Here is a 55,382-nt window from a genome sequence, read left to right on the forward strand (position 1 = left end):
GGTCACCACTTTTTTCGCAGGGCGTCCTTGATCACGTCGTTCTCGAACATCTGCTCGGCCAGCAGCTTCTTCAGCCGGGTGTTCTCCGCCTCCAGCTCCTTGAGCCGCTTGGCCTCCGGCACGCTCATGCCGCCGAACTTGCTGCGCCACAGGTAGTACGAGGCTTCGCTGAAAGCCAGACCGGCGGCACAGGTCCTTGACCGCCACGCCAGCCTCGGCCTCACGCAGAAAGCCGATGATCTGTTCTTCGGTAAACCGCTTCTTCACGTCCAATCTCCTTGTCGATGGGGATTGGACTCCAGATCGCGGTGCTACTCAAATGAGGGGGGACGTCGCACAGATCGGCCTCCGCTGATGGCAATTCGCATCAACTACGCCCAAGTCAAACTTTTTCCTATGGCCCGGATCCGCTGCAGGTGCTGGATTTTTATGCTGTACCGAATGCAAGGACCCCGGCGCCGCTGGTAATTTTCGTGCACGGTGGCGGATGGAAGCACGGTAGTAAGGATGTGGCTGCCAGCCGCTATGCCCCTGCACATTTCACCCAGATGGGCTATGCCTATGCAGCGATCAATTATCGGCTGATACCGGCGGCCACGGTAGAACAGCAAGGTGAGGATATTGCCTTGGCACTCAGGGCGCTGCTCGCACGTGCCGAGCAGCTGGGCATTGATCGCAGCCGGGTAGTGCTGATGGGGCATAGTGCCGGTGCCCATCTGGTCGCACTCGTCGGCACCGATGAACGTTATCTGAAAAGTGCCGGCTTGAGTTTTGCCGATATTCGCGGTGTCATTCCAAACGATGGAGCGTCGTATGACGTGCCGCGCCAGATGGAACAGAGCGGAGACTTCATGCGGGACACCTATCTGCAAGCCTTTGGGACAGATCTTGCTCGTCAGCGGGCTTTGTCGCCCGTCATGCAGGCAGCCGCACCCAATGCGCCGGCATTTTTATTACTGCATGTTCAGCGTCCCGACGGCATTGCTCAGGCTAAGGAACTGGAAATGGCGCTTAAGCGAGCTGGAACTGCGGTTGAACGGCGCGATTTTCCTGGTACGGGCCTGCGTGGTCATAGCGAAATCAATCGCCAGTTGGGTAACCCTGACTATGCGGCAACGCCGGTAGTAGATGCCTGGCTGAGAAGGGTTTTCGGCACGGAGACCGTCACGCCGTTGAAAAGGTGAGGGCCAGTCAATGAGGTTTTCCTATCGATAACGGCCGCCCAACAGATCATTCCAGCGGACCGCCTTCGGCTGCCGCTGAATTCAAACGTTGGGCGGCAACGACATGAACGTGCGCTCCTATACTGACGCAGACCTCGAAGCTGTGGTGGCAGTGTTCACATCGTCGGTTCACGTGCTCGCTGCCGCTGCATACGACGAAACGCAGCGCGGAGCGTGGGCGCCACAGCCCCAGACCTGCACCAGTGGCGCAAGCGATTACAGTCGCTTCCAACGTTCGTCGCTGTCCAGGGCACTGAAGTCGCGGGCTTCATCTCCTACGAGACAAACGGCCACATTGAACTCTTATACGTCACGCCGTCCTATGCACGGCGTGGGGTGGCCTCGTTGTTGTATTGTCACGCTGAACGTGCACTGCTCTCTGCAGGGGTCACAGAGCTTTGCACAGAAGCGAGTCTCGTTGCAAAGCCGGTCTTCGAGCGGTTTCGGTTCGTCGTAACCGAAGAACAGGAGATTTCACTTCGTGGCGCATTGTTTCGCCGCTTCGCGATGCGCAAGCGGCTGGTTACGACCCCACCCGGCGCTTCGGGTGACGCATCCCAAGGTGGGCCTTGAGCTGCAGCGTCGGGCGGGAAGGAGATGGTGCATATGACAACAACCTCCACACAATGGCAACTGGCACGCGACGCGGCTCAGCGTTATGAACAGATACTTGTCCCGACCATTCTGGGGCCGGCAGCCCGGGCTCTGGTCGAGTTCGCAGCATTGCAAGCGGGTGAAGCTGTGCTGGATGTCGGTTGTGGCACCGGTGCAGCGGCGCGTTGCGCCGCGGAGAAAGTCGGGCCGGCGGGGCGGGTGGCCGCGGTGGATGTGAATGCAGGCATGATTGATGTTGGCCAATTACTCCCTCCAGTCGCGGGTGCACCCATCGAGTGGGTTGTAAAAACCGCTTACGAGCTGCCATTTGCGGAAGCGGCGTTCACCGTGGTGCTCTGCGCGCAAACGCTTCAGTTTCTGGATGACCGGCCTCGCGCCTTGGCAGAGATGTACCGCGTTCTCAGGCCAGGCGGCCGTGTCGCCCTGAGCCTGTGGTGCGAGATTCAGGAGAGTCCTTACTTCGATGCACTCGTCCAGGCGGTCACGCGCCATATCGGTGCGGAGACCGCCGTCGGTTTACGGGCGGCATTTGGCCTCTCCGAACTAGCCACCATCCGCGCACTCGTGGAAGGGGCCGGTTACACAGATCTGCGGATAACGGTAAAGCAGCTTGACCTGCGGCTGCCGAGACTTTCGGATTTTGTGCCGCGGCATGTCAGTGCAACCCCGATGGCGGGCGGTTTCAGCGCGGCATCACCTGAAAAGCAGCAGGCGGTTGTTGAGGACGTATCGAAGAAGCTGGCGTCATATGACTCGGGCAACGGAGTCTGCGTCCCATTTCGGACGTACCTGGTACAGGCCGTGAAATGAGCTCTCCGCCCAACAAGGCGCTGCAGCCGACGCCGCAAAGCGGCGCGGCTGAGCTTGGTCGTTAGGTGGCTGCGTGGGTAGGCAATAAATAAACTATGAAAACGCAGTATTAAACCACCACGAACCTCGATGGCCTCATTGCAACAGAAGACGACTCGCTGGGCTGGCTTTTTGTAACGACCTAGCGGTTCCTGCGCAGGTCAGGCCGCTAAAGAATACGCTTCGGCGGGAGTCTTCATGCCCAGCGCCTGGTTGGTGGCGCCGGTGGTTGTAGAACTGGATCCAGTCGCCGATCACGCGCATGGCATGCGAGTGGCTTTCGAGCCGCGATGGTCGCGATCGGCAGTTCCTGCCCCGAGCCGCGGCTGTACCCGCTGCTGCTGCGTCTGCGCATGCAAGTGCTGTGGTGCATGCGGGTGCCGTTATTTACCCGTGGGCGCCATCATTTTCCGGCGCGGGGCATCAAGAAAAGCCCGATCAGACGCGGATCCGCGCCCAGTCGCGGCGCTGCCAGGCCCAGGTGAAGATCGCCGCCTGCAGTAACCGGTAGCCGCCCATCGCGATCCAGATCGCGGTCAGACCCAGGCCCAGCACCGGCCCGAGCAGCCAGGCCAGCGGCAGGAACAAACCCCATTGCAGCGCCGTGGCGACGACCATCACCAGGCGTGCGGCCCCGACGCCGAGCAAGGCCTGCATCATCACCAGGCCCAGACCATCGAGCAGGATCGTGGCGCCGACCAGCCGCAGCGGCAGCACGCCGAGCTCGATCAGCGCCGGCTCGCGCACGAAGACCGCGAGCAGTGGGCGCGTGGCGAACAGCATCGGCAGTGCCAGTGCGCCGAAGATCCAGATGCCGACGGCATAGACATCCCAGGCCCAGCGTTGCGCCTCGTCGGCGTGTCCGCGGCCGAGCGCCTGTGCACACAGCGTCGCCGCGGCGATGCCGAGCGCAATGCCGGGGAGCACGGCGGTGAGCGTGATCGTCACCAGCACGTTGGCGACGGCGAGCGCCTCGGTGCCGATGTGGCCGATGATCCAGAACAGCACCGCAAAGCCCGCCGAAAACAGCAGCTGCTGCACCGAGGACGGCAGGCCGATGCGCAGCAGGCTGCGGAACTGCTCCGGTGTCGGCCGTTGCACCAGAAAGCCGTGTGGCCGGGCGTGCCGCAACCCCAGGTACACATACAGCGCGGTGCCGACCACGACCGCAAGCGTCGTTCCCAGACCGGCACCGGCAGTGCCCATCCGCGGCAGCCCGAACAAACCGTGAATCAGCGTGTAGCTGAAGACGATGTTGAGCGCGTGCATCGTCACCAGCGTACGCAGATAGTAGTCGGCGCGCTTGACTGCGCTCCAGTAGCCGCGGAACGAAAAATTGATGCCGATCGCCGCGATCGCGACGAGCCGCCACTGCAGGTACGGCACGCCTTCGCGCACGACTGCCGGATCCGCGACGAGCGCGGCAAAAATCGCCGGGGTTGCGGCGATCAGTGCCGCCGACAGCGGCACGCCGATCGCGAGCGACAACAGCAGCCCGCCGTTGAGCGGTGCCGCCGCTTCGGCGGCACGGCCCTCACCGATGCGCCGTGCGGCAATCGCCTGCACCGCCGGAGCGAATCCGGTGATGAAGGCCACGGCCATGAAGTTGAGAAAGTTGGCCAGCCCGGTGGCGGCAAGCGCCGCGGGGCCGAGACTGCCGACCATCCAGACATCGACCAGATTGAGCAGATTCTGCGAGGCCATGCCGCCGAGGATCGGCAGGGCCAGCGCCAGCACCTCGCGTCTGCGTTCGCGGTGCATCCGCGCTTACTTTTCTTGCGCCGTGTTGACGATCGTCGCAGCGAGCGAAAACGGCCGATCCCCCAGCCGGCGCTGCAAACCCTCCGGTAGGTGATGCTTGTCGATCTGGATCACCGAGACCTGTGCGAAGCCATCCGCAGCCTCGCCGGCCCAGGACTCGGCGACCGGCTGCTCGCCCGCACGCCGGGGCACGATGCCCAGTTGCGCGAGGCGCTCGGCCTGCGGCAGCAGGCCGTGGCTGCCGGCGGCGAGCGAGGCCGTCGATGCCTGGATCTCGATCCAGGTGTTGAGGTCCAGCCGCAGCAGCGGTTCGGCCAGCATGCGGATGCCGGGCGCGGCGAGCGCGCGCGAGGCTGCGCGCTGGATGAGCCCGCCGAGGTGCGCCGCCAGATTCGGCGCCAGCGCGCGACTGCCGCTGGCGAGCGCCGGATGCGGCGTTGCCGCCGATGCCAGCGCCGGCCGCAGCGCACTGGCGAAATTGGTCTGCACGTGGGCGCGCAGGTGCAGCCGCTCGCCGTCGGCCTGCGGTGTGCTGACCCATTCCAACTGCACGCGCCACAGCGGCGCGGCCTGGCCGACCGGCAGCTCGGCGGTCAGGCGCACGTGACGTTCGCTCGCAGCGCCGCCGGCGGGATCCGCGGCCACGAGCCGGCGGAGACGATGGCCGATACGCCTCAACATGCACCGCCCCAGACGAAGTAGGATTCCGATCCCATGACGGCATCATATCGCTTCAGGGTCACCGGGCGCGTCCAGGGTGTCTTTTTCCGCCAGTCCACTGCCGAAACCGCGCAGCGGCTCGGGCTCGACGGCTGGGTGCGCAACTGCGCTGACGGCAGCGTCGAAGGCTGCGCGCGCGGCGATCCTGCCGCGCTCGAGGACTTCCACCGCTGGCTGCACCGCGGACCACCGGCGGCGCGGGTCGAACGCGTCGAATGGACACAATCCGACGACCTGCCTGCGCCGGGCTTTGTGGTCCGGCGCGAGTAAACCGGCCCTCGGCTGGGTGTGTACGCCCAGTCCGCGTGCCCGCCCCGCTCATGCTTCTGCGTGGCGGTGTCCGCCGGCATCGTGCCGGGCAGCAGAAACACCTGCAGTATCCGTCGAGGCGCTGCGGCGCGGTGTCAGGGAGTCGGCCAGCGCCGTTGCGTTGCGTGCGACGAAGGCATAGATGGAGAGCTGCGGGTTGGCGCCGATCGAGGTCGGGAACATCGAGCCGTCGAAGATCGACAGATTCTCGATCTCGTGATGCCGGCCGCGGCTGTCGATGACGCAGCGCGTTTTGTCCTCGCCCATCGGGCAGCCGCCCATCAGATGCGCGGTGTAGAGCGTTGCGCGCTGGGCGCGCATCGGCAGGAAGGCAATCGCGCGGCGTGCCTCGTCCCAGCTACGGTAGTCGTGGCCGTCGAGGTGGACGGGCCGGACGCTGCGCGCCCCGGCCGCGAACTGCACCTCGGCCATGCTCAGGTAGGCACGGCGCAGCCCGTCCCACAGCGCCTCGGTGAGGGGGTAATCGAGCAGCGGCTGACCCTGTGCGTCGATGCGGACGCGCCCGCCGGATGTGGCTGCGTCGAAGCCGTCGCGCATCAGCGCGATGCACACCTGTGCGTGGTCGAGCTGGCGCATGTCCAGGCTCAGCCGTTCGCCGTGACTGCCGAAGATCCCGCTCATCAGCACCGGTTGCAGCGGAGGTACTTCCAGTTTGTAGCCAAGGCCTTGCGCGGGCCACAGGAAATGGTCCGAGTAAATCGATTGCGGCGCGCCATGAAAACCGTGGACCGGTTCGTCGAACAGTGCGAGCGAGGCGTTCACGGGATGGATGCAGGTGCGCCGGCCGATCAGCCCGCGCGGGTCGGGAGCGCGCGAGCGCAGCAGCAGCGCCGGGGTGTTGATCGCGCCGGCGGCGAGCACGTAGTGCCGTGCCTTGACGGTCAGGGTCACGCCGGTAGGGGTGCGTGCGTCCTTGCCGAGCGCGCGCACCGTGAGCGCGGCGACACCATTGGCGGAAAAGTGCAGTGCCTCGGCGCGGGCGTGGTGCAGCAGAGTCATGCCGCGCCGCAAGGCCTGCGGGATCGTGGTCACCAGCATCGATTGCTTGGCATTGGTCGGGCAGCCGAGCCCGCAGTAGCCGAGATTCCAGCAGCCGCGCACGTTGCGCGGAATCGTTTTCCAGCTCCAGCCGAGCCGGGCGCAGCCGTCGCGCAGCAGGGCATTGTTGCGGTTCGGTTCCATCGCCCACGGTGCGATGCCCAGCCGTTCCTCGCAGCGCGCGAACCAGGGCGCAAGATCGGCGGGCGTGCTATCGCGCAGGGCGTATGCCTGCGCCCAATGCTCCAGCGTCGGGTCCGGGGTGCGCAGGCTCGTGGTCCAGTTCACCGTCGTGCTGCCGCCCACCGCACGACCCTGGAAGACATAGACGGCGCCGTCGGCGGTCATGCGGCCGGCGCCTTCCTGATACAGCGTGGAAAAGCCGCGCCACTCGTCCATGTCCTTGAAGTCGGCGGCGGTGTAGAGCGCGCCTTCTTCGATCATGAGTACGTTAAGCCCGGCGGCGGTCAGGATCTCCGCGGCCATGCCGCCGCCGGCACCGCTGCCGACGATGGCGACCTCGGTTTCGAGCACCGCATCGGCGCTGAGCGTCGAGGCGTCCCGCACGGACCAGCCGGCGGCGATGCCCTGGGTGTATATATCGTCGATTGCCATGGCAGTCATCCGTTGAGTGCGGCCACCGCCCAGGCCGGCGGTCCGGGATAGCGGCAGGCGTCCCAGCTCGCGCGCTGGCTCCACCAGCCGAGTTGCGCGAGCTTGGCCAGGCCGCGATACCCGGCGTTGAACAGCTCCAGGCGACTGTCGCGCCAGCGCTGTAGAAAGCGCGCGATGTCCTCGGCCGGTGCGCGCGACCAGGGCGCGGACAGCCCGCAGGCCAGATGCCGGAAGACTGGCCAGTGCAACAGGTCCAGCAACTGGCGCGTCTGCTCCTGCGCCTGTGGCGCCAGCGCCGCCAACGCCGCGTCGATGCGACGCAGGGCTTCGTCGCGGATGCTGGTTTCATCCGGCCAGGCCGGACCATTGACCGCAGGCAGCAGTGCGCTGAACAGCGCGAGATCCTCTGTGCTGAGCCAGCGGTATCCGGAGGCGGGCGGCGCTGCGGTGCTGCAGCCGGCGAGCGTGGCGGCCGTACTGCAGGCGACGAGGGTCCAGGTGCCGGCGACGCCGAGTTTGAGAAACGCGCGCCGGTCGAATCCAGCTATGGCGGCAGGGGGTGTCATCGTTCTCCTCCGGACGGTGGCGGCCGTAGGGGCCTGCGGCGACACACCCTAGCAAATAATGACGCATGCGTCATTATTTGCTGCGGCGCAACGGAAAACGGCGCCCGCAGGCGCCGTTGCAATCGGAATGGAGATGGACCTCAGCGGGCTGTGCCGGCGGCCATCTCGAACGCGCGCTGGTAGATGAAGTCGAAGGAAAAGCTGCGCGTGTGTGCCTTGGATTCGATGTAGTCGGCCATGCGCGCAAGCCGTGCCGGCAACTGCATGATTTTCTCCTGCGCGGCGCGGCCGACGGCAGACAGGCCATCGAGCGCGTCGATCGCCCAGTGTTTGACCAGATCCTCGACCAGCTTGAGGTACTCGCGCGGTCCGTAGATACCGGCGCGGCGTTCGACTTCGGACATCTGCGCATAACCGGCGATGGTATGGCCGGGCATGGCCAGCGACGGAGCCACCGCGGCGAGCGCGGCGAGCGCGCGGTTGGTGTCGGCCTTGAGCACGAGGGCGAAGGTATCGCGGTAGAAGGCGTAGTGACGCGCTTCGTCGGCACAGATGTGGGCGAGGATTTTCTGCAGCTTGGGTTCGTACTGACCGGCGATGCGGCCGGCATTGGCGTGCGCGGTCTGGGTCGCTTTTTCTTGCAGGCTGGTGTAGGCGAGCAGGCGGTAGGGGTCGGCTCTCCAGTCCGGGTTGAAACCGGCCTCAAGGTACTGGTACTGCAGGTGTTCGAGCGCACGCATGTCGAACAGGCGCGCGTCACGGACGTAGTCGCGCAGCACACAGCCGTGGCGGTCTTCCTCGGCGGTCCACAGGTTGTTCCATTCCGCCCACACGCCGTCGTGCCCGAGGTATTGGGCGACCAGACGATGGAAATGCGGCAAGCCTTCTTCGGTGAGCAGATTGAGCGCGAGCGCGACGCGCACGCTGTCAGGCAGGCCGCGAGCGCGGCTGCGGATTTCCCGCAGCTCGGCTTCATGGTTGGCGTCGGTGTGTTCGCTTGCCGGCAACAGTTCGCTGGGCATCCACAGCTTGCGGCTCTGGCGATGGCGCTCCATGAGGGCACGCACCTGTGGGGCGATGGCGTCGAGTACCTCGCGCTGCGCGGCCAGATCGGGGTTGAGTCTGTGTTCGAGCATGGCGGTTCCTGACGGGCCTGGGTCCACTGATGCAATGATGGCGCTACTGATACGCGGCCAAAGTGTAGCCGGATGCGGGGCTTCCGTAATATCGATTTCCGTCGCGCGGCCGTGTCAACGCCCGGTGCGGATCAGGTCGAGGAATTCCTGGCGGGTGCGCGGGTCGTCGCGGAAGCGGCCGAGCATCATCGACGTGATCATGCTCGAGCCCTGCTTTTGCACGCCGCGCATCATCGCGCACAGATGCTGCGCCTCGATGACAACGCCAACGCCGTGCGCGCCGGTCACGCGCTGGATCGACTGGCCGATCTGCTGGGTGAGATTTTCCTGGATCTGCAGGCGCCGTGCGTACATGTCGACGATGCGCGGAATCTTGGACAGGCCGATCACCCGGCCCGCCGGCAGATAGGCGACGTGGGCCTTGCCGATGAACGGCAGCAGGTGGTGTTCGCACAGCGAGTACAGCTCGATGTCCTTGACGATGACCATTTCATCGTTGCTGGACTCGAACACGGCGCCGTTGACGATCTCGTCGAGATCCTGTTCGTACCCCTGGGTGAGAAACTCCAGTGCGCGCGCCGCACGGTACGGTGTGCGCAGCAGGCCCTCGCGATCGGGGTTCTCGCCGATCGCTTCGATGATGGCGCGAAAATGTTCTTCCATGATGGCCCGTGGTTCGAATGCGCGGGCATTATCCCACGGTCGCGCCGCGTACAATGGGCGCATGAGTCGCAAGACTTCATCCTGCGAGATCCGCGCGATCCCCATCGACCTGATCCGGCCGGGCAGCCAGCAGGCGCGGCGCTACTTCGATCCCGATGCGCTCGCCGAGCTCGCCGACAGCATCCGCACCTCCGGAGTCGTGCAACCCGTCGTGCTGCGCACGCGTGTCTGGGGGTACGAGCTATTGGCCGGAGAGCGCCGCTGGCGTGCGGCGCAGCAGGCCGGACTGCACGAGATTCCGGCGGTGATCCGCGACGATCTGTCGGATGCGGAGGCATTCGTCGTCGGGCTGATCGAGAACCTGCAGCGCGAGTCGTTGACGCCGATGGAGACGGCGGCCGGTCTCAAGCGTCTGGGCGAGCTGTTTTCCCTCACCCACGAGGAAATCGGCGAGCGTATCGGCAAGTCGCGCGAATACGTCAGCAATTACCTGCGGCTGCTCAATCTCGTGCCGCCGGTCCAGGCGCTGGTCAACGAAGGGCATCTGCACCTGGGGCATGCCAAGGTGCTCGCCGGTGTCGGGCCCGATGCGCAGGTGCGCTGGGCCGACGAGGTGATCCGCTGCAAGCTGTCGGTGCGCCAGCTCGAGCGGCGGCTGGCGGCTTCGCGGGCGCGCAAGCTCGTGTTCCAGCCGGGTAAGCCTGGCGATTGGCAGCGGCTGGAGCGCGAGCTGTCCGATTACCTGGCCTGCCCGGTGACCGTGCAGGCCGGTCGGGACGGCAAAGGCGAACTCCGCGTCAGATTTCACTCGCTGGATGAACTCGACGGGGTGCTCGCCCGCATCGGCTACTCGGCGGGCTGACCATGGGTCTGGTGACGGCTGCCGTTTATCGACAGACGACGGGGATAAGCTTGTGGATAACCCCGATGTGCGGCGCAGCAAACGTCGCAATGTTCAGGCCTGGATCCACACGTGAACAAAAAATTACCGCCCCACGCCCGGCCGGGCGCGCGGGCTTTGCCCACAGCGGCGATGCAGCTCGATCTGTTCCGCGATGATTTCCGGCTGCGCGAGTGCCCCAGCCTGCGCGCGCGCAGCATCCGCATCGAGGTCCGTCCGGATCGCGAGGTCCGGTTGATTTATCCGCGCTGGGCCGCGCGCGCCGATGCGCTCGCGTTTTTGCGTGCGCGCGAGGACTGGGTACGCGCCAAGCTCGCCGAACTGCAGGCGCGGGCGGACGGCTGCCCACCGCCGCCACCGGTGCGCTGGGATGGCCGCGACGAGATCCTGCTGCAGGGCCAGACCGTGCCGGTGTGCATCGAGGTGGCGACGCTGCGGCAGATCCAGGTGCGCATCGAACCCGGGCTCATCACGCTGTTCGTGCCGGGGACAGCGCGCGATGATGCGCGCCAGCTCGAGCGCGCGCTGCGGCGCGCGCTGATCCAGCAGGCGCAGCGACAAGCGCGCCGTCTACTCGACGAAGAAGCGATGCGGGCCCAGCTGCGCTGGACGGCGCTGTCGATCGCCGATCCGCAGACGCAATGGGGTAGCTGCGCGGCGGATGGCAGGATCATGCTGTCCTGGCGTCTGATCATGGCGCCGCCGCCGGTGTTTCGCTACGTCGTCGTCCACGAGCTGTGTCATCTCGTGCACATGAACCACTCGCCGGATTTCTGGGCGCAGGTCGAGCGGCAGATGCCGGATTACCAAATCCACAAGCGCTGGCTGCGCGACCACGGCGGCCGCCTGTACCACTACCTGCCGCGCCGTCGCGCACGCGCCTGAGGCTCATGACCAGGAGCGGCGGCATGACGCGCAGGCGCGCAACGAAATGAAAAAACCCTCCTGCGGATCAGGAGGGTTGGAGGAATACCCCCGCGGGGGAACACGGGGCGGGAGCAAAGCGGATGGCGGAAGCGATGTCCGCAATGTTTCGGTCTTGATTATTCGGTCTTGGCTTTGGCTTCGACCTGGGCGTCGGCCTCAACGGAAGTGCCGGTGGCGGCGCCGAGTACCCCGCCGACGAGGCCGGTGGCCTTCTCGGTGGTTTGGCCCACGGCCTGCGTTGCCGCCGTTCCACTCGCCTTGAGTTTGGCGTTACCCGTGGCTTTGGCTTCTTTGGCTTTGGTCTTCACCGCGGTCTTGGCCTCGGTGGCTTTCTCGGTGGCGGTGTGGGCCTGGGCCTGCGCTGCGTCCTGGGCATCGGTCGCGGCCTGCCGGGCGGTATCGGCGCCCTGGGTTTTGACTTCGACCTTGGCGTCGACCGCTGTGGTGGTCTCGGCGGCGATCAGGGCCAGCGGCATCAGCGCGAGGTGGGCAGCAACGGCGAGGGGTGCTATGAGCTTCACAACGGATCTCCTTGTGTGGATGAAAGATGCGAGGCAGCGTAAGCGCAGGCGCTGAATCGGTCATGAATGCAAAGCGAACCGTGCACGGCTGGGGCCGTTTGCCGTCGTTCGTGCGATCGGGTTTCAGGCGCTGCGCCGCAAGGCGCCGCATTTCTTCAGATGGATCAGCAGCAGTGAGACCGCAGCCGGCGTGACACCGGAGATACGCGCGGCTTGGCCGACCGTCTGCGGGCGGTGCGCGGCGAGTTTCTGCCGCACTTCGTTCGAAAGGCCGCTGACGGTGGCGTAGTCCAGATCTGCCGGCAGCACCGCATCCTCGTAGCGGCGGTTGCGCTCGATCTCGCTGCGTTGGCGCTCGATATAGCCGGCGTACTTGATGTCGATCTCGACTTGTTCGGCGATTGCTGCGTCGAGGTCGTCCGGCAGCAGCCCGAGCCGCTTGAGCACGGTATGGCTGCCTTGCGGGCGGCGCAGCAGATCGGTGCCGGACAGCCCGCCGTCCGTGGGCGGCTCACCGAAGATTTCGACGAAGGCCGGTGCACGCAGTCGCGCGGGCTTGAGCCAGAGCGCATCCAGATGCGCGCGCGTGCGCTCGATCGCCTCACGCTTGGCGCAGAAAGCCGCCCAGCGCGCGTCATCGACGAGGCCCAGCGCGCGCCCGGTCTCGGTCAGACGCAGATCGGCGTTGTCTTCGCGCAGCAGCAGGCGGTGTTCGGCGCGCGAGGTGAACATGCGGTAAGGCTCGGTGGTGCCGAGCGTGATCAGATCGTCGACGAGCACGCCGATGTAGGCCTCGTGGCGCTGCGGTACCCACGGCGGCAGTTCACGCGCCTTGCGCGCGGCATTGATGCCGGCGAGCAGACCCTGGGCCGCGGCTTCCTCATAGCCGGTCGTGCCATTGATCTGACCGGCGAAGAAAAGGTGGCTGATGATTTTGGTTTCCAGCGAGGGCAGCAGGTCGCGCGGGTCGAAGTAGTCGTACTCGATCGCATAGCCCGGGCGGGTGATGCGTGCGCGCTCGAGCCCTTTGATCGTGCGCACGAAGCGTTCCTGCACATCGAACGGCAGCGAGGTGGAGATGCCGTTCGGGTAAATCTCGCGCGTGTTCAGGCCCTCGGGTTCGAGGAAGATCTGGTGACGCTCGCGTTCGGCGAAACGGTTGACCTTGTCTTCGATGCTCGGGCAGTAGCGCGGACCGACACCCTCGATGAGACCGGTGAACATCGGCGAGCGGTCGAACGCGCTGCGGATGATGTCGTGGGTCTGCGGATTGGTGTGGGTGATGTAGCAGGACACCTGGCGCGGATGCTCGGCGGCCGAGCCCATGAACGAGAACACCGGCACGGGCACATCGCCCGGCTGTTCCTCGAGTTGCGACCAGTCGATCGTGCGGCCGTCGAGCCGGGGAGGGGTGCCGGTCTTGAGCCGGCCGACGCGCGGATGCAGTTCGCGCAGGCGCGCGGCCAGCGGCAGCGAGGGGGGATCACCGGCACGGCCGCCGGCATGGTTCGACAAGCCGACGTGGATGCGGCCGCCGAGGAAGGTGCCGGTGGTGAGCACGACGCAGTGCGCAAAAAACTTCAGTCCCAGGCGGGTGATCACGCCGCGCACGCGCGTGCCCTCGACGATCAAATCCTCGACTTCCTGCTGGAACAGGGTCAGCCTGTCCTGGTTCTCCAGCGCCTCGCGCACTGCCCACTTGTAGAGCATTCGGTCGGCCTGGGCGCGCGTGGCGCGCACGGCGGGACCTTTGGATGCGTTGAGGATGCGGAACTGGATGCCGGCGCGGTCCGCAGCACGGGCCATCAGGCCGCCGAGGGCGTCGATTTCCTTGACCAGATGCCCTTTGCCGATGCCGCCGATCGCCGGATTGCAGGACATCTGCCCGAGTGTTTCGATGTTCTGGGTGACGAGCAGCGTCGTACAGCCCATGCGTGCAGACGCGAGCGCGGCTTCGGTGCCGGCGTGGCCGCCACCGACGACGATGACATCGAACTGATGATGCTGCGACATACCCGAACACACCCCAGGCGGAGCGCGGATTCTACGCCGGCGCGGTGGTCCGGTGTGCGGCTGGCTGCGGGTTCAGAACGGGATTTTCCCGGTGAGCATCTGCCACCACATCTTCCAGTCACCGAGGAAGGACAGCCAGGGATGCTTGAACGTGGCGGGCTTGTTGTGCTCGAAGAAGAAATGACCGACCCAGGCCCAGGCATAGCCTTGCACGAGCGCCACCGCGAGCAGCCACCCGGTCTGCGTGAGCACGGCGGCGAAAGCAAGCACGAGGCCCAGCGTGCTGCCGACGAAGTGCAGGCGCCGGCAGGTGCGGTTGGAGTGTTCCTGCAGGTAGTACGGATAGAACTCGGCGAGGGTCTTGAAGCCGGTGGTGGCATTCATGGCGACGCTCCCGGATGATTTGCGGCCCAGTATAGACCGCCGCCGACGGCGGACAAGCCATCTTCCTCGGGTCACCAGGGCTGCCATGAAGATCGCCATTTTGTCGCGCAACCGCCGTTTGTATTCGACGCGGCGCCTGGTCGAGGCCGCCGAGGCGCGCGGCCACAGCGTGCGCGTCGTCGATGTGCTGCGCTGCTACATGAACATCCGCCCGGGCCATCCGGAGATCTGGTACCGCGGCCGCCGGCTCGAGGGGTTCGATGCCGTGATCCCGCGTATCGGTGCGTCGGTGACTTTCTACGGCGCCGCGGTCGTGCGCCAGTTCGAGATGATGGGGGTGTACTGCGTCAATGAGTCGCTGGCGATCACACGCGCGCGCGACAAGCTGCGCGCGCTGCAGTTGCTGGCACGCCGCAACATCGGCATGCCGGCGACCGGCTTTGCCCACTCACCGGACGATACCGCCGGCGTCATGCGCCTGGTCGGCGGTGCGCCGATGGTGATCAAGCTGATCGAAGGTACGCAGGGGCAGGGCGTCGTGCTCGCCGAGACCGATGCCGCCGCAAGCTCGGTGATCGAGGCGTTCCGTGGGCTCGAGGCCTATTTCCTGGTGCAGGAATTCGTCGCGGAGGCCGCCGGTGCGGACATCCGTTGCTTTGTCGTCGGCGACAAGGTCGTCGCCGCGATGCGCCGGGTCGCGCGGCCGGGTGAATTCCGCGCCAATTTGCATCGCGGCGCCAGCGCCGAGCCGGTCCGGATCAGCGAGCAGGAGCGGCGGACCGCGCTGCGCGCGGCGCGGGCGATCGGCCTGAATATCGCCGGGGTGGACATGCTGCGCACCGCGCGCGGGCCGATGGTACTCGAGGTCAATGCCTCTCCGGGGCTCGAAGGCATCGAGGCGGCCTCGGGAGTCGATGTCGCCGACCGCATCATCGCCTTCGTCGAGCGTCACGCGCGTCCTCGGCGCGCGCCCGCCCGTGGCGGGCGTGGCTAGCGCCGGCGGCGCGCAGCGGCATGCGAAGAAGCTTGCTTTCCGCGGGGCGTGCGGTCTGCGCTGCGGGCCGGGTGTGGTGCGAATTCTCTATAGCAGGTAAATCGTTGCGAGCAGGCCCGTTCCCGACATCGTGATCGTGTACGGCAATGCCATCCACAGCATCCGCAGATACCCGAGCCGGATCAACGGTGCCAGCGCCGACGTCAGCAGAAACAAGAAAGCGGCTTGCCCGTTGGGGGTGGCCACGCTGGGGATGTTGGTGCCGGTGTTGATGGCCACGGCGAGCAGGTCGAACTGCTCGCGGCTGATGGCACCACTCTCGAGCGCCTGCTTGACTTCGGTGATGTAGATCGTCGCGACGAAGACGTTGTCGCTGATCATCGACAGCAGGCCGTTGGCGACGAACATCAGCCCTAGGCGCATTTTCCCTTCCTGGGCCAGGACGTACTCGATCAGCGGCGTGAACAGGTGCTGTTCATGGATTACGGCGACGATCGCGAAGAAGGTGACGAGCAGGGCCGTGAACGGCAGGGCCTCTTCGAAGGCATGCCCGAGCCGGCGTTCTTCGATGACGCCGTTGAACGCTGTCGTCAGCACGATGACCGAAAGGCCGATCAGACCGACCTCGGCGATGTGCAGGGCAAGCCCGGCAACGAGGAAGATGGCGGTGACCGCCTGCACCGCCAGCCGCAGGCGGTCGTGCGCATCGCGCTTGCGGTCTTGCTCGGCTTCCCAGTGGGCGATGATCGCGCGCACCGACTCCGGCATCTCGGCGCCATAGCCGAACCAGCGCAGCCGCTCCAGGGCGATGCAAGTGAGAAAGCCGACGGCGACCACCGGCAGCGAGACCGGCGCGACATGCCTGAAGAATTCGGCAAAGTCCCAGCCCGCGATTTCGCCGATCAGCAGGTTTTGCGGTTCGCCGACCAGCGTGGTCACGCCGCCGAGCGTGGTGCCGACGGCCGCGTGCATCATCAGATTGCGCAGAAAGGCGCGGAAAGTCTCCAGATCGGCGCGGCGCTGTTCGTGGACCAGCGCGTCGTCGCTCTGGTCGTGCTCGTCGTCAAACCCGCGGCCGGACGCGACGCGGTGATAAACACCGTAGAAGCCGAAGGCCACGGTGATGACCACGGCGGTGACGGTCAATGCATCGAGGAACGCCGACAGCAACGCCGCCGAGAAGCTGAACATCAACGACAGCAGCAGCTTGGAGCGCAGCTTCACCAGCAGCTTGGTGAAGATGTAGAGCAGCAGATCGCGCAGGAAATAGATGCCGGCGACCATGAACATCAGCAGCAGGATCACCGGGAAGTTCTGTTCGGCCTCGTGATAGACGGCTTGCGGGCTCGCCATGCCGAGCGCGACGGCCTCGAGCGCCAGCAGACCTCCCGGCTGCAGCGGATAGCAGCGCAGGGCCATCGCCAGCGTGAAGATGAATTCGAGGACGAGCAGCCAGCCGGTGATGAAGGGGCCGGCCGTGTACAGCAGCACTGGATTGGCCACGAGAAAGCCGAGGATGCAGAACTTGTACCAGTTCGGCGCGTGGCCGAGAAAATTGCGTGCGAACGCGAACGCGAGCGTCTGCGACATGCGGGCTTCACCAAGGCGGTGGAGAATGCCCCGGCGTGTGAGCGGGGCGGTGTGGGTGGAGTCTAAACGCTTCATAAGCCGAGCGTTGCTTTTGCGGTGGTCCGCAGCTACATCCGGGACTGCGGCTGTGGCACAATGGGGAGTTATCTGCCGGTGGAGCGTATCGTGGAGCCAAGCTCGACGTTAGGTGATCTCGCGTTCTACACAGCCCTGGTGCTCGGCCTCGTCGCCGTGATGCTGGGGTTGTCGGCCCTTCTTGGCCCGCGCAGCCGTCTCACGCGCGCTGGCGCCGAACCTTACGAATCCGGCATCGTGTCCACCGGCGGCGCGCGCCTGCGCTTGTCGGCGAAGTTCTATCTCGTCGCGATGTTTTTCGTGATCTTCGATCTCGAGGCCGTCTATGTGCTGGCCTGGGGCATCGCCGCGCGCGAAACCGGCTGGGCCGGCTATGTCGAGATCATGGTATTTCTCGCCATCCTGATCGCCGCGCTGGTGTATCTGTGGAGAACCGGCGCGCTCGACTGGGCGCCGAAGCGTCAGCGGCCCGCTGACCGGAGATATTGATGGAATACAGCCTCAGGCGGATGGATGGGGCGCAGGCCGCACCCACGCTCGACGAGCAGGTGGGCAGGAGCGTTTTTCTCGGCCGCCTCGAGGAAATGGCCCAGGCCGCGGTGAATTGGGGGCGCAAGAACTCGCTGTGGCCGTTCAATTTTGGCCTGTCGTGCTGTTATGTCGAGATGGCGACGGCTTTCACCAGTCCGCATGATCTCGCCCGCTTTGGTTCGGAAGTCATCCGCGCGACGCCGCGTCAGTCTGACGTCATCGTCATCTCCGGCACGCCGTTCCTGAAGATGGCGCCGGTGATCAAACGGCTCTACGAGCAGATGCTCGAGCCCAAGTGGGTCATCTCCATGGGGTCTTGCGCCAATTCTGGCGGCATGTACGACATCTATTCGGTCGTGCAGGGGGTGGACAAGATTCTGCCCGTGGACGTTTACATCTCCGGCTGTCCGCCGCGGCCGGAGGCTTTTCTTGAGGCGCTGATTCTGCTGCAGAAGTCGATCCAGACCGAGCGTCGGCCACTGTCGTGGATGGTCGGGCCGCAGGGGGTGACGCGCATGCCGGCCCTGTCCATGCGCGATGCCAAGCAGGCGCAGCGCGTGGCGGTCACGGATCTGAGAACTCCGGATCAGGTATGAGCGCCGTCCGCGAGGAAATGCGACCGCTGGGCGTGATCGGCGAGTTGTATGCCCGGTTCCCGGGCGAGGGTTTCGTCGAACAGGCAACTGCGGACGGCATCCCGACGATGTGGGTGCCGGTCGGCCGGCTGCTGCGGGTGATGAAGCTGCTCAAGCACGAGATCCGGCAGCCGTACCGGATGTTGTACGACCTCACCGCGGTCGATGAGCGGCTGCGCCAGCACCGCGATGGATTGCCGCCGGCGGATTTCACCGTCGTCTATCACTTGATGTCGTTCGAGCGCAACAGCGATGTGCGCATCAAGGTCGCGCTCCGCGGCGAATCGCCGCACTGCCCGTCGGTGACCGGCCTGTGGCTCAACGCGAACTGGTACGAGCGCGAGGTCTGGGATTTGTTCGGTATCTGGTTCGACGGACATCCCAATCTGCAGCGCATCATGATGCCGCGCACCTGGCAGGGGCATCCCTTGCGCAAGGATCATTATGCGCGTGCCACCGAGGCCGAGCGGCTGACGATGGATGCGGCGCGCGTCGATCGGGAACAGGAAGCCTTGCGCATCAAGCCCGAGGAATGGGGCATGACGGCGGCCGGCGAGGATCACGATTACATGATCCTCAATCTCGGTCCCAACCATCCGAGCGTGCATGGTGTGTTCCGTGTCATGCTGCAGCTCGATGGCGAGGAGATCGTGCAGGCGGTGCCCGACATCGGCTATCACCACCGCGGTGCCGAGAAAATGGGTGAGCGCCAGTCCTGGCACAGCTACATTCCGTACACCGATCGCATCGACTATCTCGGCGGGGTGATGAACAACCTGCCGTATCTGATGGCGATCGAACGCATGGCCGGCATCCAGGTTCCGGAACGTGCGCAGACGATCCGTGTGATGCTCTGCGAGTTCTTCCGCATCACCTCGCATTTGCTGTTCTACGGCACTTTTGCGCAAGACGTCGGCAGCATGTCGCCGGTGTTCTACATGTTCGTCGATCGCCAGAAGGCGTATGACGTCATCGAGGCGATCACCGGCTTTCGCATGCATCCGGCGTGGTTTCGCATCGGGGGCGTTGCTGCCGACCTGCCGCGTGGCTGGGAAAAGCGGGTCCGCGAATTTCTCGACTGGATGCCCAAGCGGCTCAAGGACTACGAACAGATGGCGCTCAAGAACACGATTCTCAAGCGCCGCAGCATCGGCATCGGCCAGTACAGTACCGATGAGGCAATCGAATGGGGCGTCACCGGCCCGGGGCTGCGCGCGACCGGCTATGCCTGGGATTACCGCAAGGCGCGACCTTATTCGGGCTACGAGCATTTCGAGTTCGAGATTCCGACCGGTAAGAACGGCGATGCCTATGACCGCTGCCTCGTACGCGTCGAGGAGATCCGCCAGTCGCTGCGCATCATCGAGCAGTGCTTAAAGCACATGCCGTCCGGTGACTACAAGGCGCGCCACCCGCTGACGACGCCGCCGATCAAGGATCACACGATGCAGGACATCGAAACCTTGATCCACCACTTCCTCAACGTGTCCTGGGGGCCGGTGATCCCGCCGGGAGAATGTACGATGACGGTGGAGGCGACCAAGGGTTTGAACAGCTACTACCTGACCAGCGATGGCGGCACGATGAGTTACCGCACCCGCATCCGCACCCCCAGCTTTGCGCACCTGCAGATGATCCCGTATCTGGCGCGCGGGTTGATGCTGCCAGACCTGATCGCGATCATCGCGTCGATCGATTTCGTCATGGCGGACGTGGACCGGTGACCATGCTCAGTCCAGATGAAATCGCCGAGATCGACCGGGAGCTGGCGCATTACGAACAGCCAGCGGCCGCCACCATCGAGGCCTTGAAGATCGTCCAGCGTCATCGCGGCTGGGTCAGCGACGAGGCCGTTGCCGCCATCGCCGCCAAGCTGGGCTGTTCGCCGGCCGACGTCGATGCGGTGGCGACTTTCTATAACCTGATTTACCGCAGGCCGGTGGGCCGCCACGTGATCCATGTCTGCGATTCGGTGACCTGCTGGATGCTGGGTGAGCCGCGCTTGACCGAGCTGCTCAAGGCCCAACTGGGGATCGATTACGGGCAGACCACGGCCGATGGCCGCTTCACCTTGCTGCCGATCTGCTGTCTGGGTACCTGCGATCGAGCCCCGGCGATGATGATCGACGAGGACACGCACCGCGATCTGGAATCCGTCGATGCCGCGCGCTTGAGCGCGATTCTGGAGCGTTATCCATGAAAACCGGGTGCGGATCGAAGACAGGGGATCGGCATGCGCTGCCCTGCAGGCGGTGTCTGGTCGGCGGGGGAGCAAGGGCATGAGCGCACGCACTTCGCCACCGAGTAAGCCGCTGACCGACCGCATCCGGCCGAACCACCCGCCGTACGGTCTTGCGGATTACGAACGCCACGGTGGATACCAGGGCCTGCGCGCGGCGCTGAAAATGAGCCCGCAAGACGTCACCGCGCTGATGAAGTCGGCGGGGCTGCGCGGGCGCGGCGGCGCCGGGTTTCCGACCGGCGTGAAATGGAGCCTGGTGCCGATGGGCGAGAACGCGCCGAAGCAAAAATACATCATCGCCAATGGCGACGAGATGGAGCCCGGCACGTTCAAGGATCGCCTGCTGCTCGAAGGCGATCCGTTGCAGTTCATCGAAGGCATCACGATCGGCGGGTACGCGATCGGCGCGTCGATCGGCTATGTTTTCCTGCGCGCCGAGTACGTCGAGGCCGCCAGAGCGTTGCGCAAGGCCATCCAGGAATGCTATGCGCGCAACCGCCTGGGCCGGAACATCCTGGGCTCGGACTTCCATTTCGACCTGTATCTGCACACCAGCGCCGGCCGTTACATCTGTGGCGAGGAAACCGCGCTGATCAACTCGCTCGAAGGCAAGCGCGCGATTCCCCGTGCCAAGCCGCCGTTTCCGGCGACATCGGGTTTGTTCGGCAAACCCACCGTCGTCAACAACATCGAGACGCTGTGCAACGTGCCGCACATCGTCCACTACGGTGCCGAGTGGTTCCGCGGCCTGTCCAAGGGCAAGGATGGCGGCACCAAGATCTACGGCGCTTCCGGCAAGCTGCGCCGGCCCGGTGCCTGGGAATTGCCGATGGGCACGACGGTGCGCGAAATCCTCGAGGACCATGCCGGCGGACTGCGTGCCGGCCTGAAGCTGCGCGGATTCCTGCCCGGCGGGGCGAGCACCGATTTTTTGACCGCCGAGCATCTCGATGTGCCGATGGATTTCGACTCCATCGCCAAGGCCGGCTCGCGCATGGGCACCGGCATGATGATCGTGCTCGACGATCAGACCGATGTCATCGGCATGGTTCGCAACCTGGAGCGCTTTTTCGCGCGCGAGTCCTGCGGCTGGTGCACGCCGTGCCGCGACGGATTGCCCTGGGTCGAGAAAATCCTCGCCAGCCTCGAGGCCGGGCAGGGTCGTCCCGAGGATTTGACGATCCTGCGCCAGATGACCCGGCTGCTCGGGCCGGGACGGACGTTTTGTGCGCATGCCCCGGGTGCGATGGAGCCGCTGCAAAGCGCGCTTGGGCATTTCCGACTCGACTTCGAACGCGCCGCGGCGCGCAGTGCCGCCGTGGCAGGGGGACGTCCATGAGCGCCGGCGATGCGCGATCCGCGACCGCGCCGCTGGTCACGATCGAGATCGACGGCCGGCGGTATCGCGTCGATCCACGGCGCAACCTGCTCGAAGTCGCACTCGAGCTGGGTTTTGATCTGCCGTACTTCTGCTGGCATCCGGCGCTCGGCAGTGTCGGCGCCTGTCGCCAGTGCGCGGTGACGCAGTTCAAGGACGAAAACGACACCCAAGGCCGCGTCGTGATGGCCTGCATGACGCCTTGCGCCGACAAGACCCGCATCGCCATCGCGCATCCGGATGCGCTGGAGATGCGCGCATCGGTTATCGAAATGCTGATGACCAACCATCCGCACGATTGCCCGGTGTGCGAGGAGGGCGGCGCCTGCCATCTGCAGGACATGACCGTGATGACCGGCCACGCTTACCGCCGGTACCGGTTCCACAAGCGTACCCACGTCAACCAGGATCTCGGGCCGTTCGTCAGCCATGAAATGAACCGCTGCATCGCCTGTTACCGATGCGTGCGCTTCTACCGCGAATATGCCGGCGGCGACGATCTCAACGTGTTCGGCGCGCATCATTACGTCTACTTCGGTCGCGCCAGCGATGGCGTGCTCGAAAGCCCGTTTTCCGGCAACCTCGTCGAGGTGTGTCCCACCGGCGTGTTCACCGACAAGACCTACGGTGAGTCATACACCCGCAAGTGGGATTTGCAGCAGGCGCCGAGCATCTGCCACCACTGCGCGGTGGGCTGCAACATCATGCCGGGCGAGCGCTACGGGCGTCTCAAGCGCATCGAAAACCGCTATCACGGCGCGCTCAACGGCTATTTCCTCTGCGACCGTGGCCGTTACGGCTATCAGCACGTCAATGCCCAAGGCCGGGTGCGGCATGCGGCGCTGCGCCGCGATCGCGGCGCGGCCCGCCAGCCAGTCGATGCCGATACGGCGATCGCCACGCTGGCGGGCTGGCTGGCCGAGGGTCGCGTACTCGGGATCGGGTCGCCCCGCGCTTCGCTGGAGGCCAATTATGCGCTGCGTGCGCTGGTCGGCGCCGACCGCTTCCACCGTGGCATCGACGCCGAAACCGCCCGCCTCGATGATCTAGTGCTCGAGACGCTCGCGCGCGGGCCGGCGCAAATCGCCACAATCGCCGATATCGAGCAGGCCGATGCGGTGCTCGTGCTCGGGGAGGATGTGCTTGCGACCGGCGCACGGATCGCGCTCGCGATCCGGCAGGCCGTGCGCCAGAGCGCTTATGCGATGGCTGACGCTGCCCATGTCCCGCGCTGGCAGGATCACTCGGCGCGCCTGCTCGCGCAGGAGGTGAAAAGCCCCTTGTTCGTCTGCACGCCGGCGGCGACCGGACTCGATGGCATCGCGACGCGCACCTATCGTGGCGCACCGCAGGATCTGGTGCGACTCGCGCAGGAGATCGTGCATCTGCTCGACTACACCCAGCCGCGCGCACCGGGGCTTGACGGCGACACGATCCATCTGGCGCACACGATCGCCGAGGCGCTCAAGGGGGCCCAGCGTCCGCTGATCGTCAGCGGCACGGGTTGCGGTTCGGCCGCCTTGCTGCAAGTCGTCGCCAACCTGTGCACGGCGCTCGGCCGATCGGGCCGCAAGCCGTGGCTCGCGTTGCTGCCGAGCGAGTGCAACAGCCTGGGGACGGCTCTGCTGGGCGGTCCCGGCCTCGACGCCGCGCTCGCGCGCATCGAGGTCGGCGAGATCGATACACTGATCGTGCTCGAAAACGATTTGTTCCGCCGCGTGCCGGCACCGCGGCTGCAGGCTCTGCTGATGCGCCTGTCGCACCTGGTGGTCATCGATGCGCTGGCGACGCCGACCGCAGAGGCGGCGGATTTGCTGCTGCCCGCGGGCGCGTTCGCGGAAACCGACGGCACGCTGGTCAATTACGAAGGGCGGGCGCAGCGCTATTTCCAGGTCTATGTGCCCGAAGGCGATATCCGCGAATCCTGGCGCTGGCTGCAGCAGGTGGCGCGTGCCCGCGGGCAGGACCTCGGCGACGCACTCGATGCGCTGATCGCCGGGTGTGCGGGGAGCGATCCACGGCTGGCGCGCATCGTCGATGCCGCGCCATCGGCGCGATTCCGCATTCACGGCAGCCGCATTCCGCGTCAGCCGCATCGCTACAGCGGGCGCACGGCGATGCACGCGCAGCGCGATATCCACGAGCCGCGGCCGCCACAGGATCCCGACACGCCGCTCGCATTTTCGATGGAAGGCGCACGCACCGGCGCACCGCCGGCGGAAATCCCGATCTTCTGGTATCCGCGCTGGAACTCGGTGCAGTCGGTGCACAAGTTCCAACAGGAAATCGGCGGTCCCCTGCGCGGCGGCGATCCCGGTGTGCGTCTGATCGAGCCCGGTCCCGGCGGTCATTATCACGACCGTCCTGGGTATCGCGCACCGGCCGAGCTGGAGACTGTCTGGCTCTACGAATTGTTCGGCTCGGAAGAGTTGTCGGTGCGCGGGGATGCGATCGCAAGCCGTGTCGCAGCCCCCTATCTCGTGCTGCACCCGGCTACGGCGGCGCGGCTCGGTCTCACCGCGGGCGCCACGGTGCAGGTGGAGGCCGCCGGCCAGCGCTGGCAGGCCGTGCTGCGTGTCAGCCCCACGTTTGCGGCGAATGTCGCCGGTGTGCCGCGCGGCTTGCCCGGCGTGCCGACGTTCGCGACGGGTACGGTACTGAGCGTGCGGGAGGTACGGCCGTGAGCAGCGAGCGCATGGCTCTGATCGGCACAATTCTGCTCGCCGTCGTTGCCACGGCGGCGCTGCTGATCTGGGTCGAGCGCCGCATGCTCGGGCTGTGGCAGGACCGCTGGGGTCCCAACCGGGTCGGGTTTCTCGGACTTGGCCAGGTCGTTGCCGACATGATCAAGATCTTCATGAAAGACGACTGGATCCCGCCCTTTGCCGATCGCCCGGTATTCGTCATCGCGCCGGCGATCGTGATGGTCACCGTTCTACTCGCCTTTGCCGTGGTGCCAATCGCCCCAGGCGTGTCCGTTGCCGGCGACTGGAACGTCGGCGTGCTGTTCGTGCTCGGCATGACCTCGCTCGCCGTCTATTCGGTGATGCTCGGCGGCTGGGCGTCGAACAACAAGTACGCACTGCTCGGCGCGATGCGATCGACCGCCCAGTCGATCAGCTACGAGGTGTTCATGGGTCTGGCGCTGCTCGGCGTGGTCATTCAGGCCGGTTCGTTCAGTCTCGAGGACATCGTGCTCGCCCAGCAGGACGGCTGGTTCATCGGTCCGCAATTCCTCGGCTTCGTGCTGTTTCTGATCGCCGGTCTCGCCGAGACGCACCGTCTGCCGCTGGATTTACCGGAGGCCGAACACGAACTCACCGCCGGATTCCATACCGAGTATTCGGGGATGAAGTTCGGCATGTTCTTCGTCGGTGAATACGTCGCGGTGATTCTCGTCTCTGGGCTGCTGACCACGCTGTATTTCGGCGGCTGGCTCGGCCCGACCTGGGGGCTCACGCTCGCCGGATGGTCATTCATGCCGCTGGTGTGGTTCGTGCTCAAGACGGGTGCATTCATTTTGTTCTTCATCCTGCTGCGCGCCGCGATCCCGCGCCCGCGCTACGACCAGCTGATGCGCTTCGGCTGGCTGGTGCTGCTGCCGCTCGCCTTGCTCAACACTGCGGTCACCGGCGCGTTCGTTCTGTTGAGGAGCGGTGCATGAGCCGTCATCTCAAAGAGCACGGGACACCCGCTGTGCCCCCCCCGCCGGTGTCGCCCGGGGGGCTGCGGTTGATCGTCGAAGGGTTTTTCACCCAGTTGCTGTCGTTGTGGCGCGTGTTTCTGCACCTGTTCGCGCGGCGCGCCACGATCGAATATCCGGAACAAAAGCCCTATCTGCCGCCGCGTTACCGTGGCCGCATCGTGCTCACCCGCGATCCGGACGGACAGGAGCGCTGCGTGGCCTGCAACCTCTGCGCCGTGGCCTGTCCGGTGGGCTGCATCGCGCTACAGAAGGCGGAAACGCCGGACGGGCGCTGGTATCCGGAATGGTTCCGTATCAATTTTTCGCGGTGCATTTATTGCGGCATGTGCGAGGAAGCCTGTCCGACCTATGCGATCCAGCTCACCCCGGACTACGAGATGGCCGAGTACGACCGTCGCAACATGGTTTACGAGAAAGAGCACCTGTTGATTGCCGGCCAGGGCAAGTACCCCGGCTACAGCTTTTACCGGGTCGCGGGCCTGGCCATCGCCGGCAAGCCCAAGGGCGCGGCGCAACACGAGGAGCCACCGGTGGATCCGCGGAGCCTGCTGCCGTGAGCACGCTTTTTTATGTCGCTTCCGCCGTCGCCCTGGCGGCGACGCTGCTCGCGATCACGCGGGCCCATCCGGTGCACGCCCTGCTGTATCTGATCGTCTCGCTGCTGGCGGTGGCGGCGACGATGCTCGCCCTCGGCGCGCCGTTCGCCGCGATGCTCGAGGTGATGGTTTACGCCGGCGCGATCATGGTGTTGTTCGTGTTCGTGGTCATGCTGCTGAATCTCGGCCCCGGCGTGGCCGAGCACGAACGGCAATGGCTGCGCCCCGGGTACTGGATCGGCCCGGGCGTTTTGTGCGCGGTGCTGCTGGCGCAGTTGCTCATGAGTGTGCTCGCCCAGCCGGCGCTTACGGGCACACACGAGGTCGATGCCAAGGCGGTGGGCATCGCCCTGTTCGGGCCTTATCTGCTCGCCGTGGAACTGGGTTCGATGCTGCTTTTGGCCGGCCTGATCTCTGCCTATCACATCGGCCGCCGCGAACCGGCGCGGAGCACTGCGCCATGAGCGTCGTGCCATTGGGTCATGTGCTGGGAGTCTGCGCGGCGCTGTTCGCGCTCGGGCTCGTGGGTCTGCTCGTGCGGCGCGGCCTGCTGTTCTCGCTGATGTGCCTGGAAATCATGCTCAATGCGGCGGGGCTTGCCTTCGTCGCGGCCGGTAGCCGCTGGGCACAGGCGGACGGGCAGGTGATGTTCGTGCTGGTGCTGACGCTGGCCGCCGCCGAAGTCGCCGTGGGCCTTGCGCTGCTGCTGCAGATCCATCTGCGCTTGAAGACACTGGATCCGGATGCCATCAGCGGAATGAAGGCATGAGCGCCATACCGGACTATCAGGAACTGCTGTGCTGGGTCGTGCTGCTGCCGCTGTCGAGCGCGACGGTTCTGCTGCTCTGGCGTGGTGTGCCCAAGGCCCTGGTGACGCTGCTGGGGGTCGGGTCGGTCGTCGGCAGTGCGCTGCTCACGGCCTTGATCGGCGGGCTCTGGCTGCAGTCACCTGAGCCGTTCACCCAGGTGCTATGGTCCTGGATACAACTGGAGAGCTTCACGCCCCGTATCGCGCTGCATTTCGACGGCCTGGCACTGACGATGCTCGGCGTCATCACCGGTGTCGGCGCGCTGATTCATGGCTATGCCTCCGGGTACATGCGCGACGACCCCGGCTACCGCGCGTTCTTCGCGTACATGAATCTGTTTGTCGCGATGATGGTGTTGCTGGTGCTCGCCGACAACCTGCTGCTGCTGTATCTGGGCTGGGAGGGCGTGGGCCTGTGCTCGTACCTGCTGATCGGGTTCTGGCACCAGGATCCGGCCAATGGTGCGGCGGCGCGCAAGGCCTTCATCACCACGCGCGTCGGTGACACCGCGATGGCCATCGGCCTGTTTCTCCTCTACCGCGAACTCAAGACGCTCGACATCGAAGTCATCCTCGCCTCGGCAGCGGCGGCATGGCGCACCGAGCCGTACATGCCGACGCTGATCGCGCTGCTCATTCTGGGGGGGGCGGTCGGCAAGTCCGCACAACTGCCGCTACAGACCTGGCTGCCGGATGCGATGGCGGGCCCGACGCCGGTCTCCGCACTGATCCACGCGGCGACGATGGTCACGGCCGGCGTCTATCTGGTCGCGCGGCTGCATGGTCTGTTCCTCGTTGCCCCGGGTGCGCTCGAGGTGGTCGGCTGGATCGGCGCTGTGACGTTGCTGCTCGCCGGCGGCGCGGCGCTTGCACAGTCCGACATCAAGCGTGTGCTCGCTTATTCGACGATGTCGCAGATCGGCTACATGTTCATGGCCTTGGGTGCCGGCGCCTGGCAGGCGGCGATTTTTCACCTGATGACGCACGCTTTCTTCAAGGCGCTGCTGTTTTTGGCGGCCGGCAGCGTGATTCTGGCCTGCCACCACGAGCAGGATATCTTCCGCATGGGGGGATTGCGCAGGAGGCTGCCGCTTGCCTTCGCTGCCTTCGTCGTCGGTGGGGCGGCGCTGGCCGCGCTGCCCGTCGTCACCGCCGGTTTCTGGAGCAAGGAGGCGATTCTCGCCGGGGCCTGGTCGAGCGGGCACGTGGCGTGGTGGGCGATGGGTGTCGCCTGCGCTTTTCTCACCGGTTTGTACACGTTCCGTCTGGTCTTCATCGTGTTTTTCGGTGCGGAGAAGATTCACGCGCACGATGCGGATCTGTGGCGCATGCGCGTACCGCTGGGCGTGCTGATGCTCTTGTCGGTGCTGGGCGGGGCCATCGCCCTGCCGCTTGCCGGCGTTCTGCCCGGCGATCCGCCGACGCCCTCGGCGCATTGGCCGGCGATCGTGGCGGTGGCGGCCGGACTTGCCGGCATCGCGCTCGCCTGGCGCTGGTACGGGCGCGGCGCGGTGGCGCCCGAGCCGACGGCGCTGCGCCGGCTCGCGCAGGCTGGCTGGGGATTCGATGCACTCTACGGCGGCCTGTTCGTGCGGCCACTGTACGCCCTCGCCACGGCCAATCGCGCCGATCTCGTCGATCGCGGGTATGGCGTCATCGTGGCAGGGCTGGGCGGACTGCACCGGATGGTCCTGCGGCTGCAAACCGGCCGACTGCGCTGGTACGCGGCGGCGATGGCCGCCGGCATGGTCTTGCTGCTCGGAGCCGTGCAATGGACATGACGACGGCCGCGAGTGCATGGCTGCTGCCGCTGCTGATCGCGATTCCTTTCGTCGGCGGTGTTGCGGCCTGGTATGCGGAGCGCCTGTCGCTGACCTGGCCGCGCTGGATCGGCCTGCTGTCGATGGCCGCGATCTGTGCGCTCGCACTGTGGATCTGGGCACATGCGGATGTCCCGGGCGTGGTGCCAGCGCATGGCACACCGAGCTGGTTGATCGAGTTCCGCGCCGAGTGGATTCCGCGCTGGGGCATCAGCCTGCATCTTGGACTCGATGGGCTGAGCCTGTTGATGATCCTGCTCACGGGGGTGCTGGGCGTGCTGTCGGTGGCCTGCTCCTGGCGCGAGATCCAGCAGTACGTGGGCTTTTTCCATCTCAATCTGCTGTGGAACCTGGCCGGCGTGATCGGAGTGTTTCTGGCCCTCGATCTGTTCCTGTTCTTCGTGTTCTGGGAAGCGATGCTGGTGCCGATGTACTTTCTGATCGCGCTGTGGGGGCATTCGAGCCAGGGTGGGCGTTCCCGCGTCTATGCCGCGACCAAGTTTTTCATCTTCACGCAGGCGGCCGGGCTTTTGATGCTGGTCGCGATCCTCGCGCTGGTCTGGTTGCATCACCAGAACACCGGGCAGTGGAGCTTCGATTACGACCAGCTGCTGTACACGCCGCTGACGCAGGTGCAGGAGTATCTGCTGATGCTGGCTTTTTTCATCGGTTTTGCGGTGAAACTGCCGGTGTTCCCGCTGCACCCGTGGCTGCCCGATGCGCATTCCCAGGCGCCGACCGCCGGTTCCGTCGACCTGGCTGGCGTGCTGCTCAAGACCGGCGCCTATGGTCTGCTGCGCTTCGTATTGCCGCTTTTTCCGAACGCTTCGCAGGATTTCGCGCCAGCGGCGATGCTGCTCGCCATCGCCGGTATCGTTTATGGTGCCAAGCTGGCGTTGGTGCAGACCGACATCAAGCGCCTGGTCGCCTACACCAGCGTTTCGCACATGGGTTTCGTACTGCTCGGCATCTATGCCGGCAATACGCTGGCGCTACAGGGTGCGGTCGTGCTCATGCTCGCGCATGGTCTGGCGACCGGTGCTTTGTTCATTCTCTGCGGAGAGCTCTACGAACGCCTGCATACGCGCGAGCTCGCGCGCATGGGCGGGCTGGCGCAGCGCGCACCCCACTATGCCACCGCGTTGATGTTTTTCGCGCTCGCCTCGCTGGGACTGCCAGGGCTGGGCAATTTCATCGGTGAGTTTCTGGTGCTCGCCGGCAGCTTCCCGGTTGCGCCGTGGATTACCGCGGCCGCTGCGAGCGGACTGGTGCTCGCTGCGGTATACGCGCTTTATCTGGTACAGCGCGCGTTGCACGGACCGCCCGCCGATGCGCATGCGATCGAGGATCTGACGGCGCGCGAAACCGCGATGATGGCGGCGCTGATGCTCGCCTTGCTCGCGCTCGGCCTGTTCCCGCAGCCGGTGCTCGATCTGGTGCGTGCGCCGCTTGAGCAGATCGGGCAGTGGTATGCCTTCGGAGTACCGGTGCGATGAACACGACCCTCGATGCGCAGCTGTGGGCGGCTGCGCCGCTGATCCTGATGGCTGTGGGCATCGTCATCGTCATGCTGGTGATCGCCGGCACGCGCAACCACCGCGCCATCGCACAGCTGACGACCCTCGGGTTTGTGCTGACCTGCATCGTGAGCCTGATGCCCGAGCGCGCCACTGAGGTGACGCCGCTGCTGCTCATCGACGATTACGCGCGCTGGGTGATGGCCTTGATCGCTGCCGCCGGCGCGGTGACGACGGCGCTGATCTACGGCTATCTCGCCGATCACGACGGCTATCGCGAGGAGATGTATCTGCTGCTGCTGCTTGCCGCATTTGGGGCGATGGTGCTCGCCGCCAGCTGCCATGCCGCGAGCCTCTTGCTTGGCCTGGAGACATTGTCGATTGCGCTGTTCGGCATGATCGCCTACCCACTCAGATACGCGCGGCCGCTGGAAGCCGCCATCAAGTATCTGATCCTGTCGGCCGCAGCGACGGCGACGCTGCTGCTCGGCTTTGCATTCATCTATGCCATGACCGGCCGGCTGCAGTTTGGCCCGCTCGGGGCTGCCGTGGCGGCGCTTTCCGGCGCCGATCGCGCGATAGCCCACGCCGGCCTGGCGCTGATCTGGGTCGGTTTTGCGTTCAAGCTGTCACTGGCACCGTTCCATCTGTGGACGGCCGATGTCTATGAAGGGGCGCCGGCACCGGTCGCCGGTTTCCTCGCCGCGGTGTCCAAGGGCGCGGTCGCGGTGGCGCTGCTGCGCTGGCTCGACGCCGCGGCGCTGGCGCAGACCCCGGCGCTTGCGCACATGCTATCCGTGCTCGCCGTGGCGAGCATCGCCATCGGCAATCTCGGCGCCTTGCAGCAGAACAACGTCAAGCGTCTGCTCGCATACTCTTCGATCGCCCATTTCGGCTATCTGCTGGTACCGTTTCTGGTCGGCGGCAGTGTCGCGCGCGAGGCGGTGCTGTTCTATGTCGCCGCCTACACCGTGATGACGCTGGGCAGCTTCGGGGCGGTCGCCGCGCTGTCCGGATCGCAGGCGCGCGACGACGCCGACCATCTCTACGATTACCGCGGCCTGTTCTGGCGGCGTCCCTTGGTGACCTCGGTGTTCGTGCCGATGCTGCTGGCGCAGGCCGGTGTGCCACTCACGGTCGGATTTCTCGCCAAGTTCTACGTCCTGGCCGCCGCTGTCGAGCAACACGCCTGGATGCTTGCACTCGCGGTGATCGTGGGCAGCGCCGTCGGTCTTTACTATTACCTGCGCCTGGCGATCGTGCAGTTCCTGCCCAAACCCGGTGGCATGCAGCGCGAGGCTCGGCTCAGCGAGGCGGCGGTCGCAACGAGTGTGGCGCTGGTGTCGCTGGTGGTGGCCTTGATCGGCGCCGGCATCTGGCCGCAGCCGCTCGCTGCAGCAGTGAGCCGCGCCCTCGCCGGCAGTGGCTGACCCCAGCGGAAGTTTTTGCAGCGTCTGCGCCGGATCCGGGTCGGGTAGCGGCGACGGGGTCGATTGACTAGAATTCGCGCGCTTCCCGAACCCAGAATCCAGGTGGCCCGCTCGTGGATGTCACGCGCATCAGACTGAAAAAGGGCCTCGACCTGCCGATCCAGGGCGTCCCCGAGCAGACCGTTTATGACGCGCCTGCGGTGACGACCGTCGGTGTGGTCGGCGCCGACTATATCGACCTCAAGCCCACGATGTATGTCGAGGTGGGGGACCGGGTCAAATTGGGCCAGCCCTTGTTTGAGGACAAGCGCCGTCCGGGCGTATTGCATACCGCGCCTGCCAGCGGTGAGATCGTCGCGATCAACCGCGGTGCCCGTCGCGTGCTGCAGTCGATCGTGATCCGCATCGATGGCGACGAAGAACTGACGTTCCGTTCCTGGCCGGCGTCCGCGCTGGGCGGCCTTGCCGCCGAGGAGGTGCGCGAGCAGCTGCGCCTGTCCGGGCTGTGGACGGCACTGCGTACCCGGCCGTATTCGCGCGTGCCGCGCGTGGACGGATCGCCTGCGGCGATCTTCGTACCCTGCATCGATACACGCCCGCTCGCCGCCGATCCGGTGGTCGTCATCAAGGGCCAGGAAGAGGATTTCAAAAACGGCCTGACGGTACTGTCGCGCCTGTGCGGGGAAATCTGGGTATGTCGGGCACCCGGTGCCGCGATTCCGGTACCTGAGCTCGCATCGATCCGCATCGCGGAATTCGAGGGTCCACATCCGGCCGGACTCGTCGGCACACATATGCATTTTCTCAAGCCGGTCGGTGCGAATCGCACCAACTGGTATCTCGGCCCGCAGGATGTTATCGCGATCGGCAAGCTGTTCACGACCGGCCGCATCGATCCGACGCGCATCGTTGCGCTCGGCGGCCCGCAGGTGGTGCGACCGCGCCTGCTGCGCACGCGCATTGGCGCTTGTCTGAGTGAGCTGATCACCGGCGAGATCAAATCCGGTGAGTCGCGGCCGATCTCCGGCTCGGTGCTCGGTGGGCGCGAGGCGCGTGGCTGGGGGAATTATCTGGGCCGGTATCACACGCAGATTTCCGTGGTGGCCGAGGGCCGCGAGCGCCGCTTCCTCGGCTGGATCAATCCGGCCGGCGAGCGGTTTTCGGCGCTCAACGTGTTTTTCTCGGCGCTGTCGCGCGGCCGGCGGCTGATGGCCCTGAATACCTCGACCAATGGCTCGCCGCGCGCGATGGTTCCGATCGGGAACTACGAGAAGGTCATGCCGCTCGATATCCTGATATCGCCGTTGCTGCGCGCGCTGTTGGTGCGCGACACCGACATGGCGCAGGCGCTTGGCGCGCTGGAGCTCGACGAGGAGGATCTGGCGCTGTGCTCGTTTGTCTGCGTTGGCAAGCACGATTACGGCCCGATTCTGCGCGCGAATCTGGAGCAGATCGAGCAAGAGGGATGAGCGATCGCATCCGGTCGATGGCGTGAGGGTCGTTGTTATCCGGCGCGGATGTCCGTGCCGGTGCGTGGCCTGCGATATCCGGATGCGTGTCCGGTGCCATCCCGGTCGGGATGGTCCGGCAGAAGATTCACGAGCGCACGGTGCCGGTAACCAAGCCGGCGCTTGTTAACCGAGGCAGGTTTAGTTATGTCCGCACTCCGATCTTTTCTCGACCGCGTCGAGCCCTTGTTCAAGAAGGGGGGGCGCTTCGAGCGGTTCTATCCGCTCTACGAGGCGGTCGACACGATTGCATACTCGCCCGGCGAGGTGACCCGCGTCGCGCCGCACGTGCGCGACGGCATCGACCTCAAGCGGGTCATGATCTACGTCTGGCTGGCGACTTTCCCGGCGATCGCCGTCGGCTGCTGGAACGTTGGGTATCAGGCCAACAATGCACTGATCGCGCTCGGGCAGACCCAGATCGCCGGCTGGCGTGGCGCGCTGCTGCACCTGTTCGGCGTCGGCATCGACCCGACCAGCATCTGGGACTGTTTCTGGCACGGATTCTGGTACTGGCTGCCGATTTACGCAGTGACCTTCGTCGTTGGCGGATTCTGGGAAGTGCTGTTCGCGACGGTCCGCCGCCACGAGATCAACGAAGGTTTCTTCGTGACCTCGATCCTGTTTTCGCTGACTCTGCCGCCGACCGTACCGCTGTGGCAGGTTGCCCTGGGTATCTCGTTCGGCACGGTCATCGGCAAGGAAATTTTTGGCGGCACCGGCAAGAATTTCCTCAATCCGGCGCTGACCGGACGGGCCTTTTTGTATTTCGCCTATCCGGCGCAGCAGACCGGAGACACGATCTGGACCGCCGTCGATGGCTTCACCGGCGCGACGACACTCGGCATCGCCAAGCTCGGCGGTATCGAGGCCGTGCGCGAGACCGGGCTGACCTGGATGCACACCTTCATCGGCATCGAGCAAGGCTCGATCGGCGAGGTTTCGGCGCTGGCGATTCTCATCGGCGGTGCGTTCTTGATGCTCACTGGCGTCGCCAGCTGGCGGATCGTCGCCGGCATGGTTTTGGGTGCGATCGTCACCGCCCTGCTGTTCAACCTGTTCGGGTCCGATAAAAACCCGATGAGCAGCTTCCCCTGGTACTGGCACCTGACCGTGGGTGGCTTTGCCTTTGGTGCGATGTTCATGGCTACCGATCCGGTGTCCGCGGCGCACACGGACACCGGTCGCTGGATCTTCGGTGCGTTCTGTGGCGTGATGACGGTGCTCGTGCGCGTGCTCAATCCGGCCTTCCCCGAGTCGGTGATGCTGGCGATTCTGCTCGGCAACATCGTGGCGCCGCTGATCGACTATGCGGTGATCAAGGCCAACGTCGCGCGTCGTGCCCGGCGTCTGGCGGCGACCTGACGCCGGGACAGGAGTCATTCCAATGGCAGCAAAAGACAGTAAGGCCTATGCGTTGTGGGTCGCATTCGTCCTGTGCCTGGTCTGCTCGATGCTGGTGACCGCAGCGGCAATCGCGCTGCGCCCGATGCAGCAGGCAGCCAAGCTCGACGACAAGCGCAAGAACATTCTGCGCGTGGTCGGTCTGTACCAGGAGGGCATGGATATCGACCAGGCGTTCAAGCAGATCACGCCCAAGGTGATAGACCTCGACACCGGCGAGATCGTCGAGCAGATCGATCCGGCGACCTACGACCAGTACGCGGCGGCCAAGGATCCAGCCCAGGGTGGGCAGAAGATCCCTGGTGACGCCGACATCGCCAAGATCAAGTACCGGCCCCGCTACGCGACCGTTTATTTCCTCTATAACGCCGACGGGACGCCGCGCACCGTGATTCTGCCGATCAGTGGATACGGGTTGTGGTCGACGCTCTACGGTTTCTTGGCAGTCGAGGCCGACGGCAATACCGTCGTCGGAATCAATTTCTACCGGCATGCGGAAACGCCCGGCCTGGGCGGCGAGGTCGACAACCCAATGTGGAAAAAGCAGTGGACCGGCAAGAAGATTTACGACGAATCCGGCAAGGTCGCGCTGCATCTGGTCAAGGGCGGCGTCAACCCGGAGAATCCCGAGGCGGTGCATCAGGTCGATGCGCTCGCCGGCGCGACGCTGACCTCCAACGGGGTGACCTATCTGATCCAGTACTGGCTCTCCGACGCCGGTTTCAAGCCGTTCTTGCGCAAGCTCTCCGCCCAGCACTCGGCCGTGCGCACGGCCGGAGGTGAATGAATATGGCTGACGTCAACGCAAAGAAAATCCTGCTCGATCCGATCGCCGACAACAATCCGATCATCCTGCAGGTGCTCGGCATCTGTTCCGCGCTCGCCGTCACCAGCAAGCTCGAGACCGCGCTGATCATGTGCGTGGGCCTGACCGCGGTTACGGCTTTCTCGAACCTGTTTTACAGCCTGGTGCGTAATTTCGTGCCCGGCAGCATCCGCATCATTGCGCAGATGACCATCGCCGCCACGCTGGTCATTCTCGTCGACCAGACGCTCAAGGCCGTGGCTTACGAGCAATCCAAGCCGCTGTCGGTGTTCATCGGCCTGATCCTGACCAATTGCATCGTCATGGGCCGGCTCGAGGCCTATGCGCAATCCAATCCGCCGTTGCCGGCGTTTCTCGATGGGTTGGGCAACGGTTTGGGTTACTCGGCGATCCTGATCGTGCTCGCCGTGTTTCGCGAGCTGTTCGGCTCGGGCAAGCTGCTGGGCGTGGAAATCCTGCCGCTGGTGACCCAAGGCGGCTGGTACGTGCCCAATGGCCTGCTGCTGTTGCCGCCGTCGGCGTTCTTCCTGATCGGCATGATCATCTGGGCGGTGCGCACGTGGAAGCCGCAGCAGCAGGAAAAGCCCGCGTTCCGGATCCAGGCCGGTCAGATCCACGGCGTGGAGGCGCACTGAACATGGAACACTACATCAACCTCGCGATCCGCTCGCTGTTCGTCGAGAACCTCGCGCTGTCTTTCTTTCTGGGCATGTGCACTTTTCTGGCGATCTCGAAGAAGATCGAGACCGCGATGGGGCTGGGCATCGCGGTCATTGCCGTGCAGTCGTTGACGATGCCGCTCAACAATCTGCTGTGGCAGTACGTGCTCAAGCCCGATGCGCTCAAATGGGCCGGTCTTCCCGGCACGGACTTGAGCTTTCTCGGCCTGATCCTGTACATCGGCGTCATCGCCGCGAGCGTGCAAATTCTCGAGATGACCCTCGACAAGTACGTCCCGGCACTCTACAACGCGCTCGGCATCTTTCTGCCCCTGATCACGGTCAATTGCGCGATCCTCGGTGGCACGCTGTTCATGGTCGAGCGCGACTACACGTTCGCCGAGGCCTGTGTCTACGGCATCTCCTCGGGGGCGTCGTGGGCGCTGGCGATCGTGCTGCTCGCCGGGGTGCGGGAAAAACTCAAGTATTCGGATGTGCCGGCCGGACTGCAGGGTCTGGGCATCGCCTTCATCTCTGCGGGTCTTCTGGCTTTCGGCTTCATGGCCTTCTCCGGTCTTCAGCTCTAGGACGCACTCGACATGCTTCTCGAAATCGGCCTGGGTGTCGCCGTCTTCGTCGGCGTCATTTTGACGCTCGTTCTCGTGATCCAGGTTGCCAAGGACAAGCTGGTTCCGGCGGGTAACGTCAAGCTCCTCATCAACGGCGAACGCGAACTGGAAGTGCCGGTCGGCGGCAAGCTGCTGCAGACGCTCGCCGGATGCGGGCTATACGTACCCTCGGCCTGCGGCGGCGGCGGTTCCTGCGCGCAGTGCCGGGTCAAGGTGCTCGAAGGCGGCGGCAACATTCTGCCCACCGAGCTCAACCACATCACCAAGCGCGAGGCGCGTGAGGGTCATCGTCTGTCGTGCCAGGTGGCGGTCAAGCAGAACATGAGAATCGAGATCCCGGAGCACGTCTTCGGGGTCAAGAAATGGGAGTGCACGGTGCGCTCCAACCGCAATGTCGCCACTTTCATCAAGGAACTGGTACTGGAGCTGCCGCCCGGCGAGCGTGTGAACTTCCGCGCCGGCGGTTACATCCAGATCCAATGTCCGCCGCATGTCGTGGAATACAAGAATTTCGACATCGAGCCGCAGTTTCGCGGTGACTGGGACAAGTTCAATCTCTGGCAGTACGAGTCGGTGGTCACCGAGCCCGTCGAACGCGCTTACTCGATGGCCAACTACCCAGAGGAGCTGGGCATCATCATGCTCAATGTGCGGATCGCCAGTCCTCCGCCCAAGATGCCGCATGTCCCACCCGGCAAGATGTCGAGCTACATCTTCAGCCTCAAACCGGGCGACAAGGTCACGATTTCCGGCCCGTTTGGCGAGTTTTTCGCCCGCGACACCGACAAGGAGATGGTTTTCGTCGGCGGCGGTGCGGGCATGGCGCCGATGCGCAGCCATATCTTCGATCAGCTCAAGCGCATCAAGACGCAGCGCAAGATCACGTTCTGGTACGGCGCCCGCAGCAAGCGCGAGATGTTCTACGTCGAGGATTTCGACCGGCTCGCGGCCGAGCACCCCAACTTTACCTGGCATGTGGCGCTGTCCGAGCCCCTGCCGGAGGACAACTGGACCGGCTACACGGGTTTCATCCACACCGTGTTGTACGAGAACTATCTCAAGCACCACAAGGCGCCGGAAGACTGCGAGTACTACCTGTGCGGTCCGCCGGTGATGAACGCGGCCGTGATCAAGATGCTGCTGGATCTCGGCGTCGAGCGTAAGGACATCATGCTCGACGACTTCGGCGGATGAGCGCGCGCAGATCCGCAGCAGCCACGGCCGGCAGGTGTCTGCTGCCCGGGTGGATGCCTTGCAAGCGCGATTGACTGGCGCGACACTCACGCCATGCTGGCCACCTTTCTCGTTGTCCTGGTGTTGTTCAGCCTCGCGCTGCTGGGGCTCGGGATCGGCTGGCTCGTGCGTGGGCGCGAGCTCAAGGGAACTTGCGCCAGCCAGGCCGCCTTCACCGGCGGTACCTGCGAGGTCTGTGGCAAGACGCAAGGTTGCGGCGAGCCGTCGTCGCGGCGTTGAAGGGGGCTTGCATGCTGCATTCGATCTCGGTGAGAGACTACATGGCGGAGAGCCTGCTGACGTTCACTCCGGACATGGACGTGATGACGGCGATCCACCTGCTCTGCGAAAAGGGCTATTCCGGCGCACCGGTTCTCGACAATCTCGGCAACATCGTCGGCATTCTCTCCGAGCACGATTGCCTGAAAGTGGCGATCCACGCCAGTTACCACGGCGTGATGGGGGGGCGCGTCGGTGATTTCATGTCAAAAAATCCGGTCACCGTCGATGCCGAGACGAGCATCCTCGAAGTCGCCAAGATGTTTCTCGAAATGCCCTACCGCCGCTATCCAGTGGTCGAGGACAACCGCCTGGTCGGTCTGATTTCGCGCACCGACGTGCTGCGCGCCATCGACGCGATCAACGACAGTTCCAACGCATGATGGCGCGCCGCCGCGCGCTGCGGCTGGCGGCTTCCGCCAGAAGCGGGTTGGTGCCGGCGCGGTGGTCTTTTCGCCGATGATGATTTCGCATACCGTTAGCGCCGTTTGCGGTTCAAGCAGGCGCTGGCGTTTTCTGATCCGGCCATCACGGCATCCATGAGCACGGTCGATATCTTCAAGCAGCTGGCCAGCGTCAATCCCGGCGAGGCGCTGTACCGGCGTCTGGTCACTCCCGAGATCGAAGCGCTGTTCGCGCGCATCCCCAAACCAGTCGGCAGCTTCGGCTACGACCCGTGGGGCTACAACGAGAATGCCGCCAAGCTCGCGGTCGGGATCTTCAGGTGGCTGTACGAGCATTATTTTCGTGTGACCGCACACGGGCTGGAGCACGTCCCGCCCCAAGGGCGAGTGCTGATCGTGCCGAACCACTCCGGGCAATTGCCACTCGACGGTGTGCTGATCGGCTATGCGCTGGCGACCAATCCGCACGGGCCGCGTGCCGCGCGGGCGATGATCGAACGTTTCTTCCCCACCGTGCCCTGGCTCGGCAACTGGTTGAACGCGGTCGGGGCGGTCATCGGCGATCCGCTCAACTGCAGCAAGATGCTCGAGCAGGAAGAGGCCATCATCGTCTTCCCCGAGGGCGTGCGCGGCTCCGGCAAGCTCTACAAGCAGCGTTACCAGCTGCAGCGCTTCGGCAACGGGTTCATGCACCTGGCCTTGCAGCACAGGGCACCGATCGTGCCGGTCGGTGTCGTCGGCTGCGAGGAGACCATGCCGTCGTTTGCCAACATCGCGCCACTGGCGCGGCTGCTCGGGCTGCCTTACGTCCCACTGGGGCCCTTGCTGCCCTTGCCGGCACGCGTCTATCTGTACTTCGGCGAGCCGATGGTCTTCGAGGGTAGCGCAAAGAGCGAGGAAGAGGTGAATGCACGCGTCGAGCAGGTCAAGGAGCGCATCCGCGAGCTGATCGCACGTGGGCTCAAGGAACGCCAGCAGATCTTTTGAGGCCGCGATGCCCAGATCCGTCTCTCACAAAAAGACCGTGCTCGTCACCGGCGCCGCCGGGTCGCTGGCCCAGCGCGTGATCGCGCGCCTGCACGATCGCTACGACATCGTCGCCGTGGATTTCCGCCGCAAGGTCGAAACCGACGCTGGCATCCCCTCGTACAAGGTCGATACGTACAAGCGCGGCTTCGAGGACATTTTCCGCAACCACCGAATCGATGCGGTCATCCACATCGGTCGTATGTTCGCGCACGAGTCCGACCGCCAGCGACGGTACAACGCGAACGTCCTCGGGACCAAGAAACTGCTGGAGCTGTGCCGCAAGTATGGCGTCGGCCAGGTCATCATCCACTCGACGTATTTCGTCTATGGGGCCTCGGCCTACAACCCGGCGCTGCTCGACGAGGATGCGCCGCTCAAGGCCAGCGAGGTCACCCAGGATCTGGTCGATTCGGTCGAGCTGGAAAGCCTCGCGCAGATCTATCTGTGGAAATACCCCGAGCTGCACATCACGATCCTGCGGCCGTGCAACGTTCTGGGCCCCGGCGTGCGCAACACCATGTCGCTGCTGCTGTCGCGGCCGGTCGTGCCGGTGCTGATCGGATTCTCGCCGCTGATGCAGTTCCTGCACGTCGATGACATGGCCGATGCAATGGTCCTGGCCTTTGAGCACAACCGGCCCGGGATTTACAACGTCGCCCCCGATGATTGGGTGGCTTACCAAGTCGCGGTCCAACAGTGCGGCTGCCGGCGGCTGCCGGTGCCGAGCATCCCGCCAGTGTTACCCAAACTGATCAGCAATGCGCTGAACTGGAATGCCTTCTTTCCACCCTACCTGATCAATTACTTCAAGTACCCGGTGATCATCGACGGCCGCCATTTTCGCGAAACCTTCGGCTGGAGGCCGCGGCGCAATCTCAACGACATCTTCAGCTATTACCGCAAGGCCAAGCTTTTGGCCTGAAGGGGCGTTTCATAGACGCAGCAGATCGCAAGGCCAGGCAAATTTCATTGTCTTTCGTAACCGCCAGCCATCTAAACTGCACATTCTCCGGAACAGGAGTCGGACATGGCCAAGGACAAACCCGTCAAGCCGCCCAAGATCGACATTGGCATCGACAAGGACACCCGGGCGCGTATCGCCCAGGGGCTTTCCCGCCTGCTCGCCGACGAGTACACGCTCTATCTCAAGACCCATAACTTCCACTGGAACGTCACCGGTCCGATGTTCAACACGCTGCATCTGATGTTCGAGCAGCAATACCTGGAGGCGGCCACCGCGGTCGATCTCGTCGCCGAGCGCATCCGGGCACTGGGTTTCCCGGCGCCGGGAACCTACAAGCAGTACGCGGCGCTGTCTTCGATCGAGGAAGTGGACGGCGTGCCCGAATGGCGCGAGATGGTCGCCCAGCTCGTGAAAGGTCATGAAACCTGCGTGCGCACCGCGCGCGAGATTTTTCCGCTGGTCGATGAGGCGCATGACGAGCCGAGCGCGGATCTGCTCACCCAGCGCATGCAGGTGCACGAAAAGACGGCGTGGATGCTGCGCAGCCTGCTCGAGTGACGCGTCCTGTCGCCGCCCCCCGGCTGGACGCCACGGCCGGGCCTTTGCTGGCGGTCCGCCAGCTCAGAATCCAGCACCGGTTGCCGCGGGCGCATCCGTTCGCGCGTCCGCGTTATCTGCGCGCGGTCGATGAGCTGAATTTCAACCTGCACGCAGGGGAGACGCTGGCGCTGGTCGGCGAATCGGGCTCCGGCAAATCGACGCTCGCGCGCGCCCTGCTCGGCGTGCAGCCGGTCAGCAGCGGCTCGATCCGCTTCGACGGGCATGAGCTGGTCGGGCTGGATCGCCGCGGCTGGCAGCCGCTGCGCCGACAGATCCAGATGGTGTTCCAGGATCCGCAGGGCAGCCTCGACCCGCGCATGCGCGTTGCGCAGATCGTCGCCGAGCCGCTCGTGTATCTGTGTCCCGAGCTCGATGCCGCCGAACGCCGGCACCGCGTCGAGCAGACGCTCGAACGCGTCGGCCTGGGCCCGGAGATGCTCGAATGCTATCCGCGCCAGCTCTCCGGCGGGCAGTGCCAGCGCGTCGGCATCGCGCGCGCCTTGGTGTGCGGTCCGCGGCTGCTGATCTGCGACGAGGCGGTGGCGGCGCTCGATGCCGTGACGCAGGCCCAGGTCTTGCAACTGCTGCGCGAGATCCAGATGCAAACCGGCATGGCGATGTTGTTCATCACCCACGATCTCGCCATCGCCCGCCAGATCAGCGATCGCGTGCTGGTGATGTATTACGGCCGTCTCATGGAACAGGCGCCGACCCGCACGCTGTTCGCGGCGCCGCGGCACCCCTATACCAGGGCCTTGCTGGCGTCGGTCCCGGGTGTCGATCCGGCGCAGCGCGCCGCGCTGTTGCGCCCTGGTGCGGCACCGGATACCAGCGTACCTTCGACCGGCTGCCTGTTCGCGGCGCGTTGTCCGATGGCCGACGAACAATGTCTGCGCCGCGTGCCCCCCGTCCATCGCCTGCGCGACGGCAGCGCGGTGGCCTGTCACTACATCGCCGAAGCCTGGGTACCGCCGACGAAGGCGGCCTGAGCATGCCCAGGCTAGGCCGAGCAGGCCGGTTTTTTGCCGGCAGCGCGCGCCTGTTCGTACAGCGGCGTCACGCGCGGCAAGTTGCGTTCCAGATCGTGGATGCGTGTGTCGGGCGAGGGGTGGGTCGAGAGCAGTTCCGGCGGGGCGCCGCCCCCCGCTTTCTGCATGTTGACCCAGAGCCTGGGTGCTTCTGCCGGGTCGAAGCCGGCCCGCGCCATCAACTGCTGGCCGAGGATGTCGGCCTCGCTCTCGTCGCCGCGCGAATAGGGCAGCAGCAACAGCAGGTTGGCACCCAGCCCGATCATGTCGGGTGACAATCCCGTCGTCGCCGCCAGCACCGACACCCCCAATTGCGCGGCGATCTCGTTGGACACCCGCGCCGCCGAGTGTCCGGCGAGCACGTGCGCGACCTCATGGCCGATCACGGCGGCGAGCTGATGCTGATTGGCGGCGACCTTGAGCAGCCCGGTATAGACACCGATCTTGCCGCCAGGCAGGGCAAAGGCGTTGACCTCTTGGGATTCGAACACCTGGATCTCCCATTCCCCGCCGGTTTCCCGCGTGATCGCCTGCGCGACGCATTGGACATAGGCATTGGTCTTGCGATCCTGCGTCGGCGGTGTCTTCGATTTGAGCGACTGGAACGCGGCCGCGCCCATCTGCGCCATTTCCTGGTCGGAAACGAGCTTGAGCTGGCGCCGGCCCGTCGGCGAGGTCGTGCAGGCGGCGATGACGGCACCGGCGACGATCGCTGCGACGGCAGCGCGAAAGGCAAAAGCACAAGACATGCCACTCTCCCGGAAACAGCATTGCCGGATGCGAATGATAGTGGAGGCGGCGCAAACCCGGCGTGGAACGGTGCTGCGCGGGCGGTGGGTTTCCACGGTTCACGGCCAGCGCGCAATCCGGCTACAGTAACGGCGGGTGCGAACCCAGGGGATGCGGCAGGAGGGGGTTGATTCCAATCCCGCCGCAGGATGAGGCGGCTGTGGCCGTCAGGCTTGAAGAAGGTCTATCGGTATGGGAAATCGTGAGACGGGTAGGGTGAAGTGGTTCGACAACGCCAAGGGCTACGGGTTCATCCAGCGTGGCGCCGGGCAGGAGGACGTGTTCGTCCACTTCCGTCAGATCGTGGGAGAAGGCTACCGCACGCTGCAGGAGGGCCAGCAGGTCGAGTTCAGCGTCGTCCGCGGACAAAAAGGTCTGCAGGCCGAGCAGGTCTCGGTGATCGGCTGAATGTATTGCGGGCCGCATACGAAAGGCCGGGCATCTGCCCGGCCTTTCGCGTTAGGGGCCTCAGCCGCCGAGCAGGGCTTTCATGCCCGCGCTCGATACGCTGGTGCCGCCCAGCGACCAGCCGCCATCGACCGGGATCACCGCGCCCGTGACATAGCTCGCGTACGGGCTCGCCAGCCACAGGCAGCAGTGGGCGATGTCGTCCTTGCTGCCGAAGCGCTTGAGCGGCACTGAGTCAGTGACGATTTGTTCCAGTTGCGGCGTCGGCGCCAGCCGTTTCATGCCCTCGGTGTCTTTGATCGGGCCTGGCACGACCGAGTTGATGCGCACGCCCAGTGGCCCCCATTCCATTGCGCCGACGCGCGTCACCATGTCGACGCCGGCCTTGGCCGCGCACACGTGCATCTGCAGTTCCATCGGGTTGTAGGCCTGCGGCGCCGAGATGTTGATGATGCTCGCGCCGGGTTTGCGCAGCAGCGGAAAGCCGGCGCGCAGGACATGGAAGGTTCCGAGCAAATCGATTTCGACGACGGCGCGGAAACCGTTGGATGAGATTCCCAATGCCGGCGCCGGGAAGTTGCCGGCGGCACCGGAGATGAGAACGTCGATCTCGCCATGCGCTGCGTGCGCAGCCTTGAGCGCTGCCTCGGTCTTGGCGTAGTCGCGCACGTCTGCGGCGAAGCCGGACACGGCGCCGCCGTGCGCCTTGAGCGCTGCGACTGCGGCATCCACTTTGTCCTGCGAGCGCGACAGTACGCTCACGGCAGCACCGCAGCGCGCGAACGCATGTGCGATGCCCAGATTGATGCCGCTGGTGCCGCCGGCGACGAAGACATGCTGGCCTGTGAAATCGAACATCGGATGCTCCTGTGGTGTGGATGAGGTGAGTGGGTCGACCGTACGCAAGATGCACGAGGCGCGCGATCCGGATGCGACGACGCCCGCTTCATTCGCGCACGCACGCGGTGTACGGCTACTCTTGCAGAAGGTCGGGTTGCGGCATGGGCTGCGCGAGAATCAATTGGACACTGGCTAGGGTTCCAGGCGCTCGATTAGCCAGAGGGTATTTTCGCGCCGGTAGCGCAGGCGGTCATGCAGGCGGCCGGCGCGGCCCTGCCAGAATTCCACCGTGTGCGGACGCACGAGATAGCCGCCCCAATGCTCGGGCAAGGGCACGTCGCGCCCGGCATAGCGCGCGGCATTTTCTTCATAACGGCGATCCAGTTCCTCGCGGCTGGCGACGACCTCACTCTGGCGTGAGGTGAGCGCGCCGAGCTGCGATTCGCGCGGTCGCCGTGCGAAATACTGCTGCGCCAGCTCGCGCGGCAGGCGCTCGGCGAGCCCTTCGATGCGGACCTGGCGCTCCAGGCGGTCCCACCAGAACACCAGTGCCACGTGCGGATTTTCGGCCAGCTCGCGCGCCTTGCGTCCGGCATGACTGGTGTAAAACGTCAGTCCGCCATCGTGAAAGCCTTTGAACAGCACGACGCGGGCCGACGGGCGACCCGCGCGATCCGCGGTGGCCAGAGTCATCGCCGTGGGTTCGATCATGCCGGCATTTTGTGCGTCGGTGAGCCAGCGTTCGAGCTGGACCAGCGGATCGGCTGCGAGATCGGCTTTGCGCAGGGGCGGATTCTTCGTGTATTGCGGCATGACGCGGTCCGGCGATTTCGGCGAAACTTCCGTCCATTCATTGTCGCGCCACTCAAGACGAGGAGTCGAACATGTCCGCTTTCAAGGCCCTGCGTGTGCACGCCCAGGACAAGACCACGCAAGCCCGGATCGAGCAGATCGGCATCGATGATCTCTCCGCCGGTGAAGTCGTCGTGCGCGTGGCCTGGAGCGGCATCAACTACAAGGATGCCCTAGCTGTCACCGGCAAGGGCCGCATCCTGCGCAGCTATCCGAAAGTTCCCGGCATCGATTTGTCCGGCGTCGTCGAATCCAGCCACGATCCGCGCTACAAGCCCGGCGACAAGGTCGTGGTCACCGGCTGCAACATTGGCGAGGTACTCGACGGCGGCTATGCGCAGTTCGCGCGCCTGCCGGCGACCGTGCTGGTGCCGCTGCCGCCGGGTTTGAGTCTGCGCGAGGCAATGGCGATCGGTACCGCCGGATTCACGGCGGCTTTCGCGCTCAAGCGCATGCTCGAAAATCACCAGACCCCACAGCTGGGGCCGATCGCGATCACCGGCCCGACCGGTGGCGTCGGCTCGATCGCCATCGATTTGTTCAAACGCGCCGGCTTCACCGTGCATGCCATCACCGGCAAGGCCGGCGAGGCCGACTCTTATCTCCGGCAGCTCGGTGCCGACGAAATCGTCTCGCGCCAGGCCCTGGCCCTGGGCACCAAGCCGCTCGAGTCCGCCGTATGGGGCGGTGCCGTCGACAACCTCGGCGGCGAGATGCTGGCCTGGCTGACGCGCACGACGCGTCCCTGGGGCAATATCGCGAGCATCGGCCTTGCGCAATCCGCCGAGCTGCACACCACGGTGATGCCGTTCATCCTGCGCGGTGTCTCGCTGCTGGGCATTCACTCCGTCGAATGTCCGCGTGCGTGGCGCGAGGCGCTTTGGCAGAAGCTCTCCGGCGAGTGGAAGCCGCGCATCCTCGACCGCCTCGTGACCCGTGAGATCGGGCTCGACGAAGTGCCCGCGGCCTGCGCCGAGCTGATTGCCGGACGCGTGATCGGGCGCACCCTCGTGCGCATTGCCGGCGGCGACTGACAGCCTGGGCGCAGGCTCACAGATACGGCGAGAACAGCCAGAACAGAGCGTCGCGCAGCCGCGCCGGCAATGAGCGGCCGTTGATTTCGGCCAGATGGATTTCGCGCGCGCGTGCGCGCACCGCGCTGCAGTGCGCGGCAAGTGTCTGCGCGAGACTGCGGTCGTAGATCTCGACGCCGAGCTCGAAATTGAGCTTGAGGCTGCGTGCATCGAGATTGGCGCTGCCGATCAGCGCATAGGCACCATCGACGACGAGCAGCTTGCTGTGGCAAAACGGTGGCGGCTGGTAGCAGATGCGCACGCCAAAGCGCAGCAGCTCGCCGAGCATGTTGCGCGTCGCCCAGTCCACGAACGGCAGGTTGCTTTTCTCGGGCAGGATCACCTGCACATCGACGCCGCGCAGCGCCGCGCCCTGCAGTTCGCTGATCATCTCGTTGGGCGGGAGGAAGTACGGCGTCATGATCTGCACCTCGCGTCGCGCCGCGGAGATGGCGGACTGCATGATCAGCGCGAGATGGTCGAAGTCCTCGTTGGGGCCGTCGATGATGACCCGGCAGATCGCACCCGGATCGTCCACGGCGGTGGCGCGCGGCGGACGCTGCCACTCGGGCTTGCCGCACAGCCGCCAGTCATCGGCGAAGGCCTGGGCGAGCTGGTCGAGAACCGGACCGCGGATCTCGAAATGCAGATCGACGGCCGGATTGGGGGCGCCGCCGTCGCCGAGAACGTGCCGCCGGCCGATGTTCATGCCGCCGCTGAAACCCACCGTGCCATCGACGAGCAGCAGCTTGCGGTGATTGCGCAGATTCACATGCAGGGACGGCGGGAGCAGGCGCAGCGGATTGAACATCGCGCAATCGATGCCGCGCGCGCGCAGTACGCGCGTGATCGGCACCAGCGAGTAGTGCTGGCCGAATCCGTCGATCATCACGCGCACGTCGACGCCGCGTGCGCGCGCGCGATCGAGCGCATCGACGAAGCGCTGGCCGATCGCATCGTTGTCGAAGATGTAGGTGGCCAGGGCTACCGAGTGGCGAGCCTGTTCGATGGCTGCGAGCATCCGGGGATAGGCCTGATCGCCGTTGTGCAATGGCTCGATGCGGTTACCGCCGAGCAGGGGCAGGCGGGTGAGGGTGTCGGCGGTGCGCGTGACCTCGTCGAGCCATGGCGGGATGTGCGCGCCTGCGGTGTGCGGATGATGGCGCACGTCGTCGGGATGCAGCACGCCGTGCTCGCCGGGGCGGCGCGATTCCAGCCCGAGCCGCTGCGCGCGCGTCTGCAGACGGTTGATGCCGAAGATGAAATACAGCGCCGGGCCGGCAAACGGGAACAGCCAGCACACTGCGATCCAGCCCCAGGCCGTGCGCGGATCGCGGCGGCTGAGCAAGGCATGGCCGGCGGCATAGAGCGCGAACAGCAGCCCGAGCGGGAACAGGATTCCCGATTCGTCGAGCCGCAGCAGCATCGGCAGCAGGGTGTCCAGCACGCTTCTCCAGGCAATCGGCTACACGCGGCCTGGCAGTGTAGCGGCAAGCATCGCGTGCCTCAGAGTGGGCGCAGCCTGATTTCGGTGGCGACGGGCAAATGGTCCGACAGCCGGGTGTCGAGCACGTGGGTGGTGTGCGCATCCACGCCTGGTGTCACCAGCACATGGTCGATGCTGCGGACCGGACGCCAGCTCGGATACGTCGGCTCGCTGTGCACCGGGCGCAGGCCGATGCGCTGCAAGGCGGGATGACGGACCAGTTCCGACGGTTCGCAGTTGAGATCACCCATCAGCACGGTGCCGCCATGCGGATCGGCAAGGCTGGCCAGATAATCGAGCTGACGTTTGCGCGAGCTGCGTCCGAGCGAAAGATGCGCGACCATCACGTGCAGCGGGGCATGACCTGGCGCGCATAGCCGTGCTTCCAGCACGCCGCGCCCGGGCAGACGCCCCGGCAGCGGATGGTGGCGCACATCGTGCAGCGGGTGATGCGACAGAAAGCCGAGGGCATGTTGAGCGAAAGGACCGAGATCGCGGTTGATCGCGGCGTGCCAATGGGTAAAACCGGCGCGCCGCGCCAGATATTCGATCTGGTTGATCTGTGCGGTGCGCAGGCTGCCGGCGTCGGCTTCCTGTAGGGCGACCACGTCAAAGCCTGCCACCAGCTCGGCGATGCGGTCGAGGTTGCGACGCGCACTGCGCGAGGGCAGCACGTGACGCCAGGCGCCGGTGACGTAATGCCCGTAATGGGCAGTGGGCATGCCGACCTGAATATTGAGCGTCAGCACCCGCACCCGGTGGGGTGCGGCACTCAAGCCATCGGCGACAGATTCGGCAGCGTGCACGGGGTCCATTATCCGCAGCTTAGGCCTGGCGCCAAGTCCGGCGCCCGGCTGGCGGATGAGCGGCCGCTATGCCCGGCACGGATAGCAGCGGCAGATCATCTGGGCAGCGGGAGTGCCGCCCCGAAATCGCTCACCGCGGCAGGCGCAGCCCGATCCGCGTGGGCTGGTCGCCATCGACCGCGCGCACGATCAGCTCCAGTTCGCCAAGACGCAGACGATCGCCGATGACGGGATGGGGCAGATGCTGACGCAGCAGTGCGCCGACACTGCGGCCCTGAGCATCGGGCGGAAGAGGCAGGTCGTAGATTTGGCACAGCGCTTCGAGCGAGGCCTCGGCATCGATGACGAATTCCCCGAAGAAGCGGCTTGCGGCGGGCTCCTGCGCCGTTTCGAACAACCGGTCGAGGGCAGGTAGCTGCCTCTGTGGTGTCAGCAGCGAGATGTAATCACCCGCCTGGAGCTGCCCCCAGGCGCGGTGATCGAGCATGGTGCCGGCGCGCGAGACGCCGAGCACGCGCACCAGCGCCGGCAGCGGCAGATCCCTGGGGCGCAACCCGATCAGCGCGCTGTTGCGCGCGATCCGGTAACTGACCACTTCGAAGCCGGTTTGTCCGGGCAGGTCGAGATCCACGCGGTGGATGCGCGCCGACGTGGCCGGCACCTGCAGCCCGAGCAGGCGCGCCGCCCAGGCCACCGTCGATCCCTGGACGATGAGCGAGACCAGCACGATGAAGAAGGCGGCGTTGAAGAACAGCGGCGCGTGCTCGAGTCCGGCGAGCCACGGGAAAGTGGCGAGCACGATCGGCACCGAGCCACGCAGTCCGACCCATGCGATATAAACCTGCTCGCGCAGCGGGAACCGGAACGGCAGCAGGCTGACGAACACCGAGACCGGGCGGGCGATGAGAATCAGCACGAGCGACAGCAGCAGACCGGGGATGGCGAGCGGCAGCAGCTCGTTGGGCGACACCAAAAGGCCCAGGATCACGAACATGCCGATCTGCGCCATCCACGCGATGCCGTCGTGAAAGCGGCGGATGCTGGCGGCGGCGCGCAGCTCGCGGTTGCCGATGAACAACCCGGCCAAATACACGGCCAGAAAGCCGCTGCCGCCGACGAGCGCAGTGGCGCCGAAGATGAGCATGCCGCCGAACAGCGCGAGCAGCGGATAGAGCGAATCGCTCAGCGGCAGGCGGTTGATGGCGTAAACCAGCAATTTGCCGCCACCCAAGCCCAACAAGGCGCCGAGCACGCCTTGTTGGGCCAGCATTGCCAGCGCATCACCGATGCCGAAGCTGTCGGGCGCCTGCAGATAGCCGATCAGGGCCAGTGTCAGGAACACCGCCATCGGATCGTTGCTGCCGGATTCGATCTCCAGCGTCGAGCCGACGCGCTGGTTCAGCGAGACCGACTGGGTACGCAGCAGCGAGAACACCGCGGCGGCGTCGGTGGAGGCGACGATCGCGCCGATCAAAAAACCCTCGGCCAGGGACAGGCCGAGCAACCGTGCGGCCGCCACGCCCGTGATCGCGGCCGTCAGCAGGACGCCGACCGTGGCCAGACTCAACGCCGGTCGCAGCGCGACCCGGAAGTTCTCGATCGGTGTACGCAGGCCGCCATCGAACAGCACGACGGCCAATCCGGCGGTCGCGGCCAGGTTGGCGAGCGCGTAGTTCTCGAACTGGATGCCGCCGGGGCCGTCCTCGCCGGCGAGCATGCCGATGACCAGAAACACCAGCAGCAGCGGGACGCCCAGCCGCGGCGTGATCGTGCTCGCCAGGATGCTGACCAGGAACAACAGCGCGGCGAGGAAAATGAGCTGGTTGACGAATTCCATGATGATCCGCAGTGTAGCCGCAGAGCCGTGGCCAGCGGCGTAGCCCTGATCACCCACTCTGGGCTTGAAAGAGACGCTGCGGCTATACTCTGCGCCCCTTCAGGGGCGTCTTTATCCGGGAGCTCGCAGTGGATCACAAGGACCACGACAAGGTCTTCTTCGTCAATTTCGGCGCGGTCATGGCCGCACTGTTCGGCATTTTCTTCGTCTGCATCTTCGCCGCGAGGCTGATCGCTTCGAGCGGTGACCAGGCTCCCCGTCCCGAGCAGCTCGCGTCGATCGCCGAGCGCATCAAGCCGATCGGGACGGTCGTCACCGATCCAGCGGCACTGGTCAAGACCAGCGCTCCGGCGGTCGCGCGGGCGCCGATGACCGGCGAGCAGGTCAACGCCAAGCTCTGCGCCGGCTGCCACGGCGCGGGCGTGCTCGGCGCGCCCAAGATCGGCGACAAGGCCGCCTGGGCTGCGCGCCTGAGCGCGGCTGGCGGTCTTGATGCGCTGGTGTCGCATGCAATCCGCGGCAAGAACGCGATGCCCCCCAAGGGCGGCGATCCCAGTCTGAGCGACGACGAGGTCCGTGCCGCTGTGGAGTTCATGCTCAAACAATCGGGCGTTTGAAGCCAGGCCACCGGCGCTTGACCGGCTCCACCCTTAGGCGCGCCTACTTGAAACGGGTGCGCGGAAGTGGCGCTGCTGCGCCATACCGGGGCAAATTGGTCGATAGGCGGTGCATCGCGCGCCATCTGCGTGCATTGCTGCATCATACGGGTGCGCGCTTGCGATGGCGGATCGGCTGTGACGCTGCCGCGTGGCACTTTTCGAATCTGGCATGACCCTTGCGTTGGTTCGACGGGGCCGCGGCAGTGCACGCGTGCCGGGGCTTCGTCCAAATCATTGACAGGGGCTTTCAGATGACTTTGAAACGTTCGGTGGTGAGCGCCGCGGTGCTGGGTGCGGCGGTGTTTTCGGGCGGTGTGTCGGCGGGCGTCAGTGTCAACGTGGGCGCTGTCAGCGAGTACATATTCCGCGGCATCCCGCAGACAGGTGGATCGGCGGTCCAGGGAGGGATCGATTACGCGCATGACTCCGGTTTTTATGTCGGCACCTGGGCGTCCAACATCGGCTTCGGCGGCGGTACCGAGCAGGATCTGTATGCCGGCTTCGGCGGCGAAGTCGGCGGGGTGTCCTATGATGCGCGTATCACCTACTACTGGTACCCAGAAGAAGACGAGGTCTCTGCAGAGCTGAGCACGCTCGAGTTCGGATTCACCGTCGGCTACGGTCCGGTTTCGCTCGGTTATTCATATGCTGATGAAAACAATTTTTTCATCGGTGACGGCAACGGCAAGGAAGCGGGTTATCTGCAGCTTTCCGGCTCATTCCCGATCATCGCCGACAAGCTGAGTTTTGATGCCAGCATTGGTTTTTATCACGGGGATGAAATCGAGCGGTTCCTGACGTCGATCGGCAGCACCGACGATACCTACATGGACTACAAGATCGGACTAACCGCTACTCTGGACGCTGGCTTTTCGGCGACATTCCAATACATCATGACAGACATCGAGGCCCCTGGTTCCGATGACGAACCAAAGTTTGTCATGGGTCTGTCCAAGAGCTTTGATCTTTAAGGTTTCAGCAGTCGCAATAAACGAAAAGGCCGCCAGAAGCGGCCTTTTTCGTTTAGCCATCGGCTTGCTCGAGCGCGCGGTAGCGCAAGGCCTCGGCGGCATGGGCGGCGCTCACGGTTGTGGCGCCGTCCAGATCGGCCAACGTGCGCGCAACGCGCAGACAGCGGTGATACGAACGCGCGGTCAGCAGATGGCGGGCGAACGCGGCCTGCAGCAAGGCCTCGGCATCTGCCGACGGGCGCGCATAACGCTCGAGCGCCTGTCCGGCTAGCTGGGCGTTCACGCAACCCTGCCGTTTGAGCTGGATGTGCCGCGCCGCTTCGACGCGTGCGCGCACGCGCGCGCTGCTCTCCGCCGGTGCTGCGGCGCGGCCGAGCTGTGCGGCTTCGACGCGCGGCACGAAGATTTGCACATCGATGCGGTCGAGCAGCGGTCCGGAAATCTTGGCGCGGTAGCGCTGGATCTGATCCGGCGTGCATCGGCACTTGCCGGAGGGATCGCCGAGCCAGCCGCAGGGACAGGGATTCATCGCCGCGACGAGCTGGAAACGCGCCGGGAAGTCGGCTTGACGCGCGGCGCGTGACAGGGTGATGCGGCCGCTTTCCAGCGGCTCGCGCAGCACTTCGAGCGTGCGCCGGTCGAATTCCGGTAGCTCGTCGAGGAACAGCACGCCGTGGTGGGCGAGCGTGATCTCGCCGGGGCGCACGTCGCTACCGCCCCCGACGAGGGCCACGCCGGAGGCCGTGTGGTGCGGTGCGCGGTACGGCCGGTGCCCCCAGTTGCGTACGTCGAAGCCGCCGCGGCCGATGGAGGCGACGGCTGCGACTTCGAGGGCCTCCTCATTGGTCAGCGGCGGCAAGATGCCGGGCAGGCGTTGCGCGAGCATGGATTTGCCGGCCCCTGGCGGTCCGACGAGCAACAGCGAGTGACCACCGGCGGCGGCGATTTCGAGGGCACGCCGCGCCTGTGCCTGGCCGCGGACGTCGGCGAGATCGGGCGCCGCCGCTGCAATGGCGGGCTGTGCCATCGGCACCGCCGGCACCGGGGCAAGCGCGTTGTCATGCATGGCCATGCACAGCTCGCCCAGATGGGCGGCGGCGTAGACGCGCGCCCTGGGTGCAAGACAGGCCTCGGCGGCATTGGTTTGTGGGACCAGCAGCGCATGACCGGCCTGCGTTGCCCGCAGGGCCGCGGGCAGGGTGCCCGGCACACCCCGCAAGGCGCCCGAAAGAGCCAGCTCGCCGAGGATCTCGATGCCGGCGAGACGCTGCGCCGGGATCTGCCCGGAGGCGGCCAGAATGCCCAGTGCGATCGCGAGATCGAAGCGCGCGCCGTCCTTGGGCAGATCCGCGGGCGCGAGATTGCAGGTGATGCGCTGCACCGGAAAGCGGTAACCGCAGGTTGTGATGGCGGCCTTGACGCGGTCCTTGGCTTCGCGCACGGCCGCTTCGGGCAGGCCGACGATGTTCAGCCCGGGCAACCCCGGTGCCAGATGCACCTCGACGGTGACGAGATCGGCTTCGAGCCCGTTCTGGGCGCGCGACAAGACGGTCGCGAGCTGCGTCATGCCCCTCCCTCGCTCTAGGTACGTGCGAATACGTGCGCGGACGATCCTAGCCGTCCGCGGCAGCGGCGTCACGGCACGAGTGTGACCGCATCGGCAGGCAGACGTGGTGTGCTAGCGCTGGGCGAGTTTTTGTTCCAGCGCGGCGAGGCGGCGCTCCAGTGCGCCGAGCTTGGCCTGTGTGCGGGCGAGCAGCTCGGCCTGCGCGTCGAAGCGTTCGCGCGAGACCAAATCCCATTTTTCGAGGTTCGCGCGCAGCACGGCGCGGAAATTGTCTTCGAGTTCGCGGCGCAGGCCTTTGAGGCTGGGCGGCAGAATCTGCGCGAGCTTGGCGGCAAGCTCTTCGAGCTGACGGGCATCCATGGTGTCCGAGTTTCGAGCGCCGGCGGCCGGGATGCAAGCGCAGGGCGGTTAACGGTGGGCTGCCCGTCAGTCCTGCCAGTCCTCGACAAGCACGCCTAGCTTGGCGGCGAGCCAGGGGGTGGTCGTGGCCTGGATCAGAATCGTCATCAGGATGGCGATGAAGGTGACCGAGGCGATGATCTCCGCGCCGGGGGCGCGCATGCCGACGAGCAGGCCGGCGAGCGCGGCGGGGATCACGCCGGTTTCGCGGGTCCAGCACATGAACAGCCGTTCCTTGAAGCTCCAGCGCGCGCGCCGGTCCGGCAGCGTGCAGACGAACACGGTCAGCGGGCGCGCGACGAACATGAAGATCAGCACGAGGATGACGCCATGCGCCCAGTATTTCTGCATCAGGGCGAAATCGACCTGCGAGCCGAGCAGCACGAAGATCATCAACCGCATGATCAGCGCCATCTCGGCGACGAAGTGTTCCATCTTCAGCGCCTCCGACTCGGCCATGCGAAAGCCAAAGCTCTCTTTGTTGCCGATGATGATGCCGAAGGTGAACACGGCCATGAACCCGGAAGCGTGGTAGTTGTCGGCAGCGAGGTAGGCGCCGGATACAGCCATGAGCGTCACCACCGGGCCGAACTCGCCCAGAAAGGCATAGCGCTCGTGCGCGAGCAGCAGCGCCGCGGCAAAACCGACGATGCCGCCGATCAGAATGCCCAGGCTCGCCTGCTTGACCAGCTCGACGAGCGAGCCGTGCAGCGAGAATTCTCCCTGACCCAGCGCCAGGGCGAGCACGGTGAACGTGAGGATCGCGCCGGTGGCGTCGTTGAACGCGCTCTCCGACATGACCGTCTGTGCGATGCGCTCTTTGATCGGGATCTGCTTGAAGATCGGTACGAGCGTGGCCGGATCGGTGGAGGCGGTGGCGGCGCCGAGCAGGGCGGCGACGATCAGCGGCAGACCCATGATCAGGTAGGCGGCGGTCGCCGTGATCGCGGCGGTGATGAGCACGCCCACGGTGGCGATGATCGCGATCGTCACCCACACTTCGCGCAAGACGCGCAAGCGTAGCGAGGCACCGCCATCGAAGAGGATGTAGCAGGAGCCGAAGATCAGGATGATCTGGTTGATGGCGCTGTCGGCGCGGATGTCGATGAGGTCGAGCAGCTCGGGTCCGAGCACGATGCCGACGAGCAGGAAGACGGCGACGTCCGGCACTTTCAGGCGTTTGGCGATGACCCCTCCCAAGGTGCCAGCGGCGAGGATGACGCCAAAGGTGTAGAGCAGGGCTTTCGCCGCCATCAGCGAGGGCGAGGTTTCCATTGCGGATCGGATCTTGGGCGCGCGGGGCGCCGGTGGGGGTCACGATGGGGCGCGCATTGTATAGCGTGGCGCTGGATGCGCCAGCGCGCTCAGCCCGTGCACTGCCCTGGTGCGCGATTGCCCGGAAATGGCACCGATCCGGGGCAATCGGCCAGATCCGGCGCTGGCATGGTCCGTGCTTTTCTCGTTCCGGCCGCCGGGGTCTTGAGGCTCCTCTGGCGGGAGTCTGCTTTCCGACTGAAGGAGTGATTCCATGAAATTGATCGCAGCCAT

Annotated in this window: 55 protein-coding genes and 2 pseudogenes (1 of these 57 running past the window's edge); 37 read left to right on the forward strand and 20 right to left on the reverse strand. The window is 65.4% G+C overall.

What is annotated here, in order from left to right:
- Positions 1-8: 8 nt before the first annotated feature.
- Positions 9-267: pseudogene (locus BMZ48_RS09810) on the reverse strand (transposase); the annotation flags it as partial.
- Positions 268-383: 116 nt separating this feature from the next.
- Between BMZ48_RS09810 and BMZ48_RS09815 the strand changes: the two are divergent.
- From BMZ48_RS09815 to BMZ48_RS09825, 3 genes and pseudogenes are all read left to right on the forward strand, one after another.
- Positions 384-1,184: pseudogene (locus BMZ48_RS09815) on the forward strand (alpha/beta hydrolase); the annotation flags it as partial.
- 213 nt (positions 1,185-1,397) lie between these two features.
- Positions 1,398-1,796: a GNAT family N-acetyltransferase gene (locus tag BMZ48_RS09820; protein ID WP_234981597.1), complete on the forward strand. Its 399-nt coding sequence runs from the start codon at positions 1,398-1,400 to the stop codon at positions 1,794-1,796.
- Between the two features lie 33 nt (positions 1,797-1,829).
- Positions 1,830-2,648, forward strand: a complete 819-nt coding sequence (locus BMZ48_RS09825) for a class I SAM-dependent methyltransferase (RefSeq protein ID WP_159431152.1) — start codon at positions 1,830-1,832, stop codon at positions 2,646-2,648.
- A gap of 477 nt (positions 2,649-3,125) precedes the next feature.
- On the opposite strand, the gene BMZ48_RS09835 is transcribed toward BMZ48_RS09825, so the two are convergent.
- Together BMZ48_RS09835 and BMZ48_RS09840 are read right to left on the reverse strand one after the other, a co-directional pair.
- Positions 3,126-4,448 carry an MATE family efflux transporter gene (locus BMZ48_RS09835; RefSeq protein WP_091534538.1) on the reverse strand — a complete coding sequence of 441 codons (1,323 nt, stop codon included), beginning with the start codon at positions 4,446-4,448 and terminating at the stop codon, positions 3,126-3,128.
- A gap of 6 nt (positions 4,449-4,454) precedes the next feature.
- Positions 4,455-5,093: a hypothetical protein gene (locus tag BMZ48_RS09840; RefSeq protein ID WP_143383675.1), complete on the reverse strand. Its 639-nt coding sequence runs from the start codon at positions 5,091-5,093 to the stop codon at positions 4,455-4,457.
- Positions 5,094-5,162: 69 nt separating this feature from the next.
- Between BMZ48_RS09840 and BMZ48_RS09845 the strand changes: the two genes are divergently transcribed.
- On the forward strand, positions 5,163-5,438 hold the full coding sequence (locus tag BMZ48_RS09845; protein ID WP_091534545.1) for an acylphosphatase: 276 nt from the start codon (positions 5,163-5,165) through the stop codon (positions 5,436-5,438).
- Between the two features lie 48 nt (positions 5,439-5,486).
- Here the strand turns inward: BMZ48_RS09845 and BMZ48_RS09850 are convergent, their stop codons facing one another.
- From BMZ48_RS09850 to folE, 4 genes are all read right to left on the reverse strand, one after another.
- Entirely contained in the window at positions 5,487-7,151 is a 1,665-nt protein-coding gene (locus BMZ48_RS09850) for a GMC family oxidoreductase (protein WP_091534549.1), read from the reverse strand.
- Between the two features lie 5 nt (positions 7,152-7,156).
- Positions 7,157-7,717, reverse strand: a complete 561-nt coding sequence (locus BMZ48_RS09855) for a hypothetical protein (RefSeq protein ID WP_091534551.1) — start codon at positions 7,715-7,717, stop codon at positions 7,157-7,159.
- A 140-nt stretch (positions 7,718-7,857) separates the two neighbouring features.
- Positions 7,858-8,853 carry an acyl-ACP desaturase gene (locus BMZ48_RS09860; protein ID WP_091534553.1) on the reverse strand — a complete coding sequence of 332 codons (996 nt, stop codon included), beginning with the start codon at positions 8,851-8,853 and terminating at the stop codon, positions 7,858-7,860.
- Positions 8,854-8,967: 114 nt separating this feature from the next.
- Positions 8,968-9,516: a GTP cyclohydrolase I FolE gene (gene folE / locus BMZ48_RS09865; RefSeq protein WP_091534555.1), complete on the reverse strand. Its 549-nt coding sequence runs from the start codon at positions 9,514-9,516 to the stop codon at positions 8,968-8,970.
- A 61-nt stretch (positions 9,517-9,577) separates the two neighbouring features.
- Here folE and BMZ48_RS09870 point away from each other — a divergent pair, with 61 nt between their 5' ends.
- Both BMZ48_RS09870 and BMZ48_RS09875 read left to right on the forward strand, forming a co-directional pair.
- Positions 9,578-10,378, forward strand: coding sequence for a ParB/RepB/Spo0J family partition protein (locus tag BMZ48_RS09870; protein ID WP_091534557.1), 801 nt, complete (start codon positions 9,578-9,580; stop codon positions 10,376-10,378).
- A 111-nt stretch (positions 10,379-10,489) separates the two neighbouring features.
- Positions 10,490-11,302, forward strand: a complete 813-nt coding sequence (locus tag BMZ48_RS09875) for a M48 family metallopeptidase (RefSeq protein WP_143383676.1) — start codon at positions 10,490-10,492, stop codon at positions 11,300-11,302.
- Positions 11,303-11,460: 158 nt separating this feature from the next.
- Here the strand turns inward: BMZ48_RS09875 and BMZ48_RS09880 are convergent, their stop codons facing one another.
- The 3 genes from BMZ48_RS09880 to BMZ48_RS09890 form a co-directional block, all read right to left on the reverse strand.
- Positions 11,461-11,865, reverse strand: coding sequence for a hypothetical protein (locus BMZ48_RS09880; protein ID WP_091534565.1), 405 nt, complete (start codon positions 11,863-11,865; stop codon positions 11,461-11,463).
- A gap of 123 nt (positions 11,866-11,988) precedes the next feature.
- On the reverse strand, positions 11,989-13,878 hold the full coding sequence (gene mnmG, locus BMZ48_RS09885; protein ID WP_091534567.1) for a tRNA uridine-5-carboxymethylaminomethyl(34) synthesis enzyme MnmG: 1,890 nt from the start codon (positions 13,876-13,878) through the stop codon (positions 11,989-11,991).
- A gap of 72 nt (positions 13,879-13,950) precedes the next feature.
- Positions 13,951-14,262: an Mpo1-like protein gene (locus BMZ48_RS09890; protein ID WP_091534570.1), complete on the reverse strand. Its 312-nt coding sequence runs from the start codon at positions 14,260-14,262 to the stop codon at positions 13,951-13,953.
- Positions 14,263-14,347: 85 nt separating this feature from the next.
- Here BMZ48_RS09890 and rimK point away from each other — a divergent pair, with 85 nt between their 5' ends.
- Entirely contained in the window at positions 14,348-15,256 is a 909-nt protein-coding gene (gene rimK / locus BMZ48_RS09895) for a 30S ribosomal protein S6--L-glutamate ligase (protein ID WP_091534572.1), read from the forward strand.
- A gap of 87 nt (positions 15,257-15,343) precedes the next feature.
- Here rimK and nhaB read toward each other — a convergent pair whose 3' ends face one another.
- Complete coding sequence (nhaB, locus tag BMZ48_RS09900) at positions 15,344-16,846, reverse strand: sodium/proton antiporter NhaB (RefSeq protein ID WP_091534574.1); 1,503 nt, start codon at positions 16,844-16,846, stop codon at positions 15,344-15,346.
- Between the two features lie 234 nt (positions 16,847-17,080).
- Here nhaB and ndhC point away from each other — a divergent pair, with 234 nt between their 5' ends.
- From ndhC to BMZ48_RS10025, 25 genes are all read left to right on the forward strand, one after another.
- Positions 17,081-17,410 (forward strand): NADH-quinone oxidoreductase subunit A, encoded by a 330-nt coding sequence (ndhC, locus tag BMZ48_RS09905; RefSeq protein WP_143383678.1) that lies wholly within the window; start codon positions 17,081-17,083, stop codon positions 17,408-17,410.
- 20 nt (positions 17,411-17,430) lie between these two features.
- Positions 17,431-18,048, forward strand: coding sequence for an NADH-quinone oxidoreductase subunit B (locus tag BMZ48_RS09910; RefSeq protein WP_234981604.1), 618 nt, complete (start codon positions 17,431-17,433; stop codon positions 18,046-18,048).
- A complete protein-coding gene (nuoC, locus tag BMZ48_RS09915) occupies positions 18,045-19,811 on the forward strand; it encodes an NADH-quinone oxidoreductase subunit C/D (RefSeq protein ID WP_091534578.1) in 1,767 nt (588 codons plus the stop codon). The genes BMZ48_RS09910 and nuoC overlap by 4 nt, the downstream gene beginning before the upstream one ends.
- Before the next feature lie 2 nt (positions 19,812-19,813).
- On the forward strand, positions 19,814-20,287 hold the full coding sequence (gene nuoE, locus BMZ48_RS09920) for an NADH-quinone oxidoreductase subunit NuoE (protein WP_091534579.1): 474 nt from the start codon (positions 19,814-19,816) through the stop codon (positions 20,285-20,287).
- 79 nt (positions 20,288-20,366) lie between these two features.
- On the forward strand, positions 20,367-21,668 hold the full coding sequence (gene nuoF / locus BMZ48_RS09925) for an NADH-quinone oxidoreductase subunit NuoF (RefSeq protein ID WP_091534580.1): 1,302 nt from the start codon (positions 20,367-20,369) through the stop codon (positions 21,666-21,668).
- Positions 21,665-24,391: an NADH-quinone oxidoreductase subunit NuoG gene (gene nuoG / locus BMZ48_RS09930; RefSeq protein WP_234981598.1), complete on the forward strand. Its 2,727-nt coding sequence runs from the start codon at positions 21,665-21,667 to the stop codon at positions 24,389-24,391. Before nuoF ends, nuoG begins: the two co-directional genes overlap by 4 nt.
- A gap of 11 nt (positions 24,392-24,402) precedes the next feature.
- Positions 24,403-25,371, forward strand: coding sequence for an NADH-quinone oxidoreductase subunit NuoH (gene nuoH / locus BMZ48_RS09935; protein WP_091534740.1), 969 nt, complete (start codon positions 24,403-24,405; stop codon positions 25,369-25,371).
- Positions 25,368-25,970 (forward strand): NADH-quinone oxidoreductase subunit NuoI, encoded by a 603-nt coding sequence (nuoI, locus tag BMZ48_RS09940; protein WP_091534581.1) that lies wholly within the window; start codon positions 25,368-25,370, stop codon positions 25,968-25,970. Before nuoH ends, nuoI begins: the two co-directional genes overlap by 4 nt.
- Entirely contained in the window at positions 25,967-26,473 is a 507-nt protein-coding gene (gene nuoJ, locus BMZ48_RS09945) for an NADH-quinone oxidoreductase subunit J (protein ID WP_091534583.1), read from the forward strand. Before nuoI ends, nuoJ begins: the two co-directional genes overlap by 4 nt.
- Positions 26,470-26,778 (forward strand): NADH-quinone oxidoreductase subunit NuoK, encoded by a 309-nt coding sequence (nuoK, locus tag BMZ48_RS09950; RefSeq protein ID WP_091534586.1) that lies wholly within the window; start codon positions 26,470-26,472, stop codon positions 26,776-26,778. Before nuoJ ends, nuoK begins: the two co-directional genes overlap by 4 nt.
- Positions 26,775-28,598, forward strand: a complete 1,824-nt coding sequence (nuoL, locus tag BMZ48_RS09955) for an NADH-quinone oxidoreductase subunit L (RefSeq protein WP_091534589.1) — start codon at positions 26,775-26,777, stop codon at positions 28,596-28,598. Before nuoK ends, nuoL begins: the two co-directional genes overlap by 4 nt.
- Positions 28,595-30,133: an NADH-quinone oxidoreductase subunit M gene (nuoM, locus tag BMZ48_RS09960; RefSeq protein ID WP_091534743.1), complete on the forward strand. Its 1,539-nt coding sequence runs from the start codon at positions 28,595-28,597 to the stop codon at positions 30,131-30,133. The genes nuoL and nuoM overlap by 4 nt, the downstream gene beginning before the upstream one ends.
- Positions 30,130-31,584, forward strand: coding sequence for an NADH-quinone oxidoreductase subunit N (locus BMZ48_RS09965; protein ID WP_091534591.1), 1,455 nt, complete (start codon positions 30,130-30,132; stop codon positions 31,582-31,584). The genes nuoM and BMZ48_RS09965 overlap by 4 nt, the downstream gene beginning before the upstream one ends.
- A 113-nt stretch (positions 31,585-31,697) precedes the next feature.
- Entirely contained in the window at positions 31,698-33,053 is a 1,356-nt protein-coding gene (locus BMZ48_RS09970; protein ID WP_234981601.1) for a Na(+)-translocating NADH-quinone reductase subunit A, read from the forward strand.
- Between the two features lie 186 nt (positions 33,054-33,239).
- Positions 33,240-34,457: an NADH:ubiquinone reductase (Na(+)-transporting) subunit B gene (locus BMZ48_RS09975; RefSeq protein WP_091534593.1), complete on the forward strand. Its 1,218-nt coding sequence runs from the start codon at positions 33,240-33,242 to the stop codon at positions 34,455-34,457.
- A gap of 22 nt (positions 34,458-34,479) precedes the next feature.
- On the forward strand, positions 34,480-35,283 hold the full coding sequence (locus BMZ48_RS09980; RefSeq protein WP_091534595.1) for a Na(+)-translocating NADH-quinone reductase subunit C: 804 nt from the start codon (positions 34,480-34,482) through the stop codon (positions 35,281-35,283).
- 2 nt (positions 35,284-35,285) lie between these two features.
- The gene (locus BMZ48_RS09985; RefSeq protein ID WP_091534598.1) at positions 35,286-35,957 is read left to right on the forward strand and encodes an NADH:ubiquinone reductase (Na(+)-transporting) subunit D; all 672 of its coding nucleotides are present in this window, start codon (positions 35,286-35,288) and stop codon (positions 35,955-35,957) included.
- Positions 35,958-35,959: 2 nt separating this feature from the next.
- Complete coding sequence (gene nqrE / locus BMZ48_RS09990) at positions 35,960-36,568, forward strand: NADH:ubiquinone reductase (Na(+)-transporting) subunit E (RefSeq protein ID WP_091534600.1); 609 nt, start codon at positions 35,960-35,962, stop codon at positions 36,566-36,568.
- A gap of 12 nt (positions 36,569-36,580) precedes the next feature.
- Complete coding sequence (nqrF, locus tag BMZ48_RS09995) at positions 36,581-37,804, forward strand: NADH:ubiquinone reductase (Na(+)-transporting) subunit F (RefSeq protein ID WP_091534603.1); 1,224 nt, start codon at positions 36,581-36,583, stop codon at positions 37,802-37,804.
- A 93-nt stretch (positions 37,805-37,897) separates the two neighbouring features.
- Positions 37,898-38,083 carry a hypothetical protein gene (locus tag BMZ48_RS10000; protein WP_091534605.1) on the forward strand — a complete coding sequence of 62 codons (186 nt, stop codon included), beginning with the start codon at positions 37,898-37,900 and terminating at the stop codon, positions 38,081-38,083.
- An 11-nt stretch (positions 38,084-38,094) separates the two neighbouring features.
- Positions 38,095-38,505 carry a CBS domain-containing protein gene (locus BMZ48_RS10005; protein WP_091534607.1) on the forward strand — a complete coding sequence of 137 codons (411 nt, stop codon included), beginning with the start codon at positions 38,095-38,097 and terminating at the stop codon, positions 38,503-38,505.
- Positions 38,506-38,661: 156 nt separating this feature from the next.
- On the forward strand, positions 38,662-39,513 hold the full coding sequence (locus BMZ48_RS10010; protein WP_091534748.1) for a lysophospholipid acyltransferase family protein: 852 nt from the start codon (positions 38,662-38,664) through the stop codon (positions 39,511-39,513).
- A gap of 7 nt (positions 39,514-39,520) precedes the next feature.
- Positions 39,521-40,477: an SDR family oxidoreductase gene (locus BMZ48_RS10015; RefSeq protein WP_091534610.1), complete on the forward strand. Its 957-nt coding sequence runs from the start codon at positions 39,521-39,523 to the stop codon at positions 40,475-40,477.
- A gap of 105 nt (positions 40,478-40,582) precedes the next feature.
- Complete coding sequence (locus tag BMZ48_RS10020; protein ID WP_091534612.1) at positions 40,583-41,077, forward strand: Dps family protein; 495 nt, start codon at positions 40,583-40,585, stop codon at positions 41,075-41,077.
- Positions 41,074-42,108 (forward strand): ABC transporter ATP-binding protein, encoded by a 1,035-nt coding sequence (locus tag BMZ48_RS10025; protein WP_234981603.1) that lies wholly within the window; start codon positions 41,074-41,076, stop codon positions 42,106-42,108. The genes BMZ48_RS10020 and BMZ48_RS10025 overlap by 4 nt, the downstream gene beginning before the upstream one ends.
- An 11-nt stretch (positions 42,109-42,119) precedes the next feature.
- Here the strand turns inward: BMZ48_RS10025 and BMZ48_RS10030 are convergent, their stop codons facing one another.
- The gene (locus BMZ48_RS10030; protein WP_091534615.1) at positions 42,120-42,896 is read right to left on the reverse strand and encodes a M48 family metallopeptidase; all 777 of its coding nucleotides are present in this window, start codon (positions 42,894-42,896) and stop codon (positions 42,120-42,122) included.
- 232 nt (positions 42,897-43,128) lie between these two features.
- On the opposite strand from BMZ48_RS10030, the gene BMZ48_RS10035 reads away from it, so the two are divergent.
- Positions 43,129-43,344: a cold-shock protein gene (locus tag BMZ48_RS10035; RefSeq protein WP_091534619.1), complete on the forward strand. Its 216-nt coding sequence runs from the start codon at positions 43,129-43,131 to the stop codon at positions 43,342-43,344.
- Between the two features lie 60 nt (positions 43,345-43,404).
- Here the strand turns inward: BMZ48_RS10035 and BMZ48_RS10040 are convergent, their stop codons facing one another.
- Positions 43,405-44,202, reverse strand: a complete 798-nt coding sequence (locus BMZ48_RS10040; RefSeq protein ID WP_091534626.1) for an SDR family oxidoreductase — start codon at positions 44,200-44,202, stop codon at positions 43,405-43,407.
- A gap of 174 nt (positions 44,203-44,376) precedes the next feature.
- Complete coding sequence (gene pdxH / locus BMZ48_RS10045; RefSeq protein WP_091534628.1) at positions 44,377-44,997, reverse strand: pyridoxamine 5'-phosphate oxidase; 621 nt, start codon at positions 44,995-44,997, stop codon at positions 44,377-44,379.
- A 71-nt stretch (positions 44,998-45,068) separates the two neighbouring features.
- On the opposite strand from pdxH, the gene BMZ48_RS10050 reads away from it, so the two are divergent.
- Positions 45,069-46,070, forward strand: a complete 1,002-nt coding sequence (locus BMZ48_RS10050; RefSeq protein ID WP_091534630.1) for an oxidoreductase — start codon at positions 45,069-45,071, stop codon at positions 46,068-46,070.
- Between the two features lie 16 nt (positions 46,071-46,086).
- On the opposite strand, the gene BMZ48_RS10055 is transcribed toward BMZ48_RS10050, so the two are convergent.
- The 3 genes from BMZ48_RS10055 to BMZ48_RS10065 form a co-directional block, all read right to left on the reverse strand.
- Positions 46,087-47,556, reverse strand: a complete 1,470-nt coding sequence (locus BMZ48_RS10055; RefSeq protein ID WP_200769593.1) for a phospholipase D-like domain-containing protein — start codon at positions 47,554-47,556, stop codon at positions 46,087-46,089.
- Positions 47,557-47,615: 59 nt separating this feature from the next.
- On the reverse strand, positions 47,616-48,410 hold the full coding sequence (locus tag BMZ48_RS10060) for an endonuclease/exonuclease/phosphatase family protein (RefSeq protein ID WP_091534633.1): 795 nt from the start codon (positions 48,408-48,410) through the stop codon (positions 47,616-47,618).
- Between the two features lie 121 nt (positions 48,411-48,531).
- Positions 48,532-50,238 (reverse strand): potassium/proton antiporter, encoded by a 1,707-nt coding sequence (locus tag BMZ48_RS10065; RefSeq protein WP_091534635.1) that lies wholly within the window; start codon positions 50,236-50,238, stop codon positions 48,532-48,534.
- Between the two features lie 128 nt (positions 50,239-50,366).
- Here BMZ48_RS10065 and BMZ48_RS10070 point away from each other — a divergent pair, with 128 nt between their 5' ends.
- Together BMZ48_RS10070 and BMZ48_RS10075 are read left to right on the forward strand one after the other, a co-directional pair.
- Positions 50,367-50,855 (forward strand): c-type cytochrome, encoded by a 489-nt coding sequence (locus BMZ48_RS10070; RefSeq protein ID WP_200769594.1) that lies wholly within the window; start codon positions 50,367-50,369, stop codon positions 50,853-50,855.
- A gap of 293 nt (positions 50,856-51,148) precedes the next feature.
- Positions 51,149-51,868 carry a TorF family putative porin gene (locus tag BMZ48_RS10075; RefSeq protein WP_091534638.1) on the forward strand — a complete coding sequence of 240 codons (720 nt, stop codon included), beginning with the start codon at positions 51,149-51,151 and terminating at the stop codon, positions 51,866-51,868.
- Positions 51,869-51,920: 52 nt separating this feature from the next.
- Here the strand turns inward: BMZ48_RS10075 and BMZ48_RS10080 are convergent, their stop codons facing one another.
- From BMZ48_RS10080 to BMZ48_RS10090, 3 genes are all read right to left on the reverse strand, one after another.
- Positions 51,921-53,435: a YifB family Mg chelatase-like AAA ATPase gene (locus tag BMZ48_RS10080; protein WP_091534640.1), complete on the reverse strand. Its 1,515-nt coding sequence runs from the start codon at positions 53,433-53,435 to the stop codon at positions 51,921-51,923.
- A gap of 111 nt (positions 53,436-53,546) precedes the next feature.
- Entirely contained in the window at positions 53,547-53,795 is a 249-nt protein-coding gene (locus BMZ48_RS10085) for an accessory factor UbiK family protein (RefSeq protein WP_091534642.1), read from the reverse strand.
- 66 nt (positions 53,796-53,861) lie between these two features.
- Entirely contained in the window at positions 53,862-55,109 is a 1,248-nt protein-coding gene (locus BMZ48_RS10090; RefSeq protein ID WP_091534645.1) for a cation:proton antiporter, read from the reverse strand.
- Between the two features lie 253 nt (positions 55,110-55,362).
- On the opposite strand from BMZ48_RS10090, the gene glnK reads away from it, so the two are divergent.
- Positions 55,363-55,382 carry the 5' end (the start) of a P-II family nitrogen regulator gene (glnK, locus tag BMZ48_RS10095; protein WP_091534648.1) on the forward strand. Its footprint extends 319 nt past the window's final position, so 20 of the gene's 339 nt are visible here — the first part of the coding sequence; its start codon is at positions 55,363-55,365; the stop codon falls past the right edge of the window.

The sequence above is a fragment of the Fontimonas thermophila genome (genome assembly GCF_900113085.1).
Classification (GTDB): Bacteria; Pseudomonadota; Gammaproteobacteria; order Nevskiales; family Nevskiaceae; genus Solimonas; species Solimonas thermophila.

Excerpts from the sequence above, each read along its gene's own strand:
- BMZ48_RS09825 (WP_159431152.1), top strand. The coding sequence starts at position 1,830 with ATGACAACAACCTCCACACAATGGCAACTGGCACGCGACGCGGCTCAG.
- BMZ48_RS09835 (WP_091534538.1), bottom strand. The coding sequence starts at position 4,448 with ATGCACCGCGAACGCAGACGCGAGGTGCTGGCGCTGGCCCTGCCGATC.
- BMZ48_RS09845 (WP_091534545.1), top strand. The coding sequence starts at position 5,163 with ATGACGGCATCATATCGCTTCAGGGTCACCGGGCGCGTCCAGGGTGTC.
- BMZ48_RS09850 (WP_091534549.1), bottom strand. The coding sequence starts at position 7,151 with ATGGCAATCGACGATATATACACCCAGGGCATCGCCGCCGGCTGGTCC.
- BMZ48_RS09855 (WP_091534551.1), bottom strand. The coding sequence starts at position 7,717 with ATGACACCCCCTGCCGCCATAGCTGGATTCGACCGGCGCGCGTTTCTC.
- BMZ48_RS09860 (WP_091534553.1), bottom strand. The coding sequence starts at position 8,853 with ATGCTCGAACACAGACTCAACCCCGATCTGGCCGCGCAGCGCGAGGTA.
- folE (WP_091534555.1), bottom strand. The coding sequence starts at position 9,516 with ATGGAAGAACATTTTCGCGCCATCATCGAAGCGATCGGCGAGAACCCC.
- BMZ48_RS09870 (WP_091534557.1), top strand. The coding sequence starts at position 9,578 with ATGAGTCGCAAGACTTCATCCTGCGAGATCCGCGCGATCCCCATCGAC.
- mnmG (WP_091534567.1), bottom strand. The coding sequence starts at position 13,878 with ATGTCGCAGCATCATCAGTTCGATGTCATCGTCGTCGGTGGCGGCCAC.
- BMZ48_RS09890 (WP_091534570.1), bottom strand. The coding sequence starts at position 14,262 with ATGAATGCCACCACCGGCTTCAAGACCCTCGCCGAGTTCTATCCGTAC.
- rimK (WP_091534572.1), top strand. The coding sequence starts at position 14,348 with ATGAAGATCGCCATTTTGTCGCGCAACCGCCGTTTGTATTCGACGCGG.
- nhaB (WP_091534574.1), bottom strand. The coding sequence starts at position 16,846 with ATGTCGCAGACGCTCGCGTTCGCGTTCGCACGCAATTTTCTCGGCCAC.
- ndhC (WP_143383678.1), top strand. The coding sequence starts at position 17,081 with ATGCTGGGGTTGTCGGCCCTTCTTGGCCCGCGCAGCCGTCTCACGCGC.
- BMZ48_RS09910 (WP_234981604.1), top strand. The coding sequence starts at position 17,431 with ATGGATGGGGCGCAGGCCGCACCCACGCTCGACGAGCAGGTGGGCAGG.
- nuoC (WP_091534578.1), top strand. The coding sequence starts at position 18,045 with ATGAGCGCCGTCCGCGAGGAAATGCGACCGCTGGGCGTGATCGGCGAG.
- nuoE (WP_091534579.1), top strand. The coding sequence starts at position 19,814 with ATGCTCAGTCCAGATGAAATCGCCGAGATCGACCGGGAGCTGGCGCAT.
- nuoF (WP_091534580.1), top strand. The coding sequence starts at position 20,367 with ATGAGCGCACGCACTTCGCCACCGAGTAAGCCGCTGACCGACCGCATC.
- nuoG (WP_234981598.1), top strand. The coding sequence starts at position 21,665 with ATGAGCGCCGGCGATGCGCGATCCGCGACCGCGCCGCTGGTCACGATC.
- nuoH (WP_091534740.1), top strand. The coding sequence starts at position 24,403 with ATGGCTCTGATCGGCACAATTCTGCTCGCCGTCGTTGCCACGGCGGCG.
- nuoI (WP_091534581.1), top strand. The coding sequence starts at position 25,368 with ATGAGCCGTCATCTCAAAGAGCACGGGACACCCGCTGTGCCCCCCCCG.
- nuoK (WP_091534586.1), top strand. The coding sequence starts at position 26,470 with ATGAGCGTCGTGCCATTGGGTCATGTGCTGGGAGTCTGCGCGGCGCTG.
- nuoL (WP_091534589.1), top strand. The coding sequence starts at position 26,775 with ATGAGCGCCATACCGGACTATCAGGAACTGCTGTGCTGGGTCGTGCTG.
- nuoM (WP_091534743.1), top strand. The coding sequence starts at position 28,595 with ATGACGACGGCCGCGAGTGCATGGCTGCTGCCGCTGCTGATCGCGATT.
- BMZ48_RS09965 (WP_091534591.1), top strand. The coding sequence starts at position 30,130 with ATGAACACGACCCTCGATGCGCAGCTGTGGGCGGCTGCGCCGCTGATC.
- BMZ48_RS09975 (WP_091534593.1), top strand. The coding sequence starts at position 33,240 with ATGTCCGCACTCCGATCTTTTCTCGACCGCGTCGAGCCCTTGTTCAAG.
- BMZ48_RS09980 (WP_091534595.1), top strand. The coding sequence starts at position 34,480 with ATGGCAGCAAAAGACAGTAAGGCCTATGCGTTGTGGGTCGCATTCGTC.
- BMZ48_RS09985 (WP_091534598.1), top strand. The coding sequence starts at position 35,286 with ATGGCTGACGTCAACGCAAAGAAAATCCTGCTCGATCCGATCGCCGAC.
- nqrE (WP_091534600.1), top strand. The coding sequence starts at position 35,960 with ATGGAACACTACATCAACCTCGCGATCCGCTCGCTGTTCGTCGAGAAC.
- nqrF (WP_091534603.1), top strand. The coding sequence starts at position 36,581 with ATGCTTCTCGAAATCGGCCTGGGTGTCGCCGTCTTCGTCGGCGTCATT.
- BMZ48_RS10000 (WP_091534605.1), top strand. The coding sequence starts at position 37,898 with ATGCTGGCCACCTTTCTCGTTGTCCTGGTGTTGTTCAGCCTCGCGCTG.
- BMZ48_RS10005 (WP_091534607.1), top strand. The coding sequence starts at position 38,095 with ATGCTGCATTCGATCTCGGTGAGAGACTACATGGCGGAGAGCCTGCTG.
- BMZ48_RS10010 (WP_091534748.1), top strand. The coding sequence starts at position 38,662 with ATGAGCACGGTCGATATCTTCAAGCAGCTGGCCAGCGTCAATCCCGGC.
- BMZ48_RS10015 (WP_091534610.1), top strand. The coding sequence starts at position 39,521 with ATGCCCAGATCCGTCTCTCACAAAAAGACCGTGCTCGTCACCGGCGCC.
- BMZ48_RS10020 (WP_091534612.1), top strand. The coding sequence starts at position 40,583 with ATGGCCAAGGACAAACCCGTCAAGCCGCCCAAGATCGACATTGGCATC.
- BMZ48_RS10030 (WP_091534615.1), bottom strand. The coding sequence starts at position 42,896 with ATGTCTTGTGCTTTTGCCTTTCGCGCTGCCGTCGCAGCGATCGTCGCC.
- BMZ48_RS10035 (WP_091534619.1), top strand. The coding sequence starts at position 43,129 with ATGGGAAATCGTGAGACGGGTAGGGTGAAGTGGTTCGACAACGCCAAG.
- BMZ48_RS10040 (WP_091534626.1), bottom strand. The coding sequence starts at position 44,202 with ATGTTCGATTTCACAGGCCAGCATGTCTTCGTCGCCGGCGGCACCAGC.
- pdxH (WP_091534628.1), bottom strand. The coding sequence starts at position 44,997 with ATGCCGCAATACACGAAGAATCCGCCCCTGCGCAAAGCCGATCTCGCA.
- BMZ48_RS10050 (WP_091534630.1), top strand. The coding sequence starts at position 45,069 with ATGTCCGCTTTCAAGGCCCTGCGTGTGCACGCCCAGGACAAGACCACG.
- BMZ48_RS10060 (WP_091534633.1), bottom strand. The coding sequence starts at position 48,410 with ATGGACCCCGTGCACGCTGCCGAATCTGTCGCCGATGGCTTGAGTGCC.
- BMZ48_RS10065 (WP_091534635.1), bottom strand. The coding sequence starts at position 50,238 with ATGGAATTCGTCAACCAGCTCATTTTCCTCGCCGCGCTGTTGTTCCTG.
- BMZ48_RS10075 (WP_091534638.1), top strand. The coding sequence starts at position 51,149 with ATGACTTTGAAACGTTCGGTGGTGAGCGCCGCGGTGCTGGGTGCGGCG.
- BMZ48_RS10080 (WP_091534640.1), bottom strand. The coding sequence starts at position 53,435 with ATGACGCAGCTCGCGACCGTCTTGTCGCGCGCCCAGAACGGGCTCGAA.
- BMZ48_RS10085 (WP_091534642.1), bottom strand. The coding sequence starts at position 53,795 with ATGGATGCCCGTCAGCTCGAAGAGCTTGCCGCCAAGCTCGCGCAGATT.
- BMZ48_RS10090 (WP_091534645.1), bottom strand. The coding sequence starts at position 55,109 with ATGGAAACCTCGCCCTCGCTGATGGCGGCGAAAGCCCTGCTCTACACC.